55 protein-coding genes and 2 pseudogenes (2 of these 57 cut by a window edge) are annotated in these 57671 nt (G+C 43.9%); 22 read left to right on the top strand and 35 right to left on the bottom strand.

Annotation, left to right across the window (positions count from 1 at the left end; translation table 11 throughout):
- From GGD38_RS09865 to upp, 3 genes are all read right to left on the bottom strand, one after another.
- On the bottom strand, positions 1-806 hold the 5' portion of the coding sequence (locus GGD38_RS09865; protein WP_375298164.1) for a GDSL-type esterase/lipase family protein. Its footprint begins 307 nt before the window's first position; the window shows 806 of its 1113 coding nt (coding positions 1-806); the start codon lies at positions 804-806; its stop codon lies off the left edge, out of view.
- 70 nt (positions 807-876) lie between these two features.
- Positions 877-1899, bottom strand: a complete 1023-nt coding sequence (locus GGD38_RS09860) for a PorP/SprF family type IX secretion system membrane protein (protein WP_375298165.1) — start codon at positions 1897-1899, stop codon at positions 877-879.
- A 192-nt stretch (positions 1900-2091) separates the two neighbouring features.
- Positions 2092-2742 (bottom strand): uracil phosphoribosyltransferase, encoded by a 651-nt coding sequence (gene upp / locus GGD38_RS09855; RefSeq protein WP_375298166.1) that lies wholly within the window; start codon positions 2740-2742, stop codon positions 2092-2094.
- Between the two features lie 97 nt (positions 2743-2839).
- On the opposite strand from upp, the gene GGD38_RS09850 reads away from it, so the two are divergent.
- The gene (locus GGD38_RS09850) at positions 2840-3943 is read left to right on the top strand and encodes an anhydro-N-acetylmuramic acid kinase (RefSeq protein WP_375303799.1); all 1104 of its coding nucleotides are present in this window, start codon (positions 2840-2842) and stop codon (positions 3941-3943) included.
- A gap of 368 nt (positions 3944-4311) precedes the next feature.
- The gene (locus tag GGD38_RS09845) at positions 4312-6039 is read left to right on the top strand and encodes a M28 family peptidase (protein WP_375303798.1); all 1728 of its coding nucleotides are present in this window, start codon (positions 4312-4314) and stop codon (positions 6037-6039) included.
- An 86-nt stretch (positions 6040-6125) separates the two neighbouring features.
- On the opposite strand, the gene GGD38_RS09840 is transcribed toward GGD38_RS09845, so the two are convergent.
- The 6 genes from GGD38_RS09840 to GGD38_RS09815 all read right to left on the bottom strand — a co-directional run bounded on the left by GGD38_RS09840 (position 6126) and on the right by GGD38_RS09815 (position 11404).
- Positions 6126-6536: a hypothetical protein gene (locus GGD38_RS09840; protein ID WP_375298169.1), complete on the bottom strand. Its 411-nt coding sequence runs from the start codon at positions 6534-6536 to the stop codon at positions 6126-6128.
- Positions 6537-6939: 403 nt separating this feature from the next.
- The gene (locus tag GGD38_RS09835; protein ID WP_375298170.1) at positions 6940-8076 is read right to left on the bottom strand and encodes a T9SS type A sorting domain-containing protein; all 1137 of its coding nucleotides are present in this window, start codon (positions 8074-8076) and stop codon (positions 6940-6942) included.
- A gap of 199 nt (positions 8077-8275) precedes the next feature.
- A complete protein-coding gene (locus GGD38_RS09830) occupies positions 8276-9016 on the bottom strand; it encodes a LytR/AlgR family response regulator transcription factor (RefSeq protein ID WP_375303797.1) in 741 nt (246 codons plus the stop codon).
- A 26-nt stretch (positions 9017-9042) separates the two neighbouring features.
- Complete coding sequence (locus GGD38_RS09825; RefSeq protein ID WP_375298173.1) at positions 9043-10110, bottom strand: sensor histidine kinase; 1068 nt, start codon at positions 10108-10110, stop codon at positions 9043-9045.
- Positions 10111-10116: 6 nt separating this feature from the next.
- A complete protein-coding gene (locus tag GGD38_RS09820; protein ID WP_375298174.1) occupies positions 10117-10476 on the bottom strand; it encodes a DUF4288 domain-containing protein in 360 nt (119 codons plus the stop codon).
- 28 nt (positions 10477-10504) lie between these two features.
- A complete protein-coding gene (locus tag GGD38_RS09815; protein ID WP_375298175.1) occupies positions 10505-11404 on the bottom strand; it encodes a LiaI-LiaF-like domain-containing protein in 900 nt (299 codons plus the stop codon).
- 385 nt (positions 11405-11789) lie between these two features.
- Between GGD38_RS09815 and GGD38_RS09810 the strand changes: the two genes are divergently transcribed.
- On the top strand, positions 11790-12020 hold the full coding sequence (locus GGD38_RS09810) for a hypothetical protein (RefSeq protein WP_375298176.1): 231 nt from the start codon (positions 11790-11792) through the stop codon (positions 12018-12020).
- A gap of 394 nt (positions 12021-12414) precedes the next feature.
- Here the strand turns inward: GGD38_RS09810 and GGD38_RS09805 are convergent, their stop codons facing one another.
- Positions 12415-13077: a Crp/Fnr family transcriptional regulator gene (locus GGD38_RS09805; RefSeq protein ID WP_375298177.1), complete on the bottom strand. Its 663-nt coding sequence runs from the start codon at positions 13075-13077 to the stop codon at positions 12415-12417.
- 295 nt (positions 13078-13372) lie between these two features.
- Here GGD38_RS09805 and GGD38_RS09800 point away from each other — a divergent pair.
- The 4 genes and pseudogenes from GGD38_RS09800 to GGD38_RS09785 all read left to right on the top strand — a co-directional run bounded on the left by GGD38_RS09800 (position 13373) and on the right by GGD38_RS09785 (position 15436).
- Positions 13373-14203: pseudogene (locus tag GGD38_RS09800) on the top strand (phytoene/squalene synthase family protein).
- An 11-nt stretch (positions 14204-14214) separates the two neighbouring features.
- A complete protein-coding gene (locus GGD38_RS09795; RefSeq protein WP_375298178.1) occupies positions 14215-14679 on the top strand; it encodes a beta-carotene hydroxylase in 465 nt (154 codons plus the stop codon).
- Between the two features lies 1 nt (position 14680).
- Positions 14681-14890 (top strand): lycopene cyclase domain-containing protein, encoded by a 210-nt coding sequence (locus GGD38_RS09790; protein WP_375298179.1) that lies wholly within the window; start codon positions 14681-14683, stop codon positions 14888-14890.
- A gap of 72 nt (positions 14891-14962) precedes the next feature.
- Complete coding sequence (locus tag GGD38_RS09785) at positions 14963-15436, top strand: lycopene cyclase domain-containing protein (protein ID WP_375298180.1); 474 nt, start codon at positions 14963-14965, stop codon at positions 15434-15436.
- On the opposite strand, the gene ade is transcribed toward GGD38_RS09785, so the two are convergent.
- Complete coding sequence (gene ade, locus GGD38_RS09780) at positions 15360-17015, bottom strand: adenine deaminase (RefSeq protein WP_375298181.1); 1656 nt, start codon at positions 17013-17015, stop codon at positions 15360-15362. The two genes, GGD38_RS09785 and ade, sit on opposite strands and share 77 nt — an antisense overlap.
- A gap of 262 nt (positions 17016-17277) precedes the next feature.
- On the opposite strand from ade, the gene GGD38_RS09775 reads away from it, so the two are divergent.
- Positions 17278-18000 carry a hypothetical protein gene (locus tag GGD38_RS09775; protein ID WP_375298182.1) on the top strand — a complete coding sequence of 241 codons (723 nt, stop codon included), beginning with the start codon at positions 17278-17280 and terminating at the stop codon, positions 17998-18000.
- 226 nt (positions 18001-18226) lie between these two features.
- Positions 18227-20683, top strand: coding sequence for a TIM-barrel domain-containing protein (locus GGD38_RS09770; protein WP_375298183.1), 2457 nt, complete (start codon positions 18227-18229; stop codon positions 20681-20683).
- A gap of 256 nt (positions 20684-20939) precedes the next feature.
- On the opposite strand, the gene trmD is transcribed toward GGD38_RS09770, so the two are convergent.
- Positions 20940-21620, bottom strand: a complete 681-nt coding sequence (gene trmD / locus GGD38_RS09765) for a tRNA (guanosine(37)-N1)-methyltransferase TrmD (RefSeq protein WP_375298184.1) — start codon at positions 21618-21620, stop codon at positions 20940-20942.
- 113 nt (positions 21621-21733) lie between these two features.
- Here trmD and GGD38_RS09760 point away from each other — a divergent pair, with 113 nt between their 5' ends.
- A complete protein-coding gene (locus tag GGD38_RS09760) occupies positions 21734-23287 on the top strand; it encodes an ATP-binding protein (protein WP_375298185.1) in 1554 nt (517 codons plus the stop codon).
- A gap of 36 nt (positions 23288-23323) precedes the next feature.
- Complete coding sequence (locus tag GGD38_RS09755; RefSeq protein ID WP_375298186.1) at positions 23324-23554, top strand: hypothetical protein; 231 nt, start codon at positions 23324-23326, stop codon at positions 23552-23554.
- On the opposite strand, the gene GGD38_RS09750 is transcribed toward GGD38_RS09755, so the two are convergent.
- The 8 genes from GGD38_RS09750 to GGD38_RS09715 all read right to left on the bottom strand — a co-directional run bounded on the left by GGD38_RS09750 (position 23551) and on the right by GGD38_RS09715 (position 32653).
- A complete protein-coding gene (locus tag GGD38_RS09750; RefSeq protein ID WP_375298187.1) occupies positions 23551-24255 on the bottom strand; it encodes a sulfite exporter TauE/SafE family protein in 705 nt (234 codons plus the stop codon). The two genes, GGD38_RS09755 and GGD38_RS09750, sit on opposite strands and share 4 nt — an antisense overlap.
- A 14-nt stretch (positions 24256-24269) precedes the next feature.
- Positions 24270-24713, bottom strand: a complete 444-nt coding sequence (locus GGD38_RS09745; protein ID WP_375298188.1) for a FixH family protein — start codon at positions 24711-24713, stop codon at positions 24270-24272.
- 196 nt (positions 24714-24909) lie between these two features.
- Complete coding sequence (ccoG, locus tag GGD38_RS09740) at positions 24910-26310, bottom strand: cytochrome c oxidase accessory protein CcoG (RefSeq protein WP_375298189.1); 1401 nt, start codon at positions 26308-26310, stop codon at positions 24910-24912.
- Between the two features lie 35 nt (positions 26311-26345).
- The gene (locus GGD38_RS09735) at positions 26346-27533 is read right to left on the bottom strand and encodes a cbb3-type cytochrome c oxidase N-terminal domain-containing protein (RefSeq protein WP_375298190.1); all 1188 of its coding nucleotides are present in this window, start codon (positions 27531-27533) and stop codon (positions 26346-26348) included.
- A gap of 20 nt (positions 27534-27553) precedes the next feature.
- Positions 27554-27712 (bottom strand): CcoQ/FixQ family Cbb3-type cytochrome c oxidase assembly chaperone, encoded by a 159-nt coding sequence (locus tag GGD38_RS09730; RefSeq protein ID WP_375298191.1) that lies wholly within the window; start codon positions 27710-27712, stop codon positions 27554-27556.
- Positions 27713-27717: 5 nt separating this feature from the next.
- Positions 27718-29832, bottom strand: a complete 2115-nt coding sequence (gene ccoN, locus GGD38_RS09725; protein ID WP_375298192.1) for a cytochrome-c oxidase, cbb3-type subunit I — start codon at positions 29830-29832, stop codon at positions 27718-27720.
- A gap of 38 nt (positions 29833-29870) precedes the next feature.
- Complete coding sequence (gene ccoS, locus GGD38_RS09720; protein ID WP_375298193.1) at positions 29871-30035, bottom strand: cbb3-type cytochrome oxidase assembly protein CcoS; 165 nt, start codon at positions 30033-30035, stop codon at positions 29871-29873.
- Positions 30036-30256: 221 nt separating this feature from the next.
- Positions 30257-32653 carry a heavy metal translocating P-type ATPase gene (locus GGD38_RS09715; protein ID WP_375298194.1) on the bottom strand — a complete coding sequence of 799 codons (2397 nt, stop codon included), beginning with the start codon at positions 32651-32653 and terminating at the stop codon, positions 30257-30259.
- A gap of 137 nt (positions 32654-32790) precedes the next feature.
- On the opposite strand from GGD38_RS09715, the gene GGD38_RS09710 reads away from it, so the two are divergent.
- Positions 32791-33849, top strand: coding sequence for a response regulator (locus GGD38_RS09710; RefSeq protein ID WP_375298195.1), 1059 nt, complete (start codon positions 32791-32793; stop codon positions 33847-33849).
- Here the strand turns inward: GGD38_RS09710 and GGD38_RS09705 are convergent.
- From GGD38_RS09705 to GGD38_RS09685, 5 genes are all read right to left on the bottom strand, one after another.
- Positions 33830-34240: a hypothetical protein gene (locus GGD38_RS09705; RefSeq protein ID WP_375303796.1), complete on the bottom strand. Its 411-nt coding sequence runs from the start codon at positions 34238-34240 to the stop codon at positions 33830-33832. The two genes, GGD38_RS09710 and GGD38_RS09705, sit on opposite strands and share 20 nt — an antisense overlap.
- A 285-nt stretch (positions 34241-34525) precedes the next feature.
- Entirely contained in the window at positions 34526-34927 is a 402-nt protein-coding gene (locus GGD38_RS09700) for an RNA-binding S4 domain-containing protein (RefSeq protein WP_375298197.1), read from the bottom strand.
- Between the two features lie 87 nt (positions 34928-35014).
- Entirely contained in the window at positions 35015-36376 is a 1362-nt protein-coding gene (locus tag GGD38_RS09695; protein ID WP_375298198.1) for a dipeptidase, read from the bottom strand.
- Positions 36377-36624: 248 nt separating this feature from the next.
- Positions 36625-37608, bottom strand: coding sequence for a cation diffusion facilitator family transporter (locus tag GGD38_RS09690; protein WP_375298199.1), 984 nt, complete (start codon positions 37606-37608; stop codon positions 36625-36627).
- A 173-nt stretch (positions 37609-37781) separates the two neighbouring features.
- Positions 37782-39272, bottom strand: coding sequence for an LptF/LptG family permease (locus tag GGD38_RS09685; RefSeq protein WP_375298200.1), 1491 nt, complete (start codon positions 39270-39272; stop codon positions 37782-37784).
- Between the two features lie 278 nt (positions 39273-39550).
- Here GGD38_RS09685 and GGD38_RS09680 point away from each other — a divergent pair, with 278 nt between their 5' ends.
- Entirely contained in the window at positions 39551-40162 is a 612-nt protein-coding gene (locus tag GGD38_RS09680; protein ID WP_375298201.1) for a hypothetical protein, read from the top strand.
- Here the strand turns inward: GGD38_RS09680 and GGD38_RS09675 are convergent.
- Positions 40159-40539: an START-like domain-containing protein gene (locus GGD38_RS09675; RefSeq protein ID WP_375298202.1), complete on the bottom strand. Its 381-nt coding sequence runs from the start codon at positions 40537-40539 to the stop codon at positions 40159-40161. The two genes, GGD38_RS09680 and GGD38_RS09675, sit on opposite strands and share 4 nt — an antisense overlap.
- A gap of 328 nt (positions 40540-40867) precedes the next feature.
- Here GGD38_RS09675 and GGD38_RS09670 point away from each other — a divergent pair, with 328 nt between their 5' ends.
- The 5 genes and pseudogenes from GGD38_RS09670 to rimM all read left to right on the top strand — a co-directional run bounded on the left by GGD38_RS09670 (position 40868) and on the right by rimM (position 44667).
- Complete coding sequence (locus GGD38_RS09670; protein WP_375298203.1) at positions 40868-41737, top strand: RNA polymerase sigma factor RpoD/SigA; 870 nt, start codon at positions 40868-40870, stop codon at positions 41735-41737.
- Positions 41738-41900: 163 nt separating this feature from the next.
- Positions 41901-43217, top strand: coding sequence for a signal recognition particle protein (ffh, locus tag GGD38_RS09665; RefSeq protein ID WP_375298204.1), 1317 nt, complete (start codon positions 41901-41903; stop codon positions 43215-43217).
- Positions 43218-43394: 177 nt separating this feature from the next.
- Positions 43395-43571 (top strand): annotated as a pseudogene (gene rpsP, locus GGD38_RS09660) (30S ribosomal protein S16); the annotation flags it as partial.
- Positions 43572-43601: 30 nt separating this feature from the next.
- Positions 43602-43823, top strand: a complete 222-nt coding sequence (locus GGD38_RS09655) for a hypothetical protein (protein ID WP_375303752.1) — start codon at positions 43602-43604, stop codon at positions 43821-43823.
- A 328-nt stretch (positions 43824-44151) separates the two neighbouring features.
- A complete protein-coding gene (gene rimM, locus GGD38_RS09650) occupies positions 44152-44667 on the top strand; it encodes a ribosome maturation factor RimM (protein WP_375298205.1) in 516 nt (171 codons plus the stop codon).
- A gap of 39 nt (positions 44668-44706) precedes the next feature.
- Here rimM and GGD38_RS09645 read toward each other — a convergent pair whose 3' ends face one another.
- Together GGD38_RS09645 and GGD38_RS09640 are read right to left on the bottom strand one after the other, a co-directional pair.
- On the bottom strand, positions 44707-45270 hold the full coding sequence (locus GGD38_RS09645) for a DinB family protein (protein WP_375298206.1): 564 nt from the start codon (positions 45268-45270) through the stop codon (positions 44707-44709).
- Positions 45271-45342: 72 nt separating this feature from the next.
- Complete coding sequence (locus tag GGD38_RS09640) at positions 45343-45927, bottom strand: Crp/Fnr family transcriptional regulator (RefSeq protein WP_375298207.1); 585 nt, start codon at positions 45925-45927, stop codon at positions 45343-45345.
- Positions 45928-46172: 245 nt separating this feature from the next.
- Between GGD38_RS09640 and dinB the strand changes: the two genes are divergently transcribed.
- Both dinB and GGD38_RS09630 read left to right on the top strand, forming a co-directional pair.
- A complete protein-coding gene (gene dinB, locus GGD38_RS09635; protein ID WP_375298208.1) occupies positions 46173-47327 on the top strand; it encodes a DNA polymerase IV in 1155 nt (384 codons plus the stop codon).
- A 125-nt stretch (positions 47328-47452) separates the two neighbouring features.
- A complete protein-coding gene (locus GGD38_RS09630; RefSeq protein WP_375298209.1) occupies positions 47453-48088 on the top strand; it encodes a peroxiredoxin in 636 nt (211 codons plus the stop codon).
- A gap of 63 nt (positions 48089-48151) precedes the next feature.
- On the opposite strand, the gene GGD38_RS09625 is transcribed toward GGD38_RS09630, so the two are convergent.
- Together GGD38_RS09625 and GGD38_RS09620 are read right to left on the bottom strand one after the other, a co-directional pair.
- Positions 48152-50308 carry a response regulator gene (locus GGD38_RS09625; protein ID WP_375298210.1) on the bottom strand — a complete coding sequence of 719 codons (2157 nt, stop codon included), beginning with the start codon at positions 50306-50308 and terminating at the stop codon, positions 48152-48154.
- Entirely contained in the window at positions 50305-50901 is a 597-nt protein-coding gene (locus GGD38_RS09620; RefSeq protein ID WP_375298211.1) for a TlpA family protein disulfide reductase, read from the bottom strand. Before GGD38_RS09620 ends, GGD38_RS09625 begins: the two co-directional genes overlap by 4 nt.
- 210 nt (positions 50902-51111) lie before the next feature.
- Here GGD38_RS09620 and GGD38_RS09615 point away from each other — a divergent pair, with 210 nt between their 5' ends.
- Positions 51112-52383, top strand: a complete 1272-nt coding sequence (locus tag GGD38_RS09615) for an amidohydrolase family protein (RefSeq protein WP_375298212.1) — start codon at positions 51112-51114, stop codon at positions 52381-52383.
- Between the two features lie 213 nt (positions 52384-52596).
- Here GGD38_RS09615 and GGD38_RS09610 read toward each other — a convergent pair whose 3' ends face one another.
- The 3 genes from GGD38_RS09610 to GGD38_RS09600 form a co-directional block, all read right to left on the bottom strand.
- Positions 52597-53319, bottom strand: a complete 723-nt coding sequence (locus tag GGD38_RS09610) for an RluA family pseudouridine synthase (RefSeq protein ID WP_375298213.1) — start codon at positions 53317-53319, stop codon at positions 52597-52599.
- The gene (locus GGD38_RS09605; protein WP_375298214.1) at positions 53312-54505 is read right to left on the bottom strand and encodes a pseudouridine synthase; all 1194 of its coding nucleotides are present in this window, start codon (positions 54503-54505) and stop codon (positions 53312-53314) included. Before GGD38_RS09605 ends, GGD38_RS09610 begins: the two co-directional genes overlap by 8 nt.
- 107 nt (positions 54506-54612) lie before the next feature.
- Positions 54613-55266, bottom strand: a complete 654-nt coding sequence (locus GGD38_RS09600; protein WP_375298215.1) for a Spy/CpxP family protein refolding chaperone — start codon at positions 55264-55266, stop codon at positions 54613-54615.
- A 190-nt stretch (positions 55267-55456) separates the two neighbouring features.
- Between GGD38_RS09600 and GGD38_RS09595 the strand changes: the two genes are divergently transcribed.
- Positions 55457-56227, top strand: a complete 771-nt coding sequence (locus tag GGD38_RS09595; RefSeq protein ID WP_375298216.1) for a DUF2490 domain-containing protein — start codon at positions 55457-55459, stop codon at positions 56225-56227.
- 1 nt (position 56228) lies between these two features.
- Here GGD38_RS09595 and rlmN read toward each other — a convergent pair whose 3' ends face one another.
- Both rlmN and GGD38_RS09585 read right to left on the bottom strand, forming a co-directional pair.
- Positions 56229-57281: a 23S rRNA (adenine(2503)-C(2))-methyltransferase RlmN gene (gene rlmN, locus GGD38_RS09590; RefSeq protein WP_375298217.1), complete on the bottom strand. Its 1053-nt coding sequence runs from the start codon at positions 57279-57281 to the stop codon at positions 56229-56231.
- Positions 57282-57472: 191 nt separating this feature from the next.
- On the bottom strand, positions 57473-57671 hold the 3' portion of the coding sequence (locus GGD38_RS09585; protein ID WP_375298218.1) for a hypothetical protein. Its footprint extends 611 nt past the window's final position; 199 of the gene's 810 nt are visible here — the last part of the coding sequence; its start codon lies off the right edge, out of view; it ends in the stop codon at positions 57473-57475.

Below are 57671 nucleotides of genomic sequence, written 5' to 3'. Positions count from 1 at the left end.
GGTTTGCGCAGTTTTCTGCCATCGCCATTACTGAAATCATTGGTGCCTAAGGCTATGCTTACTATCTGTGGGGTATACGTTGAAAAATTCCAGGTTTGTTGTGAGCTAATTCTGAAATCGGTTTTTTCATACATCTGCGGCATACCCGGTCCTTCGTCGTTCCAGTTACGGTAAATGCCAATGCCACTCACACTGCTCATTATATAATTGGCGCCCAATGCGCGGGCCACACGCGGGCCATAAGCCATATACGCATTATGCTGATCGTGATATACACCCGTACCACAGGGTACGTCAGAAGCATCTGCTGCAGCGCCACAGGTAATGCTGTTGCCAATAAATTCAATAAGCGGCGCCTCGGGGCGTTCAAGCGCTTTTACTTTTCGGGCATTTACCGATTGAATAATAATGGGGCCGGTATGGGCTTCGGTGGCTTTGTATATCCAAACGGTATGTTTACCCGCTGTTGGGGCTACTATTGTAATAAGTTTGGTAGAGGAATCAATGCGAATGCGGTTCTTATAAACGCCATCCAGCTCGTATTGCAGATAGTTGTGATGCAGCCAGGCTGGTAACGATACCTGCAGGTGAAAGGCCCTGTCATCAAAGCTAAAACCAAATTGACAGGCGGAACTGATCAACTCCAGGTGCTGTTGCTCGTTGATGACGCTTCGCCCAAAAGGGTGCAGGTCAATGGCCGGTAAATGATCAATAGGTGTATCGCTGCGTTTGGTCAATGAACAACCGAAAACAAAGCAGCATGTGATTACGGTTATAAGTGTTTTAATGGCAGGCTGTAAAAGCATATGGCGCCAAAAATATTTTATTTGGCGCCATATGCGTAGTATTTTTTTATCGAAAGAGTATACTATAATGTTAAAAGTGCGGACAGGGGATACCCTTGTTGCCTGGCGGACGCTTGATAAATATGAGAGAAATTTCAATACCACCACGGCTTTGTGAAGCAGCTTTCAAACTGGATATGTTTACATCGTAAGAGGCACCCAGTCTGAAACCACCAAACTCAAGACCCACATAAGGAATAAGGGCGTCGTTCACATTGTTGAAGCGCGTCCATAAGCCTGCATAAAAGTTGGTGGGGTTTTCTTCATCCTCATTCATCATAAAGCCAACTGCGCCGCCCGCTACCATGTTGGTGGCACCGGCCTGCCGGCTGAACAATGTGCTTATGTAAACTGTGCGGCTGTTGTCGGCAAAAGGAATGGCGCCGCCCGCGTTTACGGTTAACCGGGGATTGAGTGTATAGAAGATATCGCCGGTAAACGATTCTTTGGGTTTGTTAAGGTGGTAGCCCGATATTCCCAAATAGTAGTTGTTATACCCATCGGTTGAACCATTGAACAGGGCGCCTACCGAAAGATCGAAATAACTGAGGTTGATCTGCCTTTCGTTCACTGTTTCGCCGGTGGGGTTCGTCCAACCGCCAAACTGGTCAAGTTCATCTTCGAAATTCAGTTTTGTACCGTCGAGCCGTTTTGTATTGTAGGTTCCCTGAAAGCCCAAACCGATAGAGTTCAATCCATCTTCGTCGATGCCTTTATGATAGGAGGTAGAAAGGGACAGCATGTTAGTGGATAGGATACCGTTAGCAGTTTTATCCGTCATTGCCAGTACCCCAACACCCCAGGTATCAAGTTCAGAGATCTTGTTACGTAATATGGGCGCGTCGAAAGAAACAGTTGAAGTTACGAATGCCTTACTGATCGCCGGCCATTGGTCGCGGTAGTTGCCCGCTATGCGAAAGTCGCCATTGAATTTGCCGGTTAAAGCAGGGTTAAGTGTAAGGGGTGAAACGAAGAACTGTGAAAAATTGGGGTCTTGTGCCGAGGCTGTCTTCAGCAGGGTGCATGTTAGAATTACTAATAATAATTTCCTCATCCGCATTGGTTTCGAGTCTAATAACAAAATACGAAAAATAAACGACAAGTCTTGCTATAAACGGTTTAACCGGGTATTAAATTTTCAACACCCGCACGTTCTCTCACAAAAGAATTATCTAATTTATACTTACTTTTTTCTGAAAAGGTTGGCTCAGGAAAAGAAAGGCTGAAAATGGTGCAAAAGCACTATTTACATCTGTACTTTGGTACCAAATGCGAGGTCGCCTGCATCTCCCAATCCGGGAACAATATACCCTTTTGCCGTTAGTTCTTCGTCGATGGCGCCGCACCAGATCTTCACATGCGGTTCGCTGCGTTTCACGTATTCAATGCCAACTGTACAGGCAATGGCTACTACCACATGAATTTCACTTGGGTGCCCTTCATCGCGCAGATATTGAATGGTTTTTACCAGTGAAGAACCTGTTGCCAGCATGGGATCTGAAATGATCACCACCCTGTTCTCCAGCTCGGGGCAGGAAATATAGTCGAGGCTGATTTCAAAACTACCGTCGTGATTGTGTTTGCGGTAGGCAGATATAAAGGCATTGTCGGCCTTATCGAAGTAATTCAGTAAACCCTGGTGCAGGGGCAGGCCGGCCCGCAGAATAGTGGCCAGCACCGGTTGGTCTTTCAGCACTTTGCATTGCGAAATGCCCAGCGGGGTTTGCACTTCTTTTTCTTCATATACCAGTTTGCGGCTTATTTCATAAGCGGCTATTTCTCCAATTCGTTCCAGGTTTCGGCGGAACCGCATGCGGTCCGACTGAATTTGAACGTCCCTGATCTCGCTGATCCAGCCTGAAATCAATGAACATTCTGAGCTTAGGTTGATGACCATTTAGAATCGTTTTGGATTTTGGTTGGCGATATATGAAATTTGACGGGCAAATCTATTCTAAATATTCTTTTTTAATACCAGAAATCTACCAACTGTTATGATATATCGGGCAATCGGCATTATGAGCGGAAGTTCTCTCGACGGACTGGACATTGCATTTGTTGAATTTCATGAAAGCGCAGGCAAATGGGAATATGAGATAAAAGCGGCTGATTGCTACCCCTACAGCGAAGAGTGGGTAAAGCGGCTGCGTGGGGCCATTCAACTTAATGCATTGGATTATCAGCTGTTGCACGCAGAATACGGCCATTATATTGGCGAACAGGTAAATGCGTTCATTGCCCAACACAACCTGCAGTACCAGGTACAATTGATAGCCTCGCATGGCCATACCACTTTTCATGCCCCCGCTCAAAAAATGACCGGCCAACTGGGCGATGGCGCCGCCATTGCTGCTGAAACGGGTATTAACGTGGTAAGCGACCTTCGGGCCATGGATGTTGCCCTGGGCGGTCAGGGCGCGCCTATTGTGCCTATTGGTGAGAAATTACTGCTGGGCAACTATAACTTTTTCCTGAACCTGGGCGGTATAGCCAACATTTCGTATAACAACCCTAACAAATACATTGCTTTTGACGTTTGCCCGGCCAACCGGGTTATGAATATGCTGGCCCATGAAGCTGGTAAACCTTACGACGATGGCGGACAAATTGCCGCCAGCGGCAAACTGAACAAAAGCCTGTTGAGCATGCTGAACGACCTGGAATACTATCGCATGCCGCATCCCAAATCGCTGGCCAATGATTTTGGCACCGATGTGCTGTATCCGCTGGTAAAAGGCAGCGGCGTTACAACTGAAGATGCACTACATACCATGGTTGAGCATATTGCCACTCAAATAAGCGCACCTATTTTGAACCTGTTGAAGAATGCCCCCCCGGCAAACGGTGCACTGAAACTGCTGGCAACCGGTGGTGGCGCCCATAACCGGTTTTTGATAGAACGCCTGCAGGCTGCATTACAACCAGCCGGGGTAGAGGTAGTGGTGCCTGAAAAGAATATTATTGATTTTAAAGAAGCCCTTATTATGGCGCTGATAGGCATATTACGCTGGCGCGAAGAGTACAATGTACTGGCTTCGGTTACCGGTGCCTCGAGAAGTAGTATTGGGGGCGCGGTTTGGATAGGACAGGAAGCGTAATGTACTAATGTGATAATTGGCTAATGTGATAATGCCGGTTCGCGGAGTTCAGTTCACAGTTTTCAGTTTTTAGTTCTTAGTTGTGAGTTGCTGGTTATTGAGTTGTTCAGTTATTCAGTTTGTAAGTCATAAATGCCCGCCTTATTCGCCTGCGGCGAGTGCGGCGGGCCGCTGAAAAAAGCGAGTCTCGAATTGAGGCTCCTTGTCAACGTGTCAACTTGTTAACGTGTCAACTTTTTCACGTTTCACGTTTGCCGTTTCACGATAGCGAGGCTTTGAGGTTCAGATTCATTGCCGATTGCCGATTCACGATTGCCGCAGAAATAAGTATATTTAGTCTATAGTTTCCATCGAAACAAAACCTTACCATGAACAAATTCCTGACCTTATCCTTACCGGTCCTGCTTCTATCTACGGCTATGCCGGCATGGGCGCAACCTGCGGCCCGTGAAAAAAAATACTTCCAACTTTTAGAAAAAACCTTCGACGAACAACAGGCCTACAACACCGTATGGTTTGTTGAACAACGCTGGCGATTGGCCGGTAACAGCGGTTTCAACGAAAGCATTTACCACGTAGAAAAAATACTGCAACAAGCCGGGTTTGTAAACGAAACCAATGGCGAACAAACGGCCAGGCTTACCTACCGCATTGAAAAAAGACCCATGAAGCGCGTTACCTGGGAACCGGTAGACGCCAGCCTGTACATTGTAGGCGAAAAAGAACCGGTACTGCAATTCAAAACCAACTGCAATATGATCGCCATGTATTCTGCTGCCACACCCGAAGGTGGAGTAACAGCCGAACTGGTATATGCGGGCAAAGGTTCGGCCAAAGAACTGGAAGGGAAAGATCTTACCGGTAAAATTGTTATGGCCGAAACTGGTATTGGCGGAGTGTATGGCAATGCTATCAAAGGAGGCGCGCTGGGTGCATTGGCGTATAGTATGCCGGGTTATAATCAACCCACAAAAAATACGCATTCCATTCAATTTCAGGGTATCGGTTATACCGATTCGTTGCACCAGAAATGGGGCATTTTGTTATCATATGCCGCTAAAGAAAGATTAAAGGCTGCCCTGGCAAAAGGAACGGTTACGGTTAAAGTGGTGGTCAATACAAAGATCTATACAGCAGATGAACTAACGCTGGTGGCCAATGTACGCGGTAAAACCAAACCTCATGAGCGATTTGTTTTCAGCGCCCATGTACAGGAACCCGGCGCCAATGATAATGCATCGGGTGTTGGCGCACTGGCCGAAATGGCGCGCACCACTGCACTACTGGTAAAAAAGAACAAGGTAGTACCACAACGCACCCTTACGTTTTTATGGGGCGATGAAATTGTTTCAACCCGCCGGTATATTGTCGATGATTCGGTTAGGGCAAAAGGTATTAAATGGGGACTGAGCCTCGATATGGTGGGCGAGGATATTCAAAAGACAGGTGGTACTTTTCTGATAGAAAAAATGCCCGATCCTTCGGCTATCTGGACGCGCGGTAATGAAAAACACAGCGAATGGGGTGGCAGTCCGCTTACGGAGGCGGATATGTTCCCGCATTATTTTAATGATCTGTTGTTGAACAGGTGTTTGTTTGAAGCGGCCAAAACCGGTTGGACGGTTCGCACCAATCCTTTCGAGGGCGGTAGCGATCATACCCCGTTTTTAAATGCAAAGATCCCCGGTTTGCTGATGTGGCATTTTACCGATGTGTTTTATCATACCGATGCCGACAGGCTCGATATGGTTTCACCAGCCGAAATGAAACATGTGGCCAAAAGCGCGCTGGCAACTGCTTTTCTGTTAACGACAGCCGATGATAAAACAGCTGCGTCGCTTATTGATGATATTACCCGCAATGCCTTACAACGGCTGCAAATAGAATTTGAGCTTAGTAAAAAAGCGGTACAGTCGGGCTCTGATAAAGCAAAAGAGCAACATATACTGCAAGTATGGGGCGATTGGTATGTAAAAGCATTGACCACAGCAACTGATATCCCGGCAAAGGGAAACGGTAAACGGGTGCAACAGGCTATTGAAAAAGGTAAACAACAAATTCAACAGCAAACAGCCAGCTATATTTCACAGTTATAGTACGCTATAAATAAAAACGTCCCGACCTGGGTCGGGACGCTTTGTGAAAATCACTATGTAATTGTTGAATGACTGGACGATGTTGATTATTTCAACTTGTTTACCACAGTTTCTTCTACGTAAGTGTGGCTTCTGTTGATAGTGTACACATCAGTAGTGTTATATTTTTTCGATTTAACTACTACGTTCAGCGCTGAATCACCAAACTCCTCAGATTTCAACATGAACTTCTTGCTAATGTTAGCGCCTTTGAATTTGTCGTTGTACAGAACGTTACCGGCCTCATCGCGGAAAGTAACGGTGAACTCATCATCTTCAGTGTTATTCAGGTTCAGTTGGAAAACTGGTTGGTTTTCCATGTTACCGATAAACTTAAGATCTGTTATATTTTTGGCTTTTCCTTCGTCGTTAGCTAATGTAATAGTGGAGAATCCTAATGTTAATGCGATTAATGCGAACATCATTAAACCGTAATAATTCCTCATTGCCTTTTTCATAGTTGTAATGTTTATAAGTTATTGATCTGTTTACTACTTCCTGTATGGGGAGACAATCGCGGAGGCAGGCAATGCGTAAGTTAAGCGGAGTGTGCAACGTATTTTTACCAGAGATACACCCTTTGGTGTGTGTTAGTTGCGTTTCGTAATGCAAACATACACCAGGTTTTGAGATACTGAAAACCAACATAAGCCCGTTTTTAGTATCCGTAAGCCTTTTTGAAAAGTTAAAACCCGCTGTGGTAGCGGGTTCTAACGTAATAAGGTCATGATGTCCAACCGTTTTTCACGTGAATTAACACGCCCATATAAAACCAAAGATCTCGAAAATCAAGCTGTCGCTAACTGTTATTAATCTCGAATTTAGGATACCACTCACCACTCACCACTCACCACTCACCGCTCACCGCTTCTCCACCTTCATCTTACGGTTACCAGCGCTGATAACATACATACCAGGTTGAAGATCATTGATATTAATGCTTAGGGTGTTAGTAGCTGCGGGCGTGCTCAGGAATATCCGCTGCCCTAATAAATTACTTACCGCTACCTGTTCGCCCGCCTCCAGGCCCTTTACCTGTATCACCGATGTAAACGGATTTGGGTAACAGGTTAACGAAGTAACGTCTGTAAGTTCAAAGGGTAGCGTTGTGGTATAATGTGCATTACCAACCGCATTGATCATCTTAAGCCGGTAATACGATTTACCCGGTAAAGGTCTGTTGTCTTTAAATAACGAAGCGGTATTGTTCTTTTGCACATTGCCTGGCAGGCTTTCCCACGTTGACCCATTTACCGATCGTTCAACAATAAAGGACGTTGCTGCATCGCCACTGCTTTGCTTCCACGAAACCAAAGCTGTATTGTTTGAACCATGGGCTACATTGAACTGAACTACCTGCGCAGGTAAAACGCTGGGGTCTAAATAATAAACGGTAAGGCTGATGTTATCAATATTTATAACAGGCAGCAACCCTATACCGGTTTTTACTTCAGCAGCGATCGAAAGCCCGAAGTTACTATTGTTCACTTCTGCCGGCGACCAGGTTGTTCCCCAAAGCGGGTCTGAACCGCCATAAGTAACAGCGGTTGGCGCATCATTCCACGCAGCGCTGTTTTTTTGGTTATTGCCTGCAAGCACATTGTTCTTTATAATGCGCACATCATAATCTTTTACCCAGGCGCTAATAATTAAAAGGTCTATGTCTGTTGCGCTTTTAACTACTTTCGCTTCAATGTTACAGATAGTGGCAGCCGTGGGAATGTTAAAACCGAAGTCTTTGACCTGTAAGTAGTCGGTGGTCTTGTTAAAAATACTTGCAAGCGATGCTGCATAAGCGAAATTATTATCATTCACCAGTGCATTTGATGGATTATGAAAAGCATAATCGCTGCCCGAGTAGGAAACATTTGCCGAAGTAGCCGGACTTTTGGGGCCTACGGCAATACACTGTGCCCGCCCGGGCTGCAATGAAACAAGCGAAAGGGAAAGTAAGAGCATAGCGGCGCCTTTACCGCAGTTGTCGGGTACCGGATACATAAGTTATAGGGTTAATGATAAATGAATCAGCCTCTGTCTTCATCTTTAACCTGAACGCACAAATAGCCTATGTATAAACACCGAAGTGATGCACCGCGACTAAATAACGGCAATGGAAGTATGCAGTTTAAATAATATTTATATTTATTTGTAAGTGTTAGCGCTTAGGCGTATGGGTGTTACCTGTATCCGGTCAAAGTTAAATGCCGAGTACAGATTTCAGTTTGGCATAACCGGTTTTACTAACGGGCACCTGTGCACCTGTTTTTAACTGGGCCAGAAAATTTTCCTTTTCGTAAGGATCTATGCGGGTAACCAGCTGCACATTAACCATATACGAACGATGTGTACGCACAAATTGCTGTGGGTCGAGCACCTTTTCAAAATGCCCCATGGTTTTGTTTTTCAGAAATGCGCCTTCTTTGGTGTGGATCTTTACATAATCATCGGCCGATTCAAGATAGTGCACTTCATCTATAGGAATGATCTTGATCTTATTGCCTGTTTTTACAACAATGCGTTGGTTTTGCTGTGGGCCCTGGGCAGCCGTATCGAGCAGGTCGCGGGTATTATTTAATGTTACAGTAGCATCGCGTTCTGTTAAACGCTCAATGGCTTTATCAAAACGGTCCTGGCTAAAGGGTTTCAATAAATAATCTACCGCATGGCTCTCAAAAGCCTTTATGGCGTATTCATCAAAAGCGGTGGTGAAAATCACTGCCGGTGGCTGTTCTACCAGTTCCAGCATTTCAAAGCCATTTATTTTAGGCATTTGTATATCCAGAAATACTACATCGGGCTGATGTTGGATTATTGCTTTAATACCTTCGAAGCCATCATTACATTCATGTACTACGGTAATGTTAGGATGTTGCAGCAGGTATTCTTTTACTACCATACGGGCCAGCGGTTCATCGTCTACAATAATGGCTTTTTTCATTCCGGTAAAGTTATTTTTATAAGGTTTTAATAATTCAAAGTTTCGGTACCAACTGCTTTGGGCTGAGGGATCTTTATAACAGTGGTGAACAGGTTATCGGTATGCCGGGTGCTCAACAGATCGTTGCGGGCAAACAGCAAATATAAACGCCGTTGTACAGAACTTAAACCAAACCCTGTTCCCTGTTTGGGCGACGACGTTTCAGGATCAAAAGGGTTTTGAATGGTTACTACCAGGTAATGGCTTTCCCTGGCGGCATCAATTGTTATGGTCACCGTTTCGGTAGTGTCGTACAAGCCAAACTTTATGGCATTTTCAACCAGCGGTTGTAATAACATACTTGGTAATGTAAGTTTAGCGTCGGCACCTGCGCAGGTAACGGCCGTATTTAACCGGTGACCAAAGCGTACCTTTTCAATATCGAGGTACAACTGTAAATGTTGTAATTCATCTTCGAGGCTTATCCACTGGTTCTCTTCTTTCTTTAACGTACCTCTTAAAAAATCAGATAACTGTTGTATCATTTTACGCGCCTGTGCCGGTTGAATGGTTATCAGGGCGCTGATTGAGTTCAGACTGTTGAATAAAAAATGCGGTTGTAATTGCTGACGCAGTTTATACAATTCCGCTTCGCGTGCCAGTTTTTCGGCATCTGTTTTCCGGTACTCACTGTCTTTCTGTTCTTCGAGCGTATAAAACAATTCACTTATAAGGGCCATACACAACGCAACCAGTAACGCAATATCAAATCGTATGGGCATGAATTTTTCAAGAAAATCGAGGTAGGCGGTTTCTGCAGGAAAAATATTCGACATAATATATTTTACCAACACGCCCCATAACCCGGCTTTAACTGCACAAATGGTTATGATGTATATGTATTTCCCTTTTTTGGGTCTATAATACCTGAGGCTGTTTACAATTATTATAGTAAAGGTTGCCAGCAATCCATTACTCACCAGGCTGTCTAATGCAGCTATCTTTGCTGTAAAGCCCCAATCCTGCAGTATTTTAACCTGCATTATTGACCAGCCCAGCCAGGCTGCGGCAAAAATGGTTTTATTCTTTAATGTGCCAAGTGGTGATGATGCCATACTGCGTTAAAATAATTGCAAATACTTATGTGTATTACTTGATTTTATATGAGCGGCTTTTTTATTTACCAGCTCAATGTACGAACCGGCGTTATCGGTTTCCTGTATACGTGAATATAATTCGGCCCCATCGATAAGTGCTGATATCTTATACAGCTCGCATACATTCACAAACTGCCAGGTAACTAATTTTTGTTGTTGGTTCATGAACATCTCCTGCTCCTGTTCACCAATGGCTTTGGCTTTATTAAAGGCTTCGTTTTCGTCAACGGCCTGTACCAGGCGTAACTGCTCATCAAACTGGGCGGTGTGATTTCCTTCGCCACAAACTATTTGGTAAACTATTTTTGCAAGGAACCAGTGCATATAACAGGTTTTTAATGGTTGTATGTAATTAATAGCTTTTTATTTCAATGCCGCCGAAGATGGTAGTACCGTGTAATACAACTACTTTATCTTCATCATAGGTCATTTGGGGCGGGCGTTTATCATCGATGCCACCAAAAATGGCTACCATTTCAGAGCGTATTTGCCAGTGCGGTGGTATTACCAGTTTGGTACCGCCAAAGATCTGTACCACTTCAATGGCTATGGAACCCTGAAAGTCGGCCTGCGTTAAATTGATCTCTGCTCCCCCGAATATGGATACCACATCACCGCCTTTGAAATTCTTTGAGAACACATTTTTCTTTACTGAGCTAAAGATGGTCACTGTATCGAGCCAGTTATCGGGACTTCTTTTTCCGCTTTCAGGCTTTTGTGGTTGAGCTATTGGATTACCGTCAGTGTCTGTAACAACGGGTGTAACAACAGGTTCTTCTACCTCTTGTGGTTGGTGCCATCCATGGCGTTGCCAGTTCTTTCTTTCTTCCTCATCGTACTCATGAAACCGCTGGTGCCACATACGGTGGCGGCGGGGCGCCAGGATGAAAATAAAGCCTGCAGCTATAATAAGTACGGGCCATATAAAGTGATGAATGGGAGTGCCGGTCCATACTCTACCGAGCAGGAAAACAACGCCTACTCCGCAAATAATAACCCAACCCGGATCGCGGAACGAGTTACCGGCACCGGCCAGCAAACCAAACGCAATTACTATCATGGGCCAGGTAAATAACCACTCGGGGAAGGGAAAGCCAAACTGTTTTAACAACAGGATGGTACCAATGCACAGTAACAGCAGGCCGGCCAGTACACTACCACTTCTTTTACGTTGTCCGCGTCTGCCAAGTGCCGCCTTTCTTCTTTCATCTCTTAAGGCCCTTTGCTGTTCTTTAAATGCTTTGTCGCGCATGGGGTAATAATTTTCAACAAAGCTAACTGCCACAGCGCCAGCCGGCAAGCGTTGGCCGCCTAAAGGAAGGTGGAAGTCGGTAAAAGCGGATTTTTTACCGGTGAAAGTTCTCCGTTCTTAGTTTCAGGTTCCCAGGTCTATGGAGTTTCATGTTATGCCGGCTACCGGTTTCCGGTTACCAAGGAATACAGGTTCCCCGGTCTGCGGGGTTTCGGGCTTTTGGTGTAAGTGATTGATCTTTAGTTTGAATTGCCGATTTAAAACAACAAGTGTAACATTTAATACATTAAGCGCTGCACTTAAAAGATTGAACGATGGCTTAAAAGATCAAACTGCTCAATTTGATAAATTGAACGATGGCAAAATTGAGTTGGACGATAGTTAAATGGAATTGAATGGTCGTTCAAAAGATCAAACCCATCAATTAGTAAAATTAAACGATGACTTAATTGAATTGAACGATGGCAAAATTGAATTAAATAATGGTTTAATTGATTTGAATGATGATCTAAAACATCGAACTGACCAATTAGTAAAATTAAACGATGGCTTAAAAGATCAAACTGCTCAATTTGATAAATTAAACGATGGCTTAACTGAATTAAATGATGGTTAAATAAAATTGAATGGTCGTTCAAAAGATCAAACCGGCCATTTAGTAAAATTGAACTATGGTTGAATAGAATTGAATGATGGCTTAAAAGATCAAACCGACCGTTTAGTTTAATTGGACGATCGTTCAAAAAATCAAACCGGTCATTTAGTAAAATTAAGCGATGGCAACATTAAATTGTAGGACAGTTAAATAGAATTTTATGGTTGTTCAAAAGATCAAATCCATCAATTAGTAAATTAAACGACCTGGTAATTGAATTGAACAATGGTTGAATTGATTTGGATGACCGTTCAGAAGAACAAACCGGCCATTCTGTAAATTTGAACGATGTCTGTATTTCCTTTATCACCTACATCAACTCTATCACCTTTTCAACTCCTCATTAACCCGTCAACTAAATCCCCAACTCCATATCATTCATATTCCTCGATAACTTACTCCTGATACGGCTAAGCGTTTCAAGCGTCATACCCAGGTAAGAGGCAATGAATTTTAGCGGTACCCGGTTCAGCAGATCGCTTTTGGTGGCAATAAAATGTTTGTATTTGGTAGTGGCCTCCATTAAGCGTGCAATAAATGCCCGCTCTTCGGCATCGCGGTAATATTTCTCCAGTATTTTACGGCCCACAATATTACTCTCGGGAAAATGCTCATACAAATATTGCAGGTCTTCGGTACTCAGCACCACCAGTTCGCAATCTTCCAGCGCCTGAATGTTTTCACGTGCAGGTTGCTTTAATCCATAACAGGTAATACAGGTGGCCAGTTCATGTTCGCCCGAGATCCAGGTGGTGATCTCTTTCTGCCCTTCTTTTATAAAACTGCGAAGCACACCTTTGCGTATCAGGTAAATGCCCTTGCACATATCGCCAGCCGCGATCAGCATTTCATTTTTATTATAATGACTGGGATATGCTTTTTGATTTATAAACTCCTGCGCGGCTGTACTAAGTGGGTAGATGTTTTTTACATACTGAGTAAATGGTGATTCGGAATTCATGTTTTTAGAAAGCCATTGTTCCACCCCTGGCGTTGTGTTTACTGTTGTTGTGGTCATCTTGTAAGGTTTTAGGTTCCTTAATTGTCAACATTCTTAGTTTCAAAGGAAAGGCGCAGGTAATGCAATGGATAGCTGTTACTAAAGATATAAAGAAAATCTTAGTTAAATGCTAATTATAATATGAAGAATGGGGTCGCGTAACTGGGGATTTTTTTCTGTGTTTAACAATGGTAACTAAAGAACCTCTTTTACGCAGGTCAGTTAACCGTACCCGGACCAGGCGTGCCGCCTTCAATTATTTCTGGAAAAATAGCCGCTGGATTATTAAACAAGTACTTAACAAAAAAGACACATGAAATATTTGTTTGACAGGGTTTCTATTGAGTGCAGCAAGCTTACAACGAAAACATACAGCACAAGTTTTTCGCTTGGCATTCTTTGCCTGGCCAGGCCTTTGCGCGAACCTATTTATGCCATTTATGTACGGTTTGCCGATGAAATTGTAGATAGCTTTCAGGGGTACAACAAGAAAGAACTGTTGACTGCATTTCGAAATGATACCGATGCCGCCCTGCGCGACAAAATATCATTGAACCCGGTGTTGAATGCCTTTCAGGCCGTGGTGCATAAGTACGATATCGATAGAAAATGGATAGATATTTTTCTCGACAGCATGGAGATGGACCTGTACTGCCAAACGTATAATGAAGAAAGCTATAAAAAGTATATACTCGGTTCTGCCGAAGCGGTAGGTTTAATGTGTCTACATGTGTTCACCAATGGCAAGGCCGGGTCTTAAGAAAAACTCAATCCGTACGCTATGAGATTAGGCGCTGCTTTTCAGAAAGTGAATTTTTTACGCGATGCACAGGCCGATAACCTGCAGCTGGGGCGAACCTATTTTCCTTCGGTTAACCTGGGCAATTTTTCAAAAGCCGATAAAGAAAAGATAGAAAAAGAAATAGAAGAAGATTTTTCGGAAGCCCTGAAAGGAATAAAGATGCTGCCGGCTTCGTCAAAGAAAGGGGTATACCTGGCGTATTACTACTATTGGGTGCTGTTTAAAAAAATAAAACGATTGCCTGCAGAAAAAATACTCAGCGCGCGCGTGCGTATCCCTAATTATCAAAAACTGGCATTGATGGTACAATCTAATGTAAAATACCAGTTGAATATTATTTAAACCTGTTTATTATGGCGATCATCATAAATATACTGATTGTACTGGCAGCATTTGTAGGCATGGAAGGAGTGGCCTGGTTTACCCATAAATACATTATGCATGGCCTGTTCTGGTTCCTGCATAAAGATCATCACCGCAAAGAAAGTGAAGGTTTTTTTGAACACAACGATCTCTTCTTTTTAATATTCGCGCTGCCCGGTATTGCCGGTTTATTTTGGGGTATGCGCAATGGTTACAATTGGGCATTTTGGGTTGGGTGTGGCATTACAATTTACGGACTGGCCTACTTTCTGGTGCATGATGTTTTTATTCATCAGCGGTTTAAAATACTCCGCAACTCGAACAATGCTTATTTTAAAGCCATACGCCGGGCGCATAAAGTGCATCATAAACATTTGGATAAAGAAGAAGGCGAGTGTTTTGGCATGTTGTGGGTACCGTTCAAATATTTTAAAATGAAAATGCAGGGTAATTAATATGCATTTAACTTATTTGCTGATCAATATCTTTTCGGCTATTGTTCCGTTTCTGTTCTCGTTTTATCCGGCCATCAGGTTTAATAATCACTTCAAGGCGTTTATTGCAGGTAACGCTATTGCATCGGCCTGTTTTATTGGCTGGGATGTTTTATTTACCGGGCAAAATGTTTGGGGGTTTAACTATGCCTACACCTTGGGGTTTAAGTAGTTTAACCTGCCGGTTGAAGAAGTGCTGTTCTTCATATTCATTCCCTTTGCCTGTGTATTTACCTATCACTGTTTGAATACATTTTATAATATCAGGTGGCCATTACGGTTTGAAAGGGCTGTAGTGATTGTATTGTCGGCTCTACTGCTTTTAATTGGTTTTAATAATTTAGGCAGGGCATATACATCGGTGAGCTGTATAAGTACAGCTGTACTGCTGATAGCATTGGAGTTCATAGTTAAGGTAAAATGGCTGCCTGGTTTTTTGTCAATCTATCCCTTACTACTTATTCCATTTCTAATAGTGAACGGCATACTTACCGGCACCGGTTTGCAACAACCTGTTGTATGGTACAATGATGCGGAGAACCTGGGCCTCAGGGTATTTACTATACCGGTTGAAGATTTTGTGTATGCACTCGATATGTTATTGTTCAATCTTTTCTTTTACGAAAAGTTTAAACCGGTATTTAACGCGCCGCCTGTATCAGTTGAAATGAGTCGCCGTCAAAAAGTCCGAGGTCGCTCAGTTTCAAATGTGGAATAACCAGCAATGCCATAAAAGAAAGCGTCATAAACGGCGCCGAAAGGGTAGTGCCCAACGATTTTGCCATGGCATCGATGGCTGTATATGAATTAGCTACATCGTAACCATCTTCTGCACTCATTAACCCGGCAACCGGTAATGGCAAAACCAATGAAGCCTGTAAGCTTACACAGCTTACGCCGCCCTGTTGTTCAATAACCAGGTTCACCGCATTGCACAGACTTTCGTCATCAACACCTACGGCCACAATATTATGACTGTCGTGGGCTACCGATGAGGCAATGGCGCCTTCTTTTAGCCCGGTGTTCTTTATAAAGGCGGTGGCTACCACGGCATCGGTGTAACGGTTCACCACAGCTATTTTTAGAAGATCTCTTTCGGTATCGCTAACTATAAACCCGTCAATTGTTTTCGGTGCTAATAAAAGTTTGTTAGTGATCAATTGGCCATCGAGCGCTTCAATTACTGGTATTTCTTTTTCTCCGTTAAATGGTATTTTAAAATCGGCGGCCGTCTTTTTTTTGCAATTGAAATTATTGATGCGGCCCGAAGTTTTTGAGGCAATATTCGATTTGCCATTCTCTGCCACCAGTTCTCCATTGATATAAGTTTGCAGTACGTTGAACTGTTGCAGGTCGCTGGTTACAATAAAATCGGCGGCATCGCCTGGTTGTAACAGGCCAACCGGAATTTTATAATGCAGTACCGGGTTAACAGAGGCGGCCCGTATCACTTTAAATACATCGATACCTTTTGCTACTGCCCTTGCACAAAGCTGGTTTATATGACCGGCTACGAGGCTATCGGGGTGTTTGTCGTCGCTGCCAAACATAATGTGTTGCGGGTGGTCGTTCAATAAGTCGATCAACGCTTCAAAATTGCGGGCGGCGCTTCCTTCGCGAATAATGATCTTCATGCCGTACTGTAATTTATCCAACGCTTCTTCGCGGGTAAAACATTCGTGGTCGGTGCTAATGATCACCTGGCCGGGTTGGCCCGCTTCAATATACTGGCGGGCCTGTTCGCCGCGTAAACCGGGGGCATGGCCGTCAACAGGTTTGCCTGCCTGCCGGGCAGCTGCTATTTTTTTCATTACCACCGGGTCGTTGTACAATACGCCGGGGAAATTCATCATTTCACTTAAATAGGGGATCTCGGGTTTTTGTAAAAGGGCGGCCACCTCATCGGTATCGAGGGTAGCGCCGGCCGTTTCAAAAGTAGTGGCCGGTACACAACTTGGTGCGCCAAAAAAGAATTTAAAGGGAACGGTGTTGCCATTTTCGATCATGTATTCTACCCCTTCCATACCACAAACATTGGCAATTTCATGAGGGTCGCTAATGGTGGCCACCGTACCATGCACAACCGCCAGCCGTGCAAACTGACAGGGTACCAGCATCGAGCTTTCAATATGTACGTGACTGTCAATAAACCCCGGTAGTATATACCGTTGTTTGTCAGCAGGCTCGCCTTCAATGGGGGTTATTGAATCAATTTTTCCGTTTGCTATGGTAATAGCTGCGGTATATATATTATTGTTCCATATGTCTACCAGGTTGCCCTTTATCGTGAATTGCATGATTTCGATTTATAAGTAAAAGAAGTACGAAATACGAGGTAAGAAGTAGGAAAAACCGAATTTCGGGAATTTCTTACTTCCTACTTCCTACCTCTTACTTCGGCCCCTTCAGGTCACAATATTAATTTTTTAAAAGGAAATTACTTAGTTGTAATATTTTAACACAGAACGCCACTAATTTTATTGATCTGCGATCCGGGAAAAAGCTATATTGTAGACCCGACCAATGTATACAACCATTTTACCAACAAAAAGTCAAAAAATGAGATCTCTCCGAGTAGTTCTGATGGCAGCAAGCGTGCTGTCTGTTTTTTCATTACGTGCACAAACCGCCGACGAAATTATCAATAAACATATTGAAGCGCTGGGTGGCAAGGATAAGCTGGCTGCAATTAAAACCGTTTACACCGAATACGACCTGGAAGTAATGGGTCAACAGGTTGCTGGTGCCACCTGGCTTGTAAATGGTAAAGCCTATAAAAATGAAGTAAGCTTTGGTGGTCAAAAGATCATTCAGTGCGTTACCGACCAGGGTGGTTGGGCTATTAACCCAATGATGGGGCAATCCTCTGCAGAAGCCATGCCCGAAGACCAGTTAAAAGCTGGTAAAGCGCAACTGGATGCCGGTGGCCCCCTGTTTAACTATGCCGCAAAAGGTAACACGGTTGAGCTGGTAGGTAAAGAAGCGGTAGGTGCAGCTCAGGCCTTTAAACTGAAATTAAAGACAAAGGATAGTGTTGAAAGCCTTTTCTGGATAGACCCCGCTACTTATTACATTATTAAAAGTTCGGTTAAAACAACCGCTCAGGGTGCCGATATTGAGACCACCGTCTCTTTCTCAAACTATAAGAAAACCGATTATGGTTTTGTAATGCCCACTACAACCGAAATAAGCATGTCGCAAGGCCTGGTGCTGAACATTACCAGCAAAAAGACCGAGATCAATAAGGACATTGATATGAAGTTGTTCGAAATGCCTAAATAACAACTTTAACATTTTCTGAACAAGACCTGTAAGGTGCGTCACTTGAGCGTGCAATGTCAGCATGCAACTTTGCACCTGACAGGTCTTTTTTCATTCTACTTGACCTGTCAGGTCCAGGTCATCGCGCTGTATATGCAAGCTCCGATGATGGACCTTACAGGTCATAGCTGTTTTTTAGTTTGCCGGTAACGGTTGTTTTTTTAATTTGATGCCTTAATCAGGCATTATGGCAATTAACAAAAAAAGTATTTGCAGCATTATAGCATTGATTGGTTTAGGAACGGTGCACGCTCAACAAACAATTATAAACACCGTTGGCAAAGACCCCTTCGTTGGAAAGACCACGGAAGTCGTTTACAAAGCAAAAGAAGGTACCTGGACCTTTCAGGGGTTTACCAATGCGGTCATTAAAACCACTTACAAACCTAACGACTACAGTAAAACGGAACAGGTATCTGATGCCGTAATTGCTAAAGTGCAACCTGTTGGCACAAAGATCACAAACGCTATTTCGCAAACGGTTGAATGGGATAACCTTACCAGCGTGGTAGTGCAGCGCGAAAAATTGTATTATAAAACGGGTAAAGAAGTAAAAGTAAAATCGGCCACTTATTTTGTACAGGGCGATACCCGCGGTTTTAAATTCCAGTTATTTGATAACGAACAGTTCTTTGGTGGTGGCGAACGCGCATTACCTATGAACCGGCGCGGACACAAATTGAATTTATATAACACGGCAGCCAATGGGTATGGACTGGGCGCCGAAAACCTGAACTTCTCTGTACCGGTATTAATTTCCAGTGCCGGTTATGCTTTGTTTTTTGATAACCCCAGCAAAGGGTATGTTGATATTGGTTTAACCGAGAAGAATACTCTCGAAGCCGGTTTTACCAGTGGTGAACTTACTTATTATGTGGTGTTTGGAAAAAGCATCGATGAAATGCTTGCCAATTATACCGCCATTACCGGCCGCCAGCCATTACCGCCCCGCTGGGTGTTTGGTAATTTTGTTTCGCGCTTTGGTTATCGTAGTGAGGAAGATGTGAAAAAGGTAGTGGCTCAAATGAAGAACGATCATTTTCCCATGGATGGGCTGGCATTTGATATGTTCTGGTTTGGTGATAATGTAAAGGGAACCATGGGTAATATAGATTGGGTGAACCCTCAGAAATGGCCCAACCCAAAACTCATGCTTACCGACCTAAAGACAAAAGATAATTTAAAGTCGGTACTCATTACCGAACCTTTCATTTTACAGAATACAAAAACATATGCCGAAGCAACCCCATTTTTGGCAACCGGCGCTAATGGCAGTGCTATGATGGTTCCCGATCTTTCATATGGTACCGGCGGCCTGGTTGATATCTTCCGCAGGCAATCGCAGGATTTTATCTGGAAGCAGTACAAAAAGCAGGTGGGTAATGGAGTAAGCGGCTGGTGGCTCGATCTGGCTGAACCAGAGAAGCATCCGTCTGCCATGATGCACAACCTGAAAGATTATGGCGTTGCCCGCCTCATGGGCGCGGATGAAGTGCATAACGTGTATGGGCATTACTTCAGCAAAATGTTTGCTGAAAAATATGCATCGGATGTAAGTGATCAACGCTTGTTCCTGTTGAACCGTTCTGGTTTTGCCGGCAGCCAGCGTTATAGTGTATTTCCCTATACGGGCGATGCTGCGCAAACCTGGAGCGGCTTAAAAGCGCAGCCATTGGTTTTATTGGGAATGAGCCTGAGTGGACTGCCGTATGTGCATTCAAATGCCGGCGGCTCACTTACTATAGACCCTGAATTGTATACCCGCTGGTTACAGTTTGCAGCTTTCACACCTGTGTTCAGACCATATGGTAAACCAGCTGATGAAAGTGAAAAACCTTCGGAGCCCGGCTTTTTACCCGACAACTATAAAAGTATTGTACGCAATTACATCAACTTACGTTACCAGTTATTGCCATACAACTACTCCTTAAGTTACGACCAGGCAGTATGGGGTAAACCTTTGATGCGCCCATTGTATTATTACAATTTTGCCGATAGCAATGCCGTAAGGGCCGAAGAGGAATATCTGTGGGGTGATAATATTCTGGTAGCCCCAATAACTTCACAGGGCGCCACTGCACGCATGTTGTATTTACCGGCTGGTAAATGGTATAGCCTGGTAAACAATTCAGTTGTTGATGGCGGTAAAATGGTAAGTCAGCCCGCAGACATAAAACAAATACCGCTTTTTGTGCGGGAAGGCGCTTTTGTTCCATTATGGATCTCAAAGGATACTATTAAATCCACAGAGTCGTTCAATTCGCAGGATGTAACCATACGCTATTATCCTTCTGCCGGTGCATCAACGTATGTTTGGTACGATGATGATGGTACAAGTGCCAGAACATTAGAGAAAGCCGAGTACGAACTGGTAACCTTTAAAGGTGTTACGGCAGGTAATAAAGTGACCATCGACATCACTACCAATAACCCCAATCAATACGGGAAAAAATACAAACGCAAATTCAATCTTGAATTACCAACAGGGCTGGCTGCGGGCCAGCAGGTATTGGTTAATGGTAAACCCGTAGCTGCAGAAAGTATGGGTAAACAAAAAGATCCCTTTCAACAGCTTACCAACGATTTTGTAACAATAGAGTTTGTGGGAAAGCCATTAAAAGTTGAATTGACAACTGCTAAATAAACCGCGTGTGAATAAATATGTTTTTAGGAAGGGGTTGATTGTCAGGAGGAGAGGAGTTTGTGTTAATTACGTGCCGTAGTTCTCCTATGCAAATAATTTCAGTTTGGCACGCGGCATGCTCATAAAAGGGCAAGTAAATCCACCCTTATGAAAAAGACAATAGTCTTAACACTGGCTATGCAGTTACTGATTTACCTTTTGATCTTTTTGATAGCATAGTTAACTAGCTAAAGCGCTCCGACACTGGGGCGCTTTTTTAATGTTCATCCAGCATATCAGGTCTTCTATCCTTAGTACGTTGTAGCGATTGTTCATACCGCCAGTCATCTACTTTTTTAGGATCGCCGCTTAATAAGATATCAGGCACCTTCCAACCCCTGAAATCTGCAGGGCGGGTATAAACAGGCGGCGCTAATAAGTTATCCTGAAAGGAATCCATAAGAGCAGAAGTTTCATCACCCAGCACACCCGGCAGTAAACGGCCAACGGCATCAACCACAATAGCCGCCGCCAACTCGCCACCGCTTAATACATAATCACCTATAGAAATTTCTTTGGTAACGTAATGTTCGCGTATACGCTCATCTATGCCTTTATAGTGCCCGCAAATGATGATGAGGTTTTCTTTCAGCGACAGCTGGTTGGCAGCAGACTGGTTGAACCGTTCACCATCGGGTGTCATAAATATAATTTCATCATATTTCCTGTCTTTCGACAACGTTTCAATGGCGTTGGCCAGCGGTTCACACATCATTACCATACCGGCGCCGCCACCGTACTGGTAGTCGTCAACCTGGCCATACTCGTTTACGGCCCATTGGCGCAGGTGGTGCACATGCACCTCCAGTAAGCCTTTATCGCGGGCTCTTTTCATAATAGAGTGGGAAAACGGGCTTTCGAGCAGCTCAGGTAAAACGGAAATAATATCAATACGCATGGTGCAAAGATAATATATTGAACCGTGACACGGCTCCAGTCCGTGGCACGGTTAACAGTGAATAGTATATATTGCAGCAATATCAGTAATTTGTTACAGATTTCAGTTGTACCATGTTTAAAGAGAAACCTTTTAATGTACTGTTGTTTTGCTCGGTGGTGACGATAAGCACGGCTGTGTTGCAATACCTGTATCCTCAGTTCAGCTTTTTAGTGGGCGGTCTTATTACGGCCATTTTGCTCACCATTTTCCTGCAAAACGACCTCTATACCAAAATATTTGGAGCCGTATCGCTGGTGTTGATCATTGCGGCCACTTTTTATCCCAATGAGATCATGACCCGCCAACAGATGATCATGCAACAGATGTTCTCGGGTATTATCGTGTTGCTCATCATGATATCGGTGCTATACGTTAAAAAACTGTATGGCTTCACCGAAAGCGATAAACAACAGGTAACTGCCCTGTTTGAACATGCAACCGAAGGCATTATTCTTACCAACCAAAAGGGTGAGATCGTTTTAATAAACCCGGCTGCGCTAAGTATGTTCGGTTATAAAAAAGATGAGTTGCAGGGTAAAACCATTGAAGTGTTGATACCGGGCCGTTTTCAACCCAACCACCATAAGTACCGCGAAGGATTTTATAAAATGCCTTCCAATAGATCAATGGGCCATGGCCGCGATCTGTATGCCCGCATGAAAGATGGCACCGACCTGCCGGTGGAAGTAAGTTTAAGCTTTTACAAACAAAAAGATGAGTTCTTTGTGATTGCCTTCGTAGTTGATATAACGCAGCGTAAGGAAAGCGAACGCCGGCTTATTGAACAAAAAGAACAACTGGAAAAAGTATCGGCCGACATTAGAAAGTTAAATGCCGAACTGGAAAATAAAGTAGAAGAAAGAACGCTTATACTTAAAGAAGCATTACAGGAGCTGGAAAAATCGCAGCAAGACCTTAGCGAGGCACTGAATAAGGAGAAAGAGCTGAATGAGATCAAATCGCGATTTGTGTCAACAGCGTCGCATGAGTTTAGAACACCATTGAGCACGGTGCTATCATCTGCGGCCCTGTTATCAAAATATGTAAAAACAGAAGAACAGGATAAGCGCGAACGCCACATCAGGCGTATAAAAGATTCGGTAAAACATCTGAACGACCTGCTCGAAGACCTGCTTTCGTTAGGAAAACTGGAAGAAGGAAAAGTAGAGGCAAAAGCCGAGCTCATTGGAATAAAAGAGTTCCTCGATGAAATAGCAGAGGAAATGAAGGCTATAGCCAAACCGGGTCAGCAAATACTGGTTGAGCTGGATGGTGATACGCAGTTCAGTACCGATAAAAAATTGTTGAAGAATATTCTCATCAACCTGTTGAGCAATGCCGTAAAATTCTCGCCAGAGGAAGGCATTATTACCCTCAGGGCGCGTAATGCCAACAACCAAATGGTGATATCGGTAAAAGACCAGGGCATAGGTATTTCAGAAGAAGATCAACAGCATTTATTCAGCAGCTTCTATAGAGGGAAAAATGCCATAAATATACAAGGTACCGGTTTGGGTCTGCACATTGTAAAAGGCTATGTAGAGTTGTTGCATGGCGCCATCAATGTGCACAGCGTGCTCGACGAGGGTACTACCATCACCATAGATCTGCCTGCTTTAGCTTAGAAAATTGGCGTAACTTAATAACATAAACTTTTAGTTATGTTACGAAGTCCTGCGTTTGCCACCACTTTCGCAACCGTGTACCTGGTGTTGTATACTAATTTTTTGTTGACCGGTGCATCGGAAATGCTTGTGAATATATTATTTGCCCTTTCGCCATTTGTAGTGGTATGGATGGCGCTTACTATAATAAAGTTTGGAAACTATAATGGTCCCGAATTAGGGGAGAACGAAGAATGGGGTTACCAGGATGTAAATAAAAGGAATTAATGACAGCTGATAACCGGTTGTGGCGCATCGGCCAGCACCGGGCTCACAAATGGAATGCCCAGGTTCATACCGCGCAAAATAAGTAACACGGCCATACCGGCAATAATATACGGTACTGCTTTTTTCATTTGCTGCCGTAACGATAATTTGATGTGAAAGCCAAAGAAAGATAGTATAAGCATGGCAGGTAAAGTGCCTGCGCCAAAGGCTGCCATAAACAATACACTTTGTTCAACACCTGTTGTACTTAACGCACCTGCAATGGCCAGATAAACCATACCACAAGGTAATAACCCATTGGCCATACCAAGTAACAGGTAATGCACCAAACGCGGCTTTTGCAAAAGCTTACCCATAATGCGTTGTATGCCTCCGTGAAAACCGCGTAGCCATGCCGGACTAAAAGACTTGTTCATAAAGTAAAAAAGAACAGCCAGCACCAGTATCACAATACCCATAACGATAGAGAACCATTGCTGAAAACCTGCGATATATATACCGCGGCCAAGCCAGCCAAATAACCCGCCCATTGCAGCATATGTAAGCACCCGGCCAATATTATACAATCCTATTGCCAAAGCCTGTTGCAATCTTTGCAAATGATGCACGGGCAATGCCAATGCCAGCGGACCACACATGCCCACACAGTGAAAACTGCTAACAAGTCCTAATAAGACGCCTGCAATTGCTGCCTGCCACATGGCCTATGATTTGTTTAATGAATGGTTACGGGTACTTCACTATAATAAGTTTCGCTATTGCCGGCCCAGCTGAGTTTGGCGGTATAATTACCGGGTAAGAACAACCTGCTATCGATGATTTGGGTGGCATGGTCGTTCACCTGTAATGCCATTTTTTTATCTTTTTTCGAGTCGGTGGCGTTATAGAACCACAGGGAACCGGTTATTGTTTTCTGCTGCATTTCGGCCGGCAGTTGAATAATGAGTTCATCATTTTGTTGTGTAACGGTAGCTTTGCTGCTAAGCTGGTTGGCGCGGCTGGCGCCATCTATTACCTGCTGGTATTGCAGTTCATCTTTATAGTATTCATTCGACACCAGTTCGTAACGGGTGTTCATACTTTGCACCACCATGTAAACGATCATGCCGGCGAAGGCAATGAAGCCGAGTGTTAGTTTGTGTCCCCAGTTGAATGTCATTGTTTATTTTTTAGATTGTTTATTGTTTGTGGTTGTTATTTCGGTTCTTAGTAACATCTTCGGCAATCGTGAATCGGCAATCGGCAATGAGCCCCCTCCCTCCCCCGGTGGGGGGCTGGCTTCCCTTATAGCTTGTTTTTCCTTTATCACCTCTATCAACTGTATCACCTTTTCAACTTCCTCGTCAACAAGTCAACTACTCAGCTACCGGCCCCAAAAAGTTAGTACTAATCTCATCCTCCTTCTCCCCACCATTATACAATCCTATCTTAATAGGCAATTTTCTTTGATGAATAATATTGGTCGGCAATATCACAAAGAACGTTCCTGCACCCTGTCCCTCTTCTTTTACTGCAATAAAATGATGTTCGCCAATGATCTCAATTTTGCCACTTACATTTTCAAGCTTTAATTGCAGTGGTACTTTATCTATTGTTTTGTTGGCAACCTTAATATTATACAGGTTCGAAACGCTGTCGGTTCCCCGTTGCTGATACAACATTCCGGGTGTACGTATAATGGTGGCATCAACATCTTTACGCGTAAATAATAAAAAGCCAAGAATGATCACCAGAATGCTAAGCAATACGGTGTACAATTTCATACGGCCGGTATACTTCAACGGTTCCCTGTTCTCTATACCGTTCTCCGAGGCATAGCTTATCAGTCCTAATGGTTTGTTGATCTTTTTCATAATGGCGTCACAGGCATCAATACAAGCTGTGCAGCCAACGCATTCCATTTGGGTACCATTGCGAATATCAATACCGGTGGGGCAAACCTTAACGCATTGCATACAGTCGATGCAATCACCATGATCGGTGGTAGCCTTTTTAGTAAATTTATTCCGGGGTTCACCGCGTTTATGGTCATACGCTACGATCATGGAATTGCGATCTAACAGTACGCCCTGAAGCCGTCCGTATGGGCATACTACTGTACAGGCCTGTTCCCGGAAAAAGGCATATACAGCATAGAAGATCCCTGAAAAAACAAGCAGGGAGAGCAAACCGCCTATGTGGTCCTTTACCGGTTCGGTAATTATTTTGCCCAGCTCCTTTACGCCAATTACATAAGCCAGAAAGAAATTGGCGATGATAAAGGAGAAGAAAAAGAATACGCTGTGTTTACTTACCTTTTTAAAGATCTTTTTGCCCGTCCATGGCGCTTTGGCCAGCAACTTTTGTTCGGCAGCACTGCCTTCAATGAAGTATTCAATCTTACGAAAGAACATTTCCATAAAGATGGTTTGCGGACAAACCCAGCCACAGAACAAACGGCCAAAGGCAGCGGTGAAAAGAACAATGAACACAATGAAGGTGATCATGGCCAGGCCAAAGATGAAGAAATCCTGTGGCCAGAATACTTTGCCAAATAGTATGAACTTAGCCTGTGTTACATCAAAAAGAAATAAAGGCCGGCCATGTACATAAATAAATGGCAAAGTAAAGAACATGATAAAGAAGAACCAGCTTATGTAAGTGCGGGCCGAATACCATTTTCCTTTTGGCTTCTGCGCAAAGATCCAGTTCCGTTTACCCGATTCATCAATAGTCGCTATCCTGTCGCGGAACGATTCTTCTTTTTCTTTTAACACGGAGGATATGTTTGTTTCAGTTTGCACTTGCTGGTTTATTTATCTGTAGCCGTAGCTACTTTGTTTGAAGTTGAATCTACCTGAGTAGTATTACCCGCTCCTTCTTCTTTATACAATTCACCCTGTTGGGCTTTTGCATTGGGCGGGTTGGTACCATGTATTGATTTAATATAACTCGAAACCTGGGCTATTTGCACGGGCGAAAGATCGTCTTTCCAGCTGCGCATGCCTTTTTCGGGCCAGCCATATTTAACGGTTTTAAAAACATCTTTTATACTGCCGCCATGCAACCAGTAATCGTCTGTTAAGTTGGGGCCTACAATACCTTCACCGGCTTTACCATGGCAGGCGGCACAGTTTTGTGTGAATACTTTTGCACCACCAGCCAGGTCGGCAGCCTCAGTCAACATTTTTACCGTATTCTCATCAACGTTATTGGCCGATTTTTTCAGGTAGGCCGCTTTTTGTTCATCTGCTTTTGCCATCGCAATTTGCAGTTCTTCACCACTTAATGGCGCAGTGTGTGAAACGTGGTAACGCCATAAGTAAATACCGGCAAAAATGATAGAGATATAGAAGCCATATAGCCACCAGGGTGGTAAACGGTTATCCAGTTCCCTGATGCCATCGTATTCGTGATGTAAAGTGATCGACTCTTCCTGCTCAATGGGCTTCAGTTTGTTCATTTTGTCCCAGAAGCTTACAGCTGGTTTTTTGTTAGGCTGGATTGCTAAATTTTGCTGCAGTTTTTCTTTACCCAGGAACACGCGCAACTGATACAATAGTACAAAGATCACCAATAGTTCTGCGGCAATAACGCCCACTATAAAATAGAAAGCCGTGGGCGATAAACCACCGAATGAGCTAACAGTTTGTACAGTGGCTGTAGCTTCGGCTGTTGTATCGCCGCTTTGTGCAAACACCGGGGCTGCAAACAATAACAACAACAGGGTGGTAACAGCAGCTGCAGCAGAGGCGCCTGACTTTTGTTGTTGCTCGCGCTCTTTTTGTTTTTGATAATAATAACTGGCAGCTCCCATTACAACATTCGCCAGTATGCCAATGGCCAGCAGCAGAATGCCCATAATAATGATCATGGTAATAACAAAGGGATCATACATAGATGATTCTTTGGGTGGCTGTCCGCCCCCCGCTGCAAAAGCAGCAGGGGCAGCACATATAAGGACAGCACCTGTCAGGAACGATTTATAAATACCGCGCATATAATAATGTTTTAGGGCTTTTAGTCTAAAGGAATACGACTTACTTCTACGATCTTCTGCTTATCGGTTTTTAATACCCACAACAGAACTACCAGAAAGAACAAACCGAAGATGACGAACGAGATCAACGGGTAAATACTTACACCGGTTATCTTTTCTAAATAATGTATGAATTTCATGATGCTTATTGTTTAGCTGTTGCTTTAATGTCTTTACCAAGGCGTTGCAGGTAAGCTATCAGCGCTACGATCTCTGCATCTTTTGGCGTTTCTATTTTATCCATCTTCAGGCTGATGCGAATACCATTGGCCTGTGTAATGAGGTCTTTGTTGGCAATTTTATCGTACCCTGCAGGATAAGGCACACCCAGTGTTTGCATGGCCCTGATCTTTGCTGGCGTTGATGACGTATCAATTTTATTATCGAGCAACCAGCTATAGGAAGGCATAATAGAACCGGGCGACATAATACGTGGGTCCATCATGTGGTTGTAGTGCCAGCTATCGGGGTATTTACCACCTTCACGCGCCAGATCGGGCCCCGTTCTTTTTGAACCCCACTGAAATGGGTGATCGTAAACAAACTCACCGGCTTTTGAGTATTCGCCATAACGGGCTACCTCATCGCGGAAGGGGCGCACCATTTGTGAGTGACAGGTATAACAGCCTTCTCGCACATAAATATCCCGGCCCTGTAATTCAAGCGGCGTATAAGGTTGTACGCTGGCGATGGTAGGCACATTGCTTTTAACCAAAAAGGTGGGCACCATTTCAATAGCACCGCCAATGGCTACCACTATTAAACTAAACACCAGCATGGTCATTGGTTTTTTCTCAATCCAGCGGTGCCAGTATTCTTTTGCATGACTGACAGGTTTCTCCAACGGGGCTGCTTCTGCGGCTTCGTTGGCAATGAAACTACCTTGCTTAATTGTTTTATACAGGTTATACACCATTATCAATGCACCCAGCAGGTATAAGGCGCCGCCAACGCTACGGGTAACGTACATGGGGATGATGTGTGTAACTGTTTCAAGGAACTGGAATTTCAACTGGCCTTCTTCGGTAAACGTCTTCCACATTTGCGCTTGTGTAAAACCAGCCCAGTATAACGGTACGGCATATATAATGATACCAATAGTTCCCAGCCAGAAGTGGTTGGTGGCCATTTTTTTCGAGTACAGTGAAGTGCCCCACATTTTTGGTATCAGGTAATACAACATACCAAAGGCCATAAAGCCATTCCAACCCAAACCGCCAATATGCACGTGCGCAATCGTCCAGTCGGTAAAGTGAGAAATAGCGTTTACACTTTTCAGCGACATCATAGGGCCTTCAAAAGTGGCCATGCCATAACAGGTAACGGCAACCACAAAGAATTTCAGCACGGGTTCTTCCCGAACTTTATCCCAGGCGCCACGCAGGGTGAACAAACCGTTCAACATACCACCCCAGCTGGGAGCCAGCAACATGATCGAGAAAACGGTACCCAGTGATTGTGCCCAGTCGGGCAGGGCAGTATACAACAAGTGGTGCGGACCAGCCCAGATGTAAATAAAGATCAGTGCCCAAAAGTGAATGATAGAAAGACGGTATGAATAAACTGGTCTGTTGGCTGCTTTTGGCAGGAAGTAGTACATTAAGCCAAGGATGGGTGTGGTAAGAAAGAATGCTACCGCATTATGGCCATACCACCACTGTACAAGCGCATCCTGCACACCTGCAAACCAGCTATAACTTTTAAAGAATGATACGGGAATTTCAAATGAGTTTACAATATGCAAAAGAGCAACGGTAACCCAGGTGGCAATATAGAACCAGATGGCTACGTACAGGTGGCGTTCCCTTCTTTTAATGATGGTGCCAAACATATTGATACCAAACACAACCCATATAAGGGTGATGGCGATATCAATAGGCCATTCCAGTTCGGCATATTCTTTACCGGTGGTAAAACCAAGTAACAGGGTCAGTGCTGCCGCTACAATAATGCCCTGCCAGCCCCAGAAGTGAAGTTTACTAAGTTTATCGCTGAACATACGCGCTTTACACAAGCGTTGCAGCGAATAATAAACACCGGTAAAAATACAGTTGCCCACAAATGCGAAGATCACCGCATTGGTATGCACGGGGCGTAAGCGGCCAAACGTAGTTGGGGCAAAGTTTAGGGCGGCGCCCGGAGCATAAAGCTGAATGGCTGCCCATAAACCAGCTATCATACCCACAACACCCCACAGCGCCGTGGCATAGGCGAACTGTTTAACGATCTTGTTGTCATAATGAAATTGCTCTACTTGCATATAGGTATATTCTGATTTGAAAATGTTTAGTGGGTTTTTTATTGGTTCGAATTGTTTGAGGAAGGCTTGTTGTCGAACAGGATACGCTGGGGTGGAGAAAATTCATCATCATATTGCCCCGTGCGTACGCTCCAGATAAAGGCGGCCAAAAAAATGGCGGCTACTGATATACTCGCGATCAAAAGTATGACAATGGCGCTCATAAAGACGGTTGATTTACTACCCTACAAAAGTATTTTCAGCGCGAAAGGCTTTTAATGACATGACTCAGAGATGAAACTGATTTTAATCATATGAAGGGGGGAGAGGGCGGGTAACCTTTCAAAGGGTGCTCGCCCTTATCTGCGGAGTAAAGGGAAGCCGCTCTGCAAGAGCGACCTCCCTTATCTAAAAAGAAGCGGGCGCATTACAAGGGAAAACCGTATCAGCAGCGCAACAGCTTTGCAGCTATATTGCTTGATCCGAATGTTACTAATAAAATGCTGAGCGAACTGGCAGGCATCAGTATGGCTGCGATCATTGGCGATAGAACGCCCTGTACAGCAAAGCTGAGACCTACAATATTGTACAGAATGGAAAGTATAAAGCTGGCGATCACTATTTGTTTATTGGCCCGGCATAACCGAATGAACCTGTTTAATGCAGATAGCTGTTTGGCATCCATAATAGCATCGCTGGCGGGGGTAAAATTGTTGCAATCTTCCGTAAGGGCAATACCCACATTGCTTTGCTTAAGCGCGCCGGCGTCGTTGAGCCCATCGCCTATCATCATTACCCGTTCACCACTTTCCTGTAAATGTTCTATGTAATGAAGTTTATCGGCGGGCTGCTGGTTGAACAACAGGATGGCATTCTCGCCCATCATTTGTTGCAGTGTGCTGCGTTCGTTTGCATTGTCGCCCGATAGCACCGATAACCTGTACCGCGTTGCCAGTGTTTTTATTAATGGGGCAACCGATTCGCGAAAATGATTTCGCAAAGTGAAGCAGCCATATACTTTATCATCTATTGAAACATACACTTTTGTTGAATGGTCAATTGCGCCAGAAGCGCCTACGATGAACGAATGCGAACCCAGTGAGATCCAATCATCCCCAACCATACCTTCAATGCCTTTGCCGGGAATTTCGTGGAACTCCTCAATAGAAAGGCGTTTTAGATGGCCGAAATGTGCAGCCAGTGCGCGGCTCAGCGGATGGCTGCTTTGAGCGGCCAGGCTGGCAACGGCCTGTTGCTGATATTTGTTTAATGTATGCCCTTCATAAATTACCTCTTGTTGTTGGGTGGTAGTTAAGGTGCCTGTTTTATCAAATACAATGTGGGTAATGTTGGCCATATCCTCAATGGTTTGGGCGTTACGCATATACAACTTGTTGCGGCCCAGTATTCGAAGGATATTACCATTGGTGAAGGTGTTGGAAAGCAACAGGGCGCAGGGGCAGGCAACGATCAACACGGCGGTTATCACGTTCCATACTTTAGTACTATCGTGCAATGCCCAATAAGTGGCTGCAAACGCTGCTATGGTAAATAAAATGGTAGTGAAGCAACGGCTCAGCAGGTGAACAAATGAAACGCTTTTGGGCTCACTGTTCTTTTTAAATGCATCGGCGCTCCATAACCTTGTTAAATAACTTTGTGCTACCTCTTTTATCACCAGTATTTCAATAGCGCCGCCGGTTTGTTTGCCACCGGCATACACCATTTCGCCCATTTCTTTATTTACGGGCAACGATTCACCGGTTACAAAGCTGTAATCGATACAGGCTTTGCCACGGGTGCAAATACCATCGGCAGGTATCAGTTCATTGCTGTGAATTAACAGGGTGTCGCCAGCCTTTATTTCAGGTAACGATATGGGTACTTCTGCACCGTCTTTCACCAGGGTAGCTGCTACCGGAAAGTAAGAAGTGAAATCGCGTTCAAATGACAATTGTTGATAGGTTTTATCCTGCAACACGCGGCCCACCAGCATAAAGAATACAATACCGCTCATGGAATCGAAGTAGCCGGCGCCGGTTCCACTGATCACTTCATACATGCTGCGCGAGAAGGTTACAATAATGGCCAGTGCAATGGGTGCATCGATGTTCAGGAACTTATGTTTTAATCCCTTCCAGCCGCTTTCATAAAATGGCAGGGCGCTGTAAAAGAAAACCGGCAGGGCCAGCAGTACGTTCAGCCAGCGGAAAATACCCTGTAATTGTATGTCTGCTGCTTCAAGCCCCAGGTATTCAGGAAAGCTCAGTAGCATGATATTGGCAAAACAAAAACCTGCTACTCCCAGTTGATATATAAGGCGTTTTTTTGTTGCGGGTTTATGGTTTTGCAGGTTTTGTAAACTTATGTATGGTTCGTACCCGATGCTGGTTAACAGTTCGGCCAGCTTTTGCAGCGACAGGTTATTATGATTGTAAATAATACTTACTTCCTTACGGGTAAAATTTACCGAAGCACTGATAACGGCGGGCTGCAACCGGTGCAGGTTTTCGAGCAGGTACAAACACGAGCTGCAATGGATGGTGGGCAGGTAAAAGGTAATATGGGTTTGCTGTTCGTTGGTGAACGTTATTAGTTGCCGTTGAATGTTCTCTTCGTTCAGAAAGGCAAACTTATCTTTACGTACGGGAATGCGTTGATTGAGGCCAGGATTTTCGTTCAGGGAATAATAATCGCATAAACCGCTTTTGTTCAGCAGCTGATATACCATTTTACAGCCTTCGCAGCAAAAATGTTTATCTTCAGCGCTAATGTTGGTAGTTGGGCAAACTTCGCCACAATGAAAACACAGCAAATGATTGTGCACTTTGGCTTCGGCCATAGTTCTACATTTAAGCAACGAAAGTAAAATGGCGTTTTTCGGGGTAGAATGATGCGCATCAGCCGGGGGGATGATACTGCTCAGGGAGAAAAAAAATACTAATTTGCCACATAATTGAACCACTAACAATAAATAACATGAGCAGGATACTTGTTATTGACGATAATACGGACATCAGGGAGAACACAGCCGAAATTCTGGCGCTTGCCGGGTACCAAACCCATACCGCCGAAAATGGAAAAAAAGGAATGGAAACTGCCATTAAAGAAAAGCCCGATCTCATTATTTGCGATATAATGATGCCCGAACTCGATGGATATGGCGTATTGCACCTGCTGCGAAAAAATCCGGAGACAGAACATATTCCATTTATTTTTCTTACCGCCAAAGCCGAACGCGGCGATTTTCGCAAGGGTATGGAAATGGGCGCCGATGATTACATCACCAAACCATTTGATGACCTGGAATTACTGAAGGCTGTAGAGATCCGTTTAAAGAAACTGAACATACTGCAAAGCAGTTATGAAACAGGGGAGAAGGGTGCCGGCAAACTGATGCAGGACCTTAGCGGTACCGGTTTAATATTAGTTGACGCAGATAAATATGGCAGCGAAAGCTATATGAAAAAACAGGTGCTGTATACCGAAGGCAAACATGCCCGCCACCTGTATTTTTTGAAAAGCGGTAAGATCAAAACATTCAAGATCCACGAGGACGGTAAGGAATACATCACCAATTTATACGGGCCAAACGAATATATAGGTCATGTGGCGTTGCTCGAAAACCTGCCTTATACCGATACGGCCGAAGTGTTGGAGAATGCCGAGGTGATTGCAATTCCCAAGGATAACTTTTTGCAGGCGGTGTATAACGATATGTCGGTAGCGGCCAAGTTCATAAAGCTTATTACCAATGATGTAAAGGAAAAGGAAGAGCGTTTGTTACGACTGGCCTATGACTCATTACGCAAACGGGTGGCCAAGGCGCTGATAGATGTGCACCAGAAGTTCAATAAAGAGAAAAAAGACCCGGCCCTGATCGAGATCTCGCGCGAAGATTTTGCCCAGTATATTGGAACGGCAACCGAGTCGGTGATTCGCACGCTGAGTGATTTTAAATCGGAAAAGCTAATTGAAATAAAGGATGGAAAGATTAGGATATTGAATTTAGAAAAACTCAATAATCTGTTATACTAGGGTCCTTATTGCCAATGCGGTTATGGCCAACGGTTATTTCGCGGCCGTGTTCGTTCTGTTGTTTCAGCGTCCAGTTATCGGTGATGGTTGTTTCGAGCCAGATGTTGCCCGAGCGGCGGAATACCTGGGCCGAAAGACCAAACTGGTCCATTAATGCATTTTCAAAATCGGTAACGGTCATGCCGTCAGAAAGGGTCAGTTGACCCTTATCTTTTTTATAGTGCCAGGCGGTTTTCACCGGCTGGGTGGCTGGAATTAGCTTGTTTACGGGATACCGGTCGCGGCGTATTGTGCCGTTGCGGAAGAACTCTATCTTTAAAAAGGGATAAACTGCGCCAAAGTCCTGCTGTATATCGCTGATCAGTCGTTCCCCGTTAATTTCCAAATACATACAGAATAGTTTAAATTATCACTATTACAAAGCTATTCTGTATGGGAGGGAGATAAAATGATCTAAAGGGTCATTGGCGCTGATTTTCATCAGGTGGGGGTGTTGCCAGTTTCCGGTTGCCAGTTACCAGGGGCCTGATGATGAAATTGATTCTGCCAGGTGTTAAGGCGGTGTTACAGGTTTCAAGTTGCAGGGAAAGGCATTTATGTATTTTGTATTTCCCTGTAACCTGCATCTTGTAACCTGAAACAGATAGTTAATAAAAACCCACCTTCTTCTTACAAACTAATCCATAAATTCATCAAGATCACGCCGCTCTTTCTTGGTAGGGCGCCCCACCTTACTAAGCCGTTTACCGGTATGAAAACTCGATGCCTGGCGAGCCATTTGAAGGCGCTCCAACTCTTCAGCAGGTGTTATATCTGTATAATATTTGATGGCTTCTGAATATTGTACACGAGTGTGCAACAGACCGGTGACTTTTATTCGCCACAGGCGGCCCTCTGTTCTCACATCATATTCATCGCCCACATGTACCTGTTTGGCTGCTTTTATGGCGGTTCCTTCCTGTTTAACTTTTCCGCTGTCGCACGCTGCTGCAGCCAGTGAGCGTGTCTTGAATATACGAATAGACCACAGGTATTTATCCACCCGAAGTTTGTCAGATTTTTCAGTATTGCTGCTCATAGTATTCTCCTTCTTCTTATCTCTCCAAAGATAAATAAAAAAGGCGTCCCGATCCATCGGAACGCCTCTTATACACTTGGCGCTTATTTACGAAGCAAAATACTTATGAAAATATGGAATGGTCTCAATGCCTTTATAAAAATTCACCAGGTCGAATTTCTCGTTAGGTGAATGAAGGTTATCGCTATCGAGGCCAAAGCCCATGAACACGATCTTAACGCCTAATTCTTTTTCAAGAATAGAGCAAATAGGAATACTACCGCCGCCGCGAACCGGAATAGGCTTTTTGCCAAAGGTGGTTTCAATGGCTTGTGCTGCTGCCTTGTATGCTTTTGAGTCAATAGGCGTCATATAGGGTTCGCCACCGTGCAGGTTTTCGGCTTTTACGGTTACACCAGCCGGTGCTATTTTTCTGAAATGCTGTAATAACATCTCCGTTATTTTCTCGCTCGATTGGTTGGGCACCAAACGCGCAGAGATCTTGGCGTATGCTTTTGACGGCAGTACAGTTTTGGCGCCTTCGCCAATGTAACCGCCCCAAATACCATTTATTTCAAGGGTTGGACGAATACCGGTGCGCTCATTGGTTGTATAACCTTTTTCGCCCCACAGTTCCTGTACACCCAGGTCTTTTTTGTAATCAGCCTCATCGTATGGCGCTTCGGCCATTAATTTTCTTTCTTCTGGTGTACTCTCAACTACATCATCATAAAAACCGGGGATGGTAATATGGTTGTTGGCATCGTGGCACGAGGCTATCATTTTTGCCAGCATGGTAATAGGGTTGCCTACTGCACCACCATACACACCACTGTGCAGGTCGCGGTTGGCGCCCGTAACCTCAACCTGTATATAAGCCAGTCCACGAACACCAATATCAATACTGGGTGTTTCCATGCTGATCATAGAACTGTCGCTGATGAGGATCACGTCGCATTTCAACAGGTCTTTATGAGCGGCCACAAAATCGGCCAGGTTGGGTGAACCAACTTCTTCTTCACCTTCTATAAGGAACTTAATGTTGTTTTCGAGTGAGTTGGTTTTGGAAAGAATTTCCAACGCCTTCACGTGCATGTAGAATTGTCCTTTGTCATCGGCAGATCCGCGTGCATAAATACGGCCATCCTTTATAACGGGCTCAAACGGACCGCTGTGCCAAAGGTTCAATGGATCGGGTGGTTGTACATCGTAGTGGCCATATACCAGTACGGTTGGTTTAGAAGGATCAACGATCTTTTCGGCATATACTACCGGGTGGCCGGCTGTTTCATATACCTTAGCTGTGGCAGCGCCGGCTTCGAGCAAACGTTGTTGTACTTTTTCCGCGCATTTTCTCATATCCTCTTTGTGGTCGCTATTGGCGCTCACCGAAGGAATGCGTAACAATTCCAGTAATTCATCCAGGAAGCGATCTTTGTTCTTCTCCTGGTAGTCTTTCCAGCCTTGCATAATCATGAGTTTATTTTGTAATAAATATAGTTATGGAACAGGAAGCGAATATATGGTTTTTTGTGAGCCAGTGGCATGTAGTAAATGGCTAGTGGTAAGTGGTAAATGGCTAGTGGGCTTTTATTCGAGACTCGCTATTTCTTTCGAACTCCCTGTATTTCCCTCTCGCCTTTACCTTGTCAATTTGTTAACTCGTCAACTTGTCAACCTGCTTGTTCACCCGCCGCAGCTTCACGCATTCAAATAAGTTACAAACTATGTTTCTTATCCCTCAATACGTTTTCCAGCGTCCATTCTATCTGCTTAGTAAACCTGTGCTTACGCACCATACAATCATCTTTGGTGCAAATGGGGCAGCTGAAATCAAGACAGGGATCGGTATGTACAAATAATTCAAACACGGTACCGAACTCCTTTTTTATAAGGCTGCCCAGTTCTTCTACTTCCTTATGCGCTTCTATTACATTCAGGTACCAGGGCACAGTAAGGTGGCAGTCGATATGGTACTGACCGCCATACTTTATCACCCGCAGGTTGTGAAGGTCTATCCAGTTGGTGCGGCGGTTGGCGTTCAATACCGATAGCATATTTTGCAGCAGTTCTTTATCGGCCTCATCCATAATACCGGCCAGCGAATGCCGCAAAATAGTGTAACCGGTATACATGATGATAAACGCAAACACAATGGCCGTTACACTATCGAGCCAGGTTAGGCCAGTGAGTTTTATCAATACCAGCCCAAGTATAATGCCCAGGGTAGAGTAGGTGTCTGATTGCAGGTGTTTACCACTGGCTACCAGCGCCAGCGAATTGTTCTTTTTACCATTACGAATGCTGATGAAGCCAACAACAAAATTCACTACGGCGGTTATGGCCACCAGTATAATACCACGGTCAAGCTGTTGCAGTTCTTTCGGATATATAAAATGAAGGACCGATTCGTAAACGATCACCAGCCCGGCCACAATAATAAGGGTGCCTTCAACCGCGGCCGATAAAAACTCGGCCTTCCCATGTCCGTAAGGATGGTTTTCGTCGCGGGGTTTTGATGCTATGTACAAACTGTACAAACCAATAAAACCGGCAATTACGTTTACCGTGCTTTCAAGTGCATCGGTAAGGATGGCCACAGATTGGGTAACCCAAAATGCAACCATTTTTATGATGAACAGCAGCACAGCCACTGTCACCACCCATTTCTGTATACGAAGATTTTCCTTACCGGAAGTCATGTGTGATTCTTAGTTTGTATCGTTTCAAGTTTTAGTGATCCCGGAAATTAGGGTAGTGTTACCGGTTTCCGGTTTCCAGTGGCCAGTTCTTAATCCAAATCAATTATTAATTCCCGGTAACCGGTAACTGGGAACCGGCACCTGAAACTACAAACCTTAATATGATAAACAGCCTAGCTTACCTGTGGGGCTTCTTTAGGAACAACTTTCTCTTTCTTTACCAGTTTGCGTATTGCTCTGAACGCGCGGTAATAGAATTCTTTATTGAATAACTGGGAATCGTTCAGTGCCTTGATGATAAGGAAAACGGCTATAGGCAACAGTACGGCAGTGGCCAGCCACATACCGGCAGCGGGTTGCAGCACATCTTCTTTTACGAACTTCTTACCAAAATTGTTCAACAGGAAGAAGATCACAAAGAATACAACTGCAAATACCACGGGTGTACCAATACCACCTTTACGTACAATTGATCCCAGCGGGGCGCCTATAAGGAACAATACCAATACGGCAACTGACATGGTGATCTTTTCGTGGTAGGTCATCATTGTCATGCGCAATTCTTTCCTTTTGCCTTCGTAATCCCATGAGGGGCCTTCTATAGATGATTTCAGCGAGTTGGCATAGGAGATACTTTGATCGAGCACATTTTGTTTTACCGATGCTTTGGTAATATCGGTTGGCGACATTTTCAGGCTGTCGGGCAACTGCTCTAAAAATGATTTGCCTTTTTTAACAGGTGGCGCCTTTACATCAACCCAACCCGTATCGAGATATTTTGAAAAGGTAAGATAGCCTTGCAGTTCGCGGGTATCACGCTCGGTGAATTTAGCCAGGCTTTTCTGCAACGAGTCAACGTTCTTGCTCAACTGCCAGTTGCTTAACATTTCATAGCGATCTTTATAGGCACTGTCTGAGGTAGGGTTGAATGCCAGGGCGCTCAGGTCGAGCACTTTTTTATATTCTTTAAAACCCAGCCTAATAAATTTGGTGTCGTTACTGTACCGGTTGCCTTGTTCTTCATAACGCCAACCATTATAGAGAATAAATTCCAGGAAGCGCTGGTTATTGGAAACACGCATGATGCCTTTTTCGGCAATCACGATGTTATCCTGCGGACCGGTGCTGTTCTCATAAATTACCACATTGTGTAAAATGGAATCCTTTTCTTTTTTTGAGACCTTGATGGCGTAATCGGGAATGGTGGTATAGAAAACGCCTTCTTTAAGGTCGAAGGCCGGTTTTTTATTAACGATATCGTAATGCAGGGTCTTCATCCGCAGGTTGGCAATAGGAATAACATAGTTGTTAAACATAAAAGCCAAAAACGATAACAGCATGGCTACCACGGTAAGGGGCAGCATAAATCGTAACAACCCAATGCCGGCCGATTTAATGGCAACCAGTTCAAAGGTTTCACCCAGGTTACCAAAGGTCATTATGGAGGATAGTAATATTGCTAACGGCAGGGCCAGCGGCACCAGGGTGGCGCTCAGGTACAGTACCAGGCGCAGCATGGTAAAGGTGTCCATACCCTTTCCTACAAAGTCATCGATCCACAGCCAGAAGAACTGTAATATCAATACGAACAGGGTAAGGAAAAAGGTTGCGATAAAGGGTCCGATAAACGATCGCAATACAAGTATGTCGAGTTTCTTTATCATTAGTATTCTTAAAAAAATCTCAAATTCCAATTTCCAAGATCCAAAAGGAAATCTCAAATTCCAATTTCCAGGTTCCAAAAGGAAATCTCAAATTCCTATTTCCAAGATCCAAAAGGAAATCACAAATTCCAATTTCCAGGTTCCAAATAAAACTAAAAAACTCAAATTCCAAGATCCAAATAAAACTCAAAGTTCAAATTTCAATTTCTATGGCTTTCAGCAACCTGCGATTTTTTTGGTCCTTGGGTCTTGTGATTTGGTTCTTGTAATTTTGTCCCATGGGCGTCGCAAAAATACAGCTTTCGGCAGAGGAATTATCGTTGGTGCAAAATGCCGGTTGGCTTTTAACAAAGAATACAATTATTGAGAAAGTTTATGCTTTGTTTGGCGATGTGGCCCATGAGTTGCGTGACAATTTTGAGGCTGGCGAAGGTATTTTGCCGGCCGAAGTGCTGGTGCCTTCACCAAAGATCTCCAAAGGGGAAAATTATAGGGGCTTACCCTGGGTAATGCTCGATTATCCGCGTTTTTTTAACCGTGAAGATGCTTTTGCCATCCGTACCATGTTCTGGTGGGGGCATTTTTTTAGCGTTACCCTTCATTTAAAGGGGAAATATAAAAAGCAGTATCTGCCAACACTGCTTAAAAATTTATCCTTGCTTGCTTCAAAGCAATTTTATGTATGTGTAAGTGCAGAAGAATGGCGACATGAATTTGAAGAAGACAATTACAAGCTTCTCACCCAGTTGAATTCATCTGCGTTAGAAGAAATTCTGCTGGCTAATAATTTTTGCAAGCTATCCGCTAAAATATCACTTCCGCAATGGAATCAGTCAAAGGAATTATTGATTGATCTACACGAAACTGTTATCAAATCCATCGGTTGTTAGTTACCGAGCCGGTGAAACAGGTCCTTAACCTGGTAACCCCACAACTGGCTTTGGTCTTTAACATCACCTTTATCTGCGAAGTCTTTAATTACGAGGATGGTCTGATTCGTTACTTCTGATTTCTCAATTCTGAATTCAAAATATTCCTCTTTGGGTGCATGCAACCAATGAAACCTGATAAACTTTTCTTCTTCGCTTTCCATAACCTCTGCCTTGTCTGTAGTTCCGTTCCAGGAGAAGCTGAATACATTGTCTCTTTCGTCTACTTTATCTGCAAACCACTCCTGCAAACCTGCGGGGGTGCTTAAGAATTCGTATAAAATGGAAGGAGAACATCTTACCGGATACTCTAACGTAAAAATTTGTTTCTTACTCATCTAACCCTTGTATTGATCTTTTTTGAAAATACCAATGGTGCAATTATAGAAAATATATCCTACCCCCAAAATTTTTTTTTGGCAAAATGACGTAAAACATGCTAAAAATGAATAAATAAGTAAAATATTTTCATATATCTGATGCTCAGTAGGTTACGAATATTTTTGAGAAAAATGGGATAAATGGCTATATTAGGTGGAAAGATTTTTATAGTTTTTTAAGAACAAAATGCTTGTTCATATAACAAATAGGACAGGTATTTCGTTTTTTGAAAGCCATTGACCGTTATTAACCTAAAAAACCCTTTAAAATGTCCTACCTATGAGTATGCGGCAACTCAAGATCACGAAATCAATTACGAATCGTGAATCTCAGAGCCTTGAAAAATACTTGCAGGAGATCGGAAAAGTTGAATTGATCAGTCCCGAAGAAGAAGTAAAACTCGCGGGTTTGATCAAGCAAGGAAACCAGGCAGCCCTTGACAAACTAACGAAAGCGAATTTAAGGTTCGTTGTATCCGTAGCCAAGCAGTATCAAAATCAAGGCCTCTCGTTACCAGACCTCATCAATGAGGGTAATTTGGGTCTCATTAAAGCAGCGCAGCGTTTTGATGAAACCCGTGGTTTTAAGTTCATTTCTTACGCCGTATGGTGGATTCGCCAAAGCATTCTTCAGGCATTAGCTGAGCAATCGCGCATTGTAAGGCTCCCATTAAACAAAGTAGGGTTAACAAACAAGATCCAGAAAGCATTTTCGCAACTGGAACAGGAGTACGAACGCGAACCCTCGCCCGAAGAACTGGCCGAACTGCTCGAACTGGAAACCGAAGAGGTTTCTGCTACCCTGGGCATTGCTGCCCGGCACGTTAGCATGGATACACCACTTTCTGAAGGGGAAGACAATACCCTTATAGATGTGTTGGAAAACCACAATGCAGAGCGGGCAGAAACCAACATCGAGCACAAGGAATCTCTTAAACAAGAGATTGAGCGCTCAATGAAAATGCTAACCGAACGGCAAAAAGAAGTGATTTGCTATTTCTTTGGATTAGGTGTCGATCATCCCATGAGCCTGGAGGATATCGGAGATAAATTTAATCTCACCCGCGAACGGGTACGCCAGATCAAAGACAAAGCAATTACAAAACTGCGCACCAATTCACGTTCAAAGGCCCTGCGGGGATATTTGGGCGTTTAACCTAAAAACTTATAGCCGGCAAAAGAAACTTTACTCAAACAAAATTTACTTCCTGTAAATTTGCAGACCATAAAGTGAATATAACTTAGGGTATATTCACTTTTTTGCTTTTACCCTTCAGCTCCGCTCAGGGTTTTAAATGAATTGAGAAAAACAGGAAGTTATGTTTGAAAATCTTACCGACCGGCTCGAATCCGCCTTAAAACAGATAAAAGGCGAGGGCCGGATCACGGAACTGAATATTGCCGCTACCGTAAAAGACATTCGCCGCGCCCTGGTGGATGCCGATGTAAACTATAAAATAGCCAAGGATTTTACCGACCGCGTAAAAGATAAAGCGCTGGGTGAGAAAGTATTAACTGCCGTAAGCCCTGGCCAGTTGATGGTTAAGATCGTGAAGGACGAGCTGGTTGAGCTGATGGGAGGCGCCGAAAGCGAGTTCAACGCCAAAGGAAATCCCGCTGTTATTCTCATCGCCGGTTTGCAAGGTTCAGGTAAAACCACCTTTAGCGCCAAACTGGCCAATTTCCTCAAATCAAGAGGCCGCCTTTCGCCCATGCTCGTAGCTGCCGATATTTACCGCCCTGCGGCCATCGACCAGTTGAAAGTGTTGGGTAGTCAAATTGAAGTTGACGTTTACAGCGAGCCCGAAAATAAAGACGCCGTTTCCATAGCTAACAACGCTATCAAAGAAGCCCGCAGCAAAAATAAGAACGTGGTGATCATCGATACTGCCGGCCGCCTGGCCATCGATGAGGCCATGATGACCGAGGTTGCCAATGTAAAAGCAGCCGTTAATCCGCAAGAGATCCTGTTCGTAGTTGACTCCATGACGGGTCAGGATGCTGTGAACACCGCAAAAGCGTTTAACGATAGACTTAACTTCACGGGTGTGGTGCTCACCAAACTCGATGGTGATACACGTGGTGGTGCTGCCCTTTCGATCAAATACACGGTTCAAAAACCCATTAAGTTTGTAAGTAGTGGTGAAAAGCTCGATACACTCGATGTGTTTTACCCCGAGCGTATGGCCCAGCGTATTTTGGGTATGGGTGATATTACCACCCTGGTTGAAAAAGCACAACAACAGTTCGACGAGGAACAAGCCCGCAAGCTGGAGAAGAAGATCAGGAAGAACCAGTTCAACTTCGAAGACTTTAAACAACAGCTTGAGCAAATAAAAAAGATGGGTAATATCAAAGACCTGTTAGGAATGATCCCCGGGGTTGGTAAAGCCATCAAAGACATCGACATCAGTGATGATGCATTCAAAGGCATTGAGGCAATGATCAATTCCATGACCAGGGCCGAACGCGAAGACCCCGATTTGATTAACATGAGCCGTAAACAACGGATTGCCAAAGGTTCAGGAAAAGATCTTAATGAGGTAAATGCGTTTTTGAAGCAATTTGAGCAAATGAAACAGATGATGAAAATGATGAATAAGATGCCGATGGGAAGAATGGGCATGAAGAAATAACAAAGTAGGTTCAATTTTTGCTTAATTTTTATTCATTTTTCACAGGAAATATTGGAGTTAAGCGAAAATTGTGCACATGAATTAATAAATTTGGAAAAATCAGTTCGATTGTTATTTTTGCAATCGTTATAATGGAAAGTAACCCTATTTGTTCACGCATTTAAATTTCTATTTAAGATGCCAGTTAAAATCAGACTGCAACGCCATGGGTCTAAGAAAAGACCTTTTTATTTCATCGTAGTGGCCGATGCACGCTCTCCGCGTGATGGTAAGTTTATCCAAAAGTTAGGTACTTACAACCCTCTTACAGTTCCTGCAACAATTCAGTTAGATCGCCAGAAAGCCTTAGATTGGCTGCACAAAGGCGCTCAACCTACTGATACTGTGCGCAGAATTCTGTCATACAAAGGTGTATTGTACCTGAAACACTTGTTGCGTGGTGTGAAACTGGGTCTATTCGACGAAGCTACCGCTATGGAGAAATTCCAGAAGTGGCATGCTGAGCACGAAGTACAGGTTAAAAAGCGTCAGGAAACCAATGCCAGGGATAGAAGACCTCGCAGAGGTGCTGGTGGCCCGCCTGTTAGACCACGCAGAGATAATTAAGCAGTATAGCTAGCTGTCAACTTGTTAAATCCCGGTGCGTAAGCGCTGGGATTTTTTCTTTTACGGCGGCCATTCCTTTTTAGGGGAATGGCCGCCTTTTTTTGCCTTTTAAACATAAATTAAATGGGTTTCATGGGGAACTTATAAGAACCTTACAAGGACCTCAAAAGGACATAACAGGGGAAAAATCCCTGCAAAGTCCCTGTGAGGTCCCTGCTATGTCCCTGTAAGGTCCCTGTGAAGTGATTCAAAAACTGCCATCTGAGTTGAAGGATTGCTTATTGTCGATTGTCTATTGCCAATTGGTTTTTTTACCTTTGCCGGGCATATGATTAACTATCACAGCGTTGGAAAAATAGTGGCCACTTTTGGGGTAAAAGGCGAAGTGGTGTTGCACCACCAGTTGGGTAAGAAAACCTCATTGAAGGGCCTGGAGACCATTTTTATAGAAGTGAAGAAAGATGAAATGCTTCCTTACTTCCTTACCGATACCCGAATCAAAAACGACGAAGAGATCTTTCTGAAATTTGAGGGTATCGATTCAAAGGAAGATGCCCACCGTCTGATGCAAAAAAAGGTTTGGCTTCCCCGCGAAGAGTTTGATAAATATGTAGCCAAAACAGCCGCCATTTTATTGCTGGGTTTTCACATCATTAATGAAGGTGAAGACCTGGGCGAAATACTGGAAGTGATAGAACAGCCGCACCAGTTGCTTTGCCGCATTGATTATAAAGGCAAAGAAGCCTTCATTCCTATACATGAAGACTTTCTGCTGAAGATCGATCAAAAGAAGAAACAGGTACAGGTGGAATTACCCGAGGGTCTTTTAGATATCTATGGTTAAGTTGACGAGTTAACAAGTTAACGAGTTGACAAGGCCCTTCTAAGAAAGAGCTTTCAACGTATTATCAATTTGTACAAAATGCCGCTGGTGATGTGCTATAACAAACCCAAACACATCGCCCATTTTTAATTTAATAAAAGGTGCAATGGATACGGGAATACGTGCCCGGTTCAGATTTACCTGTTGCGCGTTATCGAGCAACTGCAACAACAATATTTCCTGCTGCTCAAATTCCTGTAAAACCTTAACTGCATCCAGTTCGGGGGCAGGCGTGTGATCCTTAAACGCTTTCATTTTATTGCCTATGGTGCCATCGGGTTTAGGCATCATGCTTTTGGTAAAATAGCCGCCCAGCCAGCCCGGTACAAACCACTCCACAGGTTCTTCGTTTTTATTATTAATAGCTTCCTGCAGCTTTGGCAAATAATAACGGCCATAGGTGTTTAGGTGTTCAATAACCTGGGCTACACTCCAGCGGCCAGGCGCGGGTTGTTGTAACAGCCTGCTTGTTGGTAATTGTTGCAGCTGGGCCGTTCTAAGCATAATATGCCGCGTATCGGTTTGAAATGTTTCGAGCAGGGATGTAGCCAGTACTTTTTTCATTGATAATTTGTTTTGTTCTTTAATACAAAGCTACCGGGGGCTAAAAACAAAAATCTTGGCGCAAACCAACATTTATTCAATTCTCACCGTCGCCATCAATTTACTAAACGTAGTGGCATCCATGCCCATATACGAGGCCAGGTATTTATGTGGAATAAGTTGTAGTACGTGCGGGCTGCGTTTCAGCAGGGTCCTGAACTTTTCTTCGGCGCTGAACGTTAACAGTTCCACATGCCGTTCCAACACGCCCATAAGGGCGAATGCCGTAAATGTGCTGATGAGTTTTTCTATGTCGCGGTGTTTTTCTATCAGCTGTTGAAACTGTGTGTGCGTAGTGCGTAGCATGGTACTGCCGGTAAGGGTTTCTAAAAAATAACGCGAAGGAAGCCGGGTAAGAAAAGAATCGGCGATGCCTGAAAAAGAATAGGGATAAGTAAACACCAGTGTTGCTTCGTGATGGGCATCGATATAAAAAATGCGTTGCACGCCATTCAGCACAAAATATACATGCCGTTCGGTTTCACCGGCAGCGGTTAAAATGGTCTTCCGTTTGTAATGTTGTAATTGCCAAATGCCCGCCATTTCACGCCAGGCCTCATCACTGAGCGGGTGCATGGCGTAAACGTGTTTTTTCAGGTGTTCCAGTGCCTCTTCCAAATGGGGGAGTTTTCGTAAAATTAGGAAAAAGGCTAGTAGGTAAAAAGGCAAGTGGTGAGTAGTGAATGGCTAGTGGGAAATACAAGGGAAAGGCAAGTGGCGAGTAGTGAATGGCGAGTAGGGAATACAGAGGCTTGAAAGGCAATAGGGAGCTTCGCATAAAAGCCTACTAGCCACTTACCATTTACCACTAGCCTATAAATACCTAAATTCGCAGAAGAACCGGTATACACAAGAGATTTTCAATGAACGGACCTCAACGTATTATTGCCCATTTTGACCTGGACGCATTTTTCGTTTCAGTGGAGTGCCTCAACGATCCCTCGTTGAAAGGCCTGCCATTGATCGTTGGCGGACGCGAACGTGGTGTGGTGGCTGCCTGCAGTTATGAGGCCCGCAAATTCGGCATCCATTCTGCCATGCCCATGAAAACCGCTTTGCGGTTATGTCCGCACGCCACTATAGTAAAAGGTACGCGTGGTGAGTACAGTCGCTATTCGCGCTGGGTAACTGAGATCATTGCTGCCAAAGCGCCATTGTTTGAAAAAGCCTCCATCGACGAATTTTATCTTGACCTAACAGGAATGGATAAGTACTTCAACCCATACCAATGGACCATCGACCTGCGGCAGGAGATCATTGATAAAACCGGTTTGCCTATCTCATTTGGTCTTGCCGGCAATAAAATGGTGGCCAAAATAGCTACCGACGAGGCAAAGCCGAATGGCTATTTACATATTGCTTTTGGCCGCGAGAAGGAATTTCTGGCGCCGCTAAAAGTAAATAAGATCCCCGGGGTGGGCGGCCAAACCTATCAAAGCCTGCGCGACCTGGGCATAGAGACCATCGACGATATGGCTGCATTTCCTATTGAAATGCTGGAAAAACGTTTGGGTAAATATGGCGCCGATCTATGGCATAAAGCCCATGGCATTCACCTTGGCGAAGTGGTGCCTTATCATGAAGCTAAATCTATTTCTACCGAAAATACTTTTGAAGAAAATGTGCTTGATGTGGAACGCTTGCTGACCGAACTGGTGGGCATGACGGAGAAGGTGGCTTATGAACTGCGGCAGGATAATAAAATGGCCGGGTGCATTGCGGTAAAAATACGCTATCCCGATTTTGAGACTACTTCACGCCAAACGGCTATTGATTATACCTTTTACGACGATGAGCTGATTCCCAAGGCTAAAGACCTGTTTCACAAGCTGTACCGAAAAGGACAGCCCGTACGGTTGCTAGGCGTTCGGTTGAGCGAATTGACCGATGAAGCAGTGCAAACGAATTTGTTCAGTAATGTAGAAAAAAAGACCGAGCTTTATAAGGCTATCGACGATGTAAAGAACAGGTTTGGCAGCAATTCCTTAACAAAGGCTACCAGACGAAGAAACCCTTAAAATACATCGGTTTACACCCCGAAAACAAAAAATCCAATAGCAGTCTACTTTATGAGTAGGGATTTGTATCTTCGTACCCCATTATAACGTAATAATCATTTTCTCAACCTTAAAATACTTAGTATATGAGTTTAAGATTAGGCGACATAGCCCCTAATTTCCAGGCTAAGACCACTGCCGGCGATATTGATTTTTATGAATACCTTGGTAACGGCTGGGGAATTTTGTTTTCTCATCCTGCTGATTATACGCCTGTTTGTACTACCGAATTAGGTAAAACTGCCTTGTTACAGGAAGAATTTGCAAAACGCAATGTGAAAGTACTGGCAGTTAGTGTTGATCCCCTCGATAAACACCTGGGTTGGGTTAATGACATCAACGAAACACAAAATTGCACAGTAGGTTTCCCTATCATCGCCGATGAAGACAGAAACGTGGCTACTTTGTACGATATGATCCACCCCAACGCTTCTGAAACTTTTACCGTTCGTTCACTGTTCGTGATCGGGCCCGATAAAAAAGTGAAGCTGACTATCACTTACCCTGCTTCTACCGGAAGAAACTTCCATGAAGTATTGCGTGTGATAGAGTCTCTACAATTGACTGCTAACTACAGCGTAGCTACTCCTGCCGACTGGAAAGCCGGTGAAGATGTTATTGTAGTTCCAGCCGTTTCTACCGACGATGCTATTAAGAAATTCCCTAAAGGTGTTAAAGTGGTAAAACCTTACCTGCGTTATACACCTCAGCCGAATATTTAATTTTTGGTAGTTGACATATCATTATAATAGATGTGCCCCGATAAAATCGGGGCACATCTATTTTTATACAGCTTTTCTCTGCAAGGCCCATTTTTCGAGTTTTGAAACTACTTCTTCCAGCAGTACCGGTTTGCCAATGTAATCGTTCATGCCGGCCTCAAGGCATTTCTCTTCATCGCCATGCATGGTGTTGGCTGTTAACGCTATTATTACGGGTTGATTTGGTAGGGTATTTCGAATGATCAGCGTTGCTTCAATGCCATCCATTTCCGGCATCTGCATATCCATTAGGATCATATCAAAGTTTTGCTCACGGGATTCGGCCACTGCCATTGCGCCGTTTTCCACCACCCGGGGTTGATAGCCCAATTTATTCAGGATATGAATGATCACCTGCTGGTTGAATATATTATCTTCTGCAACAAGAATATGAAGCGGATATTTTTCAGCAAAATTACGCGGCAGCTTTTCATGCGCAATGATCTCCTCGGCGCCGGTTCGCTGCCGATGTTCAAGGCCATTGACAATATGTTTGCAAAGTACATGTTGTTTAATGGGTTTGGTGAGCACCGAAGTGAACAGTTGTTTATCTTCTTTTGAAAATTCATCACCCATAGAGCTAAGCAGGGTAACGGGTATGTGTGCGTACTTTTCTTTTATTTCTTTGGTTAGGGTTACTCCATCCATTTCTGGCATTTGCATATCAGTTAGAATCAGATCAAATTGCTGATCATGCAATAAAATGTCAAGCGCCTGCCTGCCCGAATTGGCCAGCGTAGGTTTCAGGTTCCATTGCAGCAACTGGCTTTTTAAAATAAAGAGATTAGTTGGGTTATCATCAATTATTAATACTCTTTTGCCTACCTGTTTTGTGATGCAACGATTGCTGGCAGCCGGTATGAGGCTATTGCCTTTACGGGTTTTAATAGTAAAGAAAAAGCTGGATCCCTTTCCTGTTTGGCTTTTTACCCAAATGCGGCCACCCATCAATTGTATCAGCCGTTGGGAGATGGCCAGTCCAAGCCCTGTACCACCATATTTGCGCGTGGTAGAAGAATCAACCTGCGAAAAAGCTTTAAACAGTCGCTGCATTTTGTCGGGTGGAATACCAATACCGGTATCGCGTACTTCAAATTGCAGCTCATAGGTATCATCGGGGCCGGTAGCAATGGTGCTAACGCCTATAAATACTTCGCCTTCTTTTGTGAATTTAACGGCATTGCCAACCAGGTTGGTCAATATCTGCCGTAACCGCATAACATCACCCGATATTTGAACGGGTACATCTTCCTCTATCTGGTATAACAGATCCAGGCTTATCGGCGCCGATTTGGTGCCAAAGATATCAAGCACATCTTCTATGCAACCGTGTAACAGGAAATCATCTTTTTCTAATTCCATATTACCCGATTCGATCTTTGAAAAATCGAGAATGTCGTTGATCACGTTTAGCAGGCTTGCGCCGCAGGTAACAATGGTATTTGTATATTCTCTTTGTTGTTCGGTCAATGCAGTTTCGGCCAGTAGAGACGACATACCGATAACACCGTTCATAGGGGTTCGTATTTCATGGCTCATTGTTGCAAGAAATACGCTTTTGGCATTATTGGCCGCTTCAGCTTCAATTCGGGCTTTGTCTAACTCGATAGTTTGACGCAAATGTTTTTCGTTGTATTTTTTTAGCTGGTAAGCCCAAAGGCCGCAGGTGAAGAAAATAATACCGGCCAGTATAATATGAATGGTAAATGTAGTAATATCAAAAAATTCGAGCTGTGAAAAATACACCTGAGCGTAACCTATATTCTGTAAGTAACCCAATATGGCATGATGCAAGCCTACAACGATCAAAATGGGAATTTGCAGTTTCCAGTTTTGATACGTTATTAGAATAGCGCTGCCGATAAAAGCGAAAAAGTGCATTTCAAACATGCCGTGCATCTGGTAAATGTATTGGGCCATAAAAAGGGCCAGTACTACGCTTAACACATATTGATAAAGGTTTGAATCTGGTAAGATGATCTTTGCAGAATAATAGGCAATTAGTGATAGTCCACCCACACTCACAGCGATCAGCCAGGTATCATAAAAGAATGCCAGCAGAATGCCCCCTATGAAGAAGCTGATCAGGAAGTAGTTCATTAACTGATCAGACTTTTCTTTTACAGACAGTTTTTGAATGGCTGTTTCTGAAAAATCGCTTAGGTAATTATTTTTTTTCATTTGGAGCATTTGGGTAATTGACAGCCGTATGCTTTTAAAGCAAACTGATCAAAAATGATAGCTGCATTGTTCTGTAACAATTTATTTATAGCCATTCGGGCATATTCGGTTTTGGTATCTGTACAATACCGGGTTCTGTTATAGTTTCCCCGAAAATATAATTGCCGGTTAGTGTCAAGGAGAACAGCCTGGGGAGTAGAATATACGCCGCAGGCAGTCATCAGGGCAGTATCGAATATTACCGGAATATCCAGATCAAACTTTTTCAGGATATCATGAGCCGTCAATTCTTTTGCGGTTACCGGAACAATGGCAAACGTTATTTTATTGCCAAATTGATTGACCAGCGATTTAAAATGGGGGATGTTAAATCGCGAGCAGGGACAATCGGGGTTATAAAAGTGAAGCAATACGGGTTTATCTTTTTTTAGGGGAAGTATATGACTTACGTCGATTGGAGTTCCCGGATCAATAACCCGGTAGTTATTGGGAACGGGCGTGGGTAAGCTGTATACCAGTTCATATTGCCAGAACACCCTAACGATGATTGCAAGCAATATAAACAGCCAGGTTAACAGGGCAACCTTACGCATGGGGTTTAGATGGTTTTACGTGAAGAAACGGTGTACTGCCATTAAAGTCATTTCTTATGGGTGTTAGTTTTCGCTTATAATCTATAAACCTTAAATCTGATGCAGGGAATACCATTACTGCGCTGGTCGTTTACCGGTATTTTGGCAGCTCTTTTTCTATTCATGGTCATGGAGGCGCCTAAATGTTTTATCTTCATAGAAATTCGTCACATGAAGAAACTACTGCTTATATTATTCATCTGCAGCCCATTGCTGCTGCTTTCACAACGCACCATATTACACTGCGGAAAATTGATAGATGTTACCAAAGGACTGGTACTGAACGAATATTCCATTATAATAGAAGGCAATACCATTACCGATGTGCAGGCTGGTTATAGTAAAGCTGCCGGTACCGATAAGGTGGTTGATCTTAAGTCAAAAACAGTAATGCCCGGTTTAATAGATTGTCATGTGCACCTGGAGCATGAGACAAGCCCCACCCGGTATATGGAAACTTTTACCTTCAACCCGGCCGACTATGCTTTTCAATCGGCGGTATTTGCTGAGCGTACCTTAATGACAGGGTTTACCACAGTACGCGACCTGGGTGGTACGGGCGTGAATATTTCTTTAAGGAATGCCATCAATAAAAAGCTGGCGAAAGGCCCCCGTGTATATACAGCAGGTAAGTCTATTGCAACTACAGGTGGCCATGCCGACCCCACCAATGGCTTTCGCAACGATTTGATGGGTGACCCCGGCCCCGCGGCTGGCGTGGCCAATGGGCCCGACGAATGCCGTAAGGCCGTAAGGCAACGTTATAAGGATGGCGCCGATTTGATCAAAATAACGGCTTCTGGTGGCGTTTTAAGCGTTGCCAAGAGTGGCGAGAACCCGCAGTTTACCGAAGAAGAGATAAAAGCCATTGTAGAAACGGCCCGTGACAATGGTTTTAAAATAGCTGCGCATTGCCATGGCGCCGAAGCTATGAAGCGGGCTGTAAGGGCTGGTGTGAACAGCATTGAGCATGGCACGTTGATGGATGAGGAAGTGATGCAGCTTATGAAACAACACGGCACTTATTATGTACCAACGATCACGGCAGGTAGGTCGGTTGCAGACTCAGCAAAAAAGCCCGGCTATTACCCAGCCTTGGTAACGCCTAAAGCATTGGCCATTGGTCCTAAAATACAAAGCACTTTTGGTAAAGCATATAAGGCCGGTGTGAAGATCGCCTTTGGCACCGATGCCGGTGTGTACGCTCATGGTAAGAACTGGTTGGAATTTGTATATATGGTGGAGGCTGGTATGCCCGCAATGGAAGCTATTCAATCGGCCACTGTTGCCGCTGCAGACCTAATTGGTATTGCAGATAAAACAGGCAGTATTGAAAAAGGAAAGTGGGCCGATATTGTTGCTGTGGATGGAGACCCTATTAAAGATATTCAGGCTATGGGTAAAGTAACTTTTGTGATGAAGGATGGGGTGGTTTATAAGTAGTTGACAGGTTGATACGTTAACAAGTTGACAAGGAAAATACAAGTTGAAAAGGTGAAAGAGTTTATGATGTTGATAAAGGACCTATGCGCAATTGGTTGGCGAATCAAAAGCCCTTTATCACCTCCATCAATTTTATCATCTTTTAAACCTAATCATTCTATTTGTCACAATTTCGATTATTCCACCCTGTTAACTTGTCAACCTGTTAACTTGTTAACTATTTTTTCTTAACTGCTGCAACAACGCCCGCATATCCTTCGGCATTTCGGCCTGCACATCATACTCTTTACCATGCATATCGGTAAAATGTAAACGTTGCGCATGTAAACCTGTTCTTGCCAGAATGGGTTTTTCTTCCTCCTCGTTCTTCGACAGGTTATAATTTTTACGTTTGAATGATGACAGCTTTATAGGTAGCCCATCGCCATACAATTCATCGCACACCAATGGGTGACCGAGGTATTGCATATGCACTCTTATCTGGTGGGTGCGGCCGGTGTGTATCTGGAATTGTAAGAATGAGTATTTACCAAATTCTTCCAGCACTGTATAATCGGTAATGGCGGGTTTGCCTCTTTTATGAATGATCATAACACCCCGTTTAACCATGTTTTCGGTAATAGGGGCATCGATGGTCTTTTGTTTATCGGGCAGGGTGCCGGTAACAATACCTACATAGTACTTCTCTACAGTTCTTTCTTCAAATGCCTGCGACAGGAACTTATGTGTTTCCGCATCTTTGGCAAATAGAATGATGCCGCTGGTTTCGCGATCGAGGCGGTGAACGGTGAATATTTCACCGTACTTCTGTTGCAACAGTTGTTTTAGTGAAATTTCTTTTCCCTCGCGATCGGGAATACTTAACAGGCCCGGCGGTTTATTTATTACAATAAAATGTTCGTTCTCTAAAATGATCTCCGGCGATACTTTAACCACGTGTAACGGTTTTGTTTTTTGTATAAGAGGCGTTCAGGTATTTCAGCAGGCGTACTTCTTTTTCGGTTAAGAAGCGCCATTTGCCTCTGTCTACATTTTTCTTGGTGAGGTTGGCATACATAACCCGGTCGAGGTTGCGAACATCGTACCCCATATGTTCAAATATGCGGCGAACGATGCGGTTTCGGCCGCTGTGGATCTCTATACCGATAACACTTTTATCTTTTGAATCAGCATAAGCCAGTGAGTCGGGCGAAACAAAACCATCTTCGAGGGTGATGCCATTCAGAATAGTATCGAAATCCTTTTTTATAAGGGGCTTATCGAGTTTTACTTCGTAGATCTTTTTTATTTCATAGCTGGGGTGCGATAATTTTTGCGCCAGCTCGCCATCGTTGGTGAGTAACAGCACACCAGTGGTGTTACGGTCTAACCGGCCAATGGGATATACGCGTTCTTCGGTAGCGTTTTTTATAATGTCCATTACCGTTTTACGGCCTTGCGGGTCTTCGGTAGTAGTGAGAAAGTCTTTGGGTTTGTTAAGTAAAATGTAAACGAGATTGCGTCGAATGAACAACTTTTTACCGTTCACTTTTATATCGTCTTTGTCAGATACTTTATGCCCCGGTTCAAGGATCTTTTGGCCGTTTACGATCACCTTACCTGCCTTTACCAGCTCAACTGCATCGCGACGGGAACAAATACCCCCATGGGCGATGAATTTGTTGAGAGGCATGACCCCAGTTGCCGGTTTCTGGTTACCAGTTTCCGGTTGGGTTCCCGATTTAGCAGTTTGTGGTTTATGGTTTGTGGTTTGTTGTTGGGTACCCGCTTTTTGAGCTTTTCCTGTATTTGGCTTTGGGCCTTTGGCCGTATTACTTGCGGCTTGTGGCTTGAAGCTTGTGGCTTTCTCGTTGCCTCGTTGCTTTGGTGCCTCTTTGCCTTGTGGTCTTTTTGCCTCTGCGCCTCTGCTTTCGGCTCTTTTCCCTGCATGTTCATCTCTTCCTCTTTGAGACTGAAAACCACCAGCCTGGCCCTGGGCGCGGGCTTCCCGGGCTTCCTGTTTCTTCTTTTCGAAGTATTCGTTGGTTTCTTTGCGGATCTTTTTCTTCTCCTGACGGATGCGTTCTTTCTTTTTGGCGCCGCTGTCGCCTTTGCCCATAAATTTCTTAAATCCTTGTGCCATGTGTAGTAGTTTGCTGTTTTTCAACAGTAGTGAACGGCAAAGGTACAAATAAAAAAACTCTCCCCCGACTTAGTGGGGGGAGAGCCTCAATTATAACAGCGTAACCTTTATGATTGAACAGGCGTTTGTTGCCCGTGATGTTTATGACCTTTATGGTCTTTCTTCTGCTGTTCCAGTTTTTGTAACTGCTCGGCAGAAAGGATCGATTTCAGGCTTTCGTGCTGTTGTCTCTTAAATTCTTTCAGCTCAGCTTTCTTTTGATCTTCTGTAAGGTTCTTATCCTCTCTTATTGCTTTAAATTTTTGTGCCAGGCTTTCATGGTTCTTCTTTAAAGCGGTAACCTGGTCATCGGTAAGGTTCAGTTCTTTCTTCATACGTTCCAGGTTACGACGGCCACCGTGTTTATGCATTTCGAACTTACGTTCATGCATCATCTTTTTCAGGCTCGCCTTTTGATCATCGGTAAGTACTTTTTGTACTTTTTCGTGATGGTCTTTACGTATGGTGGCCATTTTGCTTTTCCACTCTGTAACGGTTATTTTGTCCTCGCTCTTTTTCAGATCGGTCATTTGTTGTTTGTAATCTTCATTGATGGCCTTCATCTCGGTCTTTTGCTGATCGGTTAGGTTCAGCTGTTCCATATTCACACCACCACGGTGATGGCCTTTAGGACGTTCTGCCAGGCCATTCGATTGATCCTGTGCAAATGCACCTGTAGCTATCAACGCGGCAAATGCCAATCCTATAAATGCTTTTTTCATATTTTCTGATTTTTCTTTTTAGATGCCGGGTAAAGGTTTTATCCTTCGGCAGGGTTTGTTAAAATATCCTTTTTACAGAATCATAGACGGCCGCCGTGGCGGCGGGTTTAATGCTTGTAAGAAATTGTTCGTAGATGGTAAAATTGCCGGATGAACGGGTTGTGAAAATGTTAAGGTAAATTTGCGCATCATGCACAGGGGAAAGAAATTAATTCTATTAGTATTCACAGTAGTATCTATTAAAACTTTTGGCCAAACTACCCGGCAACACGGCGTATTCTGGGGCAGAGTTATTTTGGCCGACCGCATTAATGACAAATGGAAGTGGGAGCTGTTTGTGCAGAAAAGAACGCAAAACATACCCGGGCACAAGAGCATCTTTGGTGCGCTTCATTATAATAGTGTATGGTTTTGGTTGAACTACAGGATCAATAAAAGCCTTAAGTTATATCTGTCGCCTATTGGTTATTTTGACTCCTATGCTTTTCTTACAAAAGCTGAAGATGTTGATGCGCCTGGCGTAAAGGAGTTCAGGTTCAGCGCCCGGTTAGAGCAGGAGTTAAAAGGCAGGGTTGTTAATTTTTCGAACCGATTTACTGTTGAATACCGCAGGCGAGATATAAACTTCAACGATGTGTATATACCCAACTGGCGATTACGTTATATGGCCCGGTTAGAAAAGCCGGTTAAAGGCATATTACGCAACGACAAGCCGGTTTCGTTTTTTATTGGAGATGAAGTGTTGGTGCAGTTTGGCAAAGCGGTTAAGAACAATGCAAACATGTTTGACCAGAACAGGGCCTCGGCCGGCTTTTCGCTGGAGGTTGTAAAGAATATCAAAACTTCATTTGCCTACCTCAATATATATCAGCAGCGGGCCAACGGAAAAGATTTCGATGACGCACACGCTCTTTGGGCAGTTGTTACGTTTGACAACCTTTTCTCCCAGTTTAAAAAATAAGTTACAGCTGATCTTTGTTCGCAAGCTGTCCGCAAGCAGCATCAATGTCTTTACCTCTACTCCTGCGTAAGCGTGCGTTTACCTTATGTTTTTCGAGGTAAGCCATAAACTCGTTTACCCTTTCTTCCTCGGGTTTTTCGAAACGGGCGGCATCAATGGGATTGTACTCGATGATGTTCACCAGGTCGGCAGGCACCTGACGATAAATCTTTATCAGTTCATCTGCATCCTTTATACTATCGTTGAAGTCTTTGAAGAGAATATATTCGAAGGTGATCTCGTTCCCTGTTTTCTTATAAAAATAGTTCAGGGCCTCTATCAGCGCTTTAAGATTATTGGTTTCATTAATTGGCATGATCTCATTGCGCTTGGTATCATTGGCGGCATGCAGCGACAGCGCCAGTTTGAAACGTACCTGATCATCGCCCAGTTGTTTTATCATTTTGGCAACACCAGCAGTAGAAACGGTGATGCGGCGGGGGCTCATACCCAGGCCGTCGGGTGAGGTAATGCGCTCGATGGCATGCATTACGTTCTTGTAATTCAGCAGGGGTTCGCCCATGCCCATGAACACAATATTGCTTAGCTTTTTATTGTATACGCGTTCGCATTGCTGGTTAATAAGCACTACTTCATCGTAGATCTCATCAAATTCAAGATTGCGTTTGCGGTCCATATAACCGGTAGCGCAGAATTTGCAGCTCAGCGAGCAGCCTATTTGAGAAGAAACGCAGGCAGTTTTGCGTTCGTCGGTAGGTATCAGCACACCTTCAACCAGGTGTTTGTCAACGGTGCGAAAACGCGATTTTATAGTACCGTCGGCAGAGTATTGCGTGGCGTCAACGGTTAAAGCCGGCAAAGAAAAATTTTCGGTCAGCTTGGCGCGCAGGTCCTTGCTAAGGTTGGTCATCGCCTCAAAAGAATGGGCCTGTTTCAGCCAGATCCACTCGTACACCTGTTTGGCGCGGAATTTCTTCTCGCCCAGGGTTTCAAAATATTGTTCTAACTCACTGAGGCTTAGCTGCCTTATGTTCTTGTTCGCCGTTTTTAACATGGTGCAAAGGTACAAATGTGGTAGCGGATTAGCTAATGATGTGTTTACCAGCTTTAATTAATAAGGGTATTTTCTTGAATGTCAATTGTATGTGGTTTGTTAATCTTCCTTTTTGATTGAGGGCGGAAGGAAAAAAAGATACACAGGATTGCTAATGATACAAGGTGTTTCAATGTGTAAGGTTAGGATCGTTATTTAACAATTTTAGGTGGCATCATTATGACACTATCTGTATAAAACGGCGCCAGAGCATAATTCTCCCAATTTACTGAAGAGTCGGGCTGTAAGCTAACTTCCCGAGGTAAGTGTAATAATTGGGCAAATAGTAGATGTAATTCATTTGGCTCCTGGTCGTTACCACAAGCAATTGAACGGGTGATCGTATTGCCA

The organism is Niastella sp. OAS944, from assembly GCA_024809215.1.
In the GTDB taxonomy this organism is placed as follows: Bacteria; Bacteroidota; Bacteroidia; order Chitinophagales; family Chitinophagaceae; genus Niastella.
The sequence above is the reverse complement of the archived record's forward strand: the minus strand, read 5'-3'. Positions and strand labels throughout refer to the sequence as shown.

Excerpts from the sequence above, each read along its gene's own strand:
- ade (WP_375298181.1), bottom strand. The coding sequence starts at position 17,015 with ATGCAATTCACGATAAAGGGCAACCTGGTAGACATATGGAACAATAAT.
- GGD38_RS09830 (WP_375303797.1), bottom strand. The coding sequence starts at position 9,016 with ATGAAAAAAGCCATTATTGTAGACGATGAACCGCTGGCCCGTATGGTA.
- GGD38_RS09680 (WP_375298201.1), top strand. The coding sequence starts at position 39,551 with ATGGGCGTCGCAAAAATACAGCTTTCGGCAGAGGAATTATCGTTGGTG.
- GGD38_RS09620 (WP_375298211.1), bottom strand. The coding sequence starts at position 50,901 with ATGCGTAAGGTTGCCCTGTTAACCTGGCTGTTTATATTGCTTGCAATC.
- rimM (WP_375298205.1), top strand. The coding sequence starts at position 44,152 with ATGATTAACTATCACAGCGTTGGAAAAATAGTGGCCACTTTTGGGGTA.
- GGD38_RS09810 (WP_375298176.1), top strand. The coding sequence starts at position 11,790 with ATGGAATTGAATGGTCGTTCAAAAGATCAAACCCATCAATTAGTAAAA.
- ccoN (WP_375298192.1), bottom strand. The coding sequence starts at position 29,832 with ATGCAAGTAGAGCAATTTCATTATGACAACAAGATCGTTAAACAGTTC.
- GGD38_RS09710 (WP_375298195.1), top strand. The coding sequence starts at position 32,791 with ATGAGCAGGATACTTGTTATTGACGATAATACGGACATCAGGGAGAAC.
- GGD38_RS09675 (WP_375298202.1), bottom strand. The coding sequence starts at position 40,539 with ATGAGTAAGAAACAAATTTTTACGTTAGAGTATCCGGTAAGATGTTCT.
- ccoS (WP_375298193.1), bottom strand. The coding sequence starts at position 30,035 with ATGAGCGCCATTGTCATACTTTTGATCGCGAGTATATCAGTAGCCGCC.
- GGD38_RS09820 (WP_375298174.1), bottom strand. The coding sequence starts at position 10,476 with ATGCACTGGTTCCTTGCAAAAATAGTTTACCAAATAGTTTGTGGCGAA.
- GGD38_RS09755 (WP_375298186.1), top strand. The coding sequence starts at position 23,324 with ATGTTACGAAGTCCTGCGTTTGCCACCACTTTCGCAACCGTGTACCTG.
- GGD38_RS09795 (WP_375298178.1), top strand. The coding sequence starts at position 14,215 with ATGGCGATCATCATAAATATACTGATTGTACTGGCAGCATTTGTAGGC.
- dinB (WP_375298208.1), top strand. The coding sequence starts at position 46,173 with ATGAACGGACCTCAACGTATTATTGCCCATTTTGACCTGGACGCATTT.
- trmD (WP_375298184.1), bottom strand. The coding sequence starts at position 21,620 with ATGCGTATTGATATTATTTCCGTTTTACCTGAGCTGCTCGAAAGCCCG.
- GGD38_RS09730 (WP_375298191.1), bottom strand. The coding sequence starts at position 27,712 with ATGAAATTCATACATTATTTAGAAAAGATAACCGGTGTAAGTATTTAC.
- GGD38_RS09600 (WP_375298215.1), bottom strand. The coding sequence starts at position 55,266 with ATGAAAAAAGCATTTATAGGATTGGCATTTGCCGCGTTGATAGCTACA.
- GGD38_RS09625 (WP_375298210.1), bottom strand. The coding sequence starts at position 50,308 with ATGAAAAAAAATAATTACCTAAGCGATTTTTCAGAAACAGCCATTCAA.
- GGD38_RS09860 (WP_375298165.1), bottom strand. The coding sequence starts at position 1,899 with ATGAGGAAATTATTATTAGTAATTCTAACATGCACCCTGCTGAAGACA.
- GGD38_RS09670 (WP_375298203.1), top strand. The coding sequence starts at position 40,868 with ATGCGGCAACTCAAGATCACGAAATCAATTACGAATCGTGAATCTCAG.
- GGD38_RS09835 (WP_375298170.1), bottom strand. The coding sequence starts at position 8,076 with ATGTATCCGGTACCCGACAACTGCGGTAAAGGCGCCGCTATGCTCTTA.
- GGD38_RS09845 (WP_375303798.1), top strand. The coding sequence starts at position 4,312 with ATGAACAAATTCCTGACCTTATCCTTACCGGTCCTGCTTCTATCTACG.
- GGD38_RS09775 (WP_375298182.1), top strand. The coding sequence starts at position 17,278 with ATGAGATCTCTCCGAGTAGTTCTGATGGCAGCAAGCGTGCTGTCTGTT.
- GGD38_RS09595 (WP_375298216.1), top strand. The coding sequence starts at position 55,457 with ATGCACAGGGGAAAGAAATTAATTCTATTAGTATTCACAGTAGTATCT.
- GGD38_RS09815 (WP_375298175.1), bottom strand. The coding sequence starts at position 11,404 with ATGCGCGACAAAGCATTTAAAGAACAGCAAAGGGCCTTAAGAGATGAA.
- GGD38_RS09605 (WP_375298214.1), bottom strand. The coding sequence starts at position 54,505 with ATGGCACAAGGATTTAAGAAATTTATGGGCAAAGGCGACAGCGGCGCC.
- GGD38_RS09770 (WP_375298183.1), top strand. The coding sequence starts at position 18,227 with ATGGCAATTAACAAAAAAAGTATTTGCAGCATTATAGCATTGATTGGT.
- GGD38_RS09840 (WP_375298169.1), bottom strand. The coding sequence starts at position 6,536 with ATGAAAAAGGCAATGAGGAATTATTACGGTTTAATGATGTTCGCATTA.
- GGD38_RS09825 (WP_375298173.1), bottom strand. The coding sequence starts at position 10,110 with ATGGCATCATCACCACTTGGCACATTAAAGAATAAAACCATTTTTGCC.
- GGD38_RS09735 (WP_375298190.1), bottom strand. The coding sequence starts at position 27,533 with ATGCGCGGTATTTATAAATCGTTCCTGACAGGTGCTGTCCTTATATGT.
- GGD38_RS09805 (WP_375298177.1), bottom strand. The coding sequence starts at position 13,077 with ATGACCACAACAACAGTAAACACAACGCCAGGGGTGGAACAATGGCTT.
- GGD38_RS09760 (WP_375298185.1), top strand. The coding sequence starts at position 21,734 with ATGTTTAAAGAGAAACCTTTTAATGTACTGTTGTTTTGCTCGGTGGTG.
- upp (WP_375298166.1), bottom strand. The coding sequence starts at position 2,742 with ATGGTCATCAACCTAAGCTCAGAATGTTCATTGATTTCAGGCTGGATC.
- GGD38_RS09645 (WP_375298206.1), bottom strand. The coding sequence starts at position 45,270 with ATGAAAAAAGTACTGGCTACATCCCTGCTCGAAACATTTCAAACCGAT.
- GGD38_RS09700 (WP_375298197.1), bottom strand. The coding sequence starts at position 34,927 with ATGAGCAGCAATACTGAAAAATCTGACAAACTTCGGGTGGATAAATAC.
- GGD38_RS09615 (WP_375298212.1), top strand. The coding sequence starts at position 51,112 with ATGAAGAAACTACTGCTTATATTATTCATCTGCAGCCCATTGCTGCTG.
- rlmN (WP_375298217.1), bottom strand. The coding sequence starts at position 57,281 with ATGTTAAAAACGGCGAACAAGAACATAAGGCAGCTAAGCCTCAGTGAG.
- GGD38_RS09745 (WP_375298188.1), bottom strand. The coding sequence starts at position 24,713 with ATGACATTCAACTGGGGACACAAACTAACACTCGGCTTCATTGCCTTC.
- GGD38_RS09630 (WP_375298209.1), top strand. The coding sequence starts at position 47,453 with ATGAGTTTAAGATTAGGCGACATAGCCCCTAATTTCCAGGCTAAGACC.
- GGD38_RS09690 (WP_375298199.1), bottom strand. The coding sequence starts at position 37,608 with ATGACTTCCGGTAAGGAAAATCTTCGTATACAGAAATGGGTGGTGACA.
- GGD38_RS09705 (WP_375303796.1), bottom strand. The coding sequence starts at position 34,240 with ATGTATTTGGAAATTAACGGGGAACGACTGATCAGCGATATACAGCAG.
- GGD38_RS09685 (WP_375298200.1), bottom strand. The coding sequence starts at position 39,272 with ATGATAAAGAAACTCGACATACTTGTATTGCGATCGTTTATCGGACCC.
- GGD38_RS09750 (WP_375298187.1), bottom strand. The coding sequence starts at position 24,255 with ATGTGGCAGGCAGCAATTGCAGGCGTCTTATTAGGACTTGTTAGCAGT.
- GGD38_RS09715 (WP_375298194.1), bottom strand. The coding sequence starts at position 32,653 with ATGGCCGAAGCCAAAGTGCACAATCATTTGCTGTGTTTTCATTGTGGC.
- GGD38_RS09695 (WP_375298198.1), bottom strand. The coding sequence starts at position 36,376 with ATGCAAGGCTGGAAAGACTACCAGGAGAAGAACAAAGATCGCTTCCTG.
- GGD38_RS09850 (WP_375303799.1), top strand. The coding sequence starts at position 2,840 with ATGATATATCGGGCAATCGGCATTATGAGCGGAAGTTCTCTCGACGGA.
- GGD38_RS09790 (WP_375298179.1), top strand. The coding sequence starts at position 14,681 with ATGCATTTAACTTATTTGCTGATCAATATCTTTTCGGCTATTGTTCCG.
- ffh (WP_375298204.1), top strand. The coding sequence starts at position 41,901 with ATGTTTGAAAATCTTACCGACCGGCTCGAATCCGCCTTAAAACAGATA.